This is a genomic window from Enterococcus sp. DIV0806c (assembly GCF_051710905.1).
Lineage (GTDB): Bacteria > Bacillota > Bacilli > Lactobacillales > Enterococcaceae > Enterococcus_B > Enterococcus_B mundtii.
On sequence record NZ_JBIOLO010000001.1, the window covers coordinates 1,478,701 to 1,536,371 of the forward strand.

A 57,671-nucleotide genomic window follows, 5' to 3' on the forward strand; every position below is an offset into this window, starting at 1 on the left:
ATGAGGAATTAGAGCGCATGATGCGTATCCAAATAGAAAAGAGAGTTGGTGAGTATCATTTGGATATCACCTTTGACCATAACTATTTGCTTTTTTAACACTTTGCTTAAAAAAAGATATGGGCTGTTCTGTCATTCATGTGGACATCTGGCGCCATAAGATTTTAATAGAAGAGTTTGACTTAAATAAAATAAGCAAAAAGCCTGAAAATATTTTTGTATTTTTGGGTTTTTTGCTTATTTTTGAAAGAAGGAATCTGGAATATCGTCACTTTATAGTTTGGAAAGGATAAAGGAGGATTGGACTAGATTTTCAGGTTATTTTTTTCTGAACGAGGGCTTACTTTTTGATTACATAAAATGAACATAGCTGGTGGCGTCGTAGACATGCAATAGAAAGTATCTTTAAACAGATGTGTATTTTTAAAATTTATATTTCTTTACCAAACAATTTTGAATTCTATGAATAAAAACCAGATTTTTTTTTCTGTATCAAGAAATAATAGTAGTTGTTGTATAAATACTATCAAGTAATATAAAAATAAATATTTTGTTCCATCAATGATTTTTGAATTTTCAGTATTGACAATAGGAATAATAATGGATGTAGGTTGTGTATTTTAAGAAATAATGAGTTTCAATGATTCTTATCATTCACAAGGTAAAAATTCTTGTTGCAACGTTCAGCTGTTGCTGAAGTCTTGGAAGTCTGTCAATCGAATGAATTGAGGAGTGAATAAGATGCCAATAGAAGATCATCGTAAACCAATAGGAACATTCAATAATAAAAGATATAAAAATTTCAACACAAAAGCCGAACAACGAATGGTCAACTATATTTCTAATCATTCTGGGAAACAACCAACAAGAGAGGGTCTTAAGACGGCGGTTGGAATGCTCTACGCATTCAGTCTGTTTCAAAATTTCAAATTAGAAGAAGAGATGCCGAACAAGCAAAGGGCTGTTCAAGAAGAGCGTGCTATGTTTGAGATGGATACTTTTGTCGTAACAGATGATTGGATCAATCATAAAGACGAAGTAGTCCACTCGTTAACCTCAAGTTCAACGTTCGATGGCGGAAAGACTTCCGATGTATTGAATAAAAACAGTACATATGATGGATTTGAACCCAAGATAAATACGTCAACTCCTTTGGCCGAAGCAGCACAGTTATGGAGTTTAGAGGTTCATAAATTCGTACATGGTCTAGTTGAACTAGAAAATTGCACGACGACAAAAAAAGAAATAATCGGTCGGAAATGGGGATTATGGGAACAACCTCGAAAAGTACAAACTCACTTTAAAACCATATGTAAAGTAGCAACTGCTAAATCTCAAAAGATAAATGAAAAGGACAAAGAGCATTCACCCCTCCTTCAACAATTCTATTTCAAAAAAATCCCCCCAACAAATGCCAGAGACTACTTTGAATTAAAAGATATCGCGGATAAACTTAAAAATGTGTTTGAAGGATTCGCTGATGAATCTCACAACGATAATATTACTAAAAAAAATGGGACAGACAACACAAACGATAACTATTTTCACGGTGTGACTGAAGATTATTGGTTCTATGTAGCTGATAGTTTTCGCTCATTTGTTCGCAACACTCTATCGAATCCTAGTGCTGAGGAATCAGAAGGGGAACCTTCTCGTCCATTTGATGAATGGATAAAAGGCAAATCTGAGGGGATACCAAGAGGACACGAAGAGATTGGTAAAGAGCGAAGAAATAATCATCTGATCGAACATTCTTTTTTTACGCATCCCTTACCTGTCAAGCTGCCATTATCAAATGAAGAAGCCGAACAATTAACAACGACTATCTGGCAATTAACGAGTAGATTTGCCGAAAGCGTTAGCACATTTTTTGATCAGAAAACAAACTTATTTGGTGTCGGTGCCACGTCACTTCCTTCTAATCGCATGACACCTGAACCTCTTTCGGAACAGATTCCCAAAATAGGCTTTACTTCTTATGAAGATATCCCTGAGAAAACGGTGGATAAAATCAATCGTATTATCGATACATACTTGAAGAGACAACCTTTTCCAGATGTTGACTTGGAGCCTATGATGCCTTTTTGGTACGATCACGATGTGTATCAACAGCGTGCTAAAACAGATGAGGTCAATGAAGCGGTCAAAGATTTTATGGGGGATCTTTCTATTCAAGACTTGTTTATTCTAATCGATACCTGGGAACAAGATAGATTTGCCTTTCACCTTGTCTTAGAGAAAAGAATCTCTCTTGCGCATCTTATTCTAAAAAAATATGGGGTACCAGATCGTGCATTAACTTATAGAGAAGCCATAGAAATTGTACTTCAGTGGCGAACAAACAATATTTTTAAAGGATTTACATTTATTGAAGTGAGTAGTGTGATGGTTCATTTGACGGCTCCTAAAGTAAAGATGAGCAATCTCACGACAACGGCACCACCAGTCTCTGATTTAGATCAAGTAAACAATATCAAAGAAATCCTGAAAAATAATCTGATGCCTGAAGGAGTAGTATTTCAAAATTTACCGATCTTTTATTATGAATATGATCTTTTTTTAAATCGAAACAAAACGATTGAGGTAAAAGAACTTCTTCATGAGTTCTTCGAAAAAAATAAAATTGCGAGCAAGGAAGAAGCTACAGCTAAAGAAATAATAGATGGTCTCAACGATTTTGTGGAGTCGGGTGGAACTTCTGATTTTTTGGAACAAGAATCAAGAGAACAATTCATCACTTATTATATTATGAAAGCCTATGGGGTAAAAAATATTCGGTTAGGAGATCCCTATTTGCTAACTAAAAAAACAGCTGTGCAACAACAATTGCAAACGAATTTACTATTAGAAGGGTGTACCTACAAAGAAAATACAGAACAAACAGTTCATTATCAATTGTCTGCACCAGAACTCCCCTATACTGAACAGCTTCAAGAACAAAAAAACATTAGTGGGATCATTTATAATGACTTCATAAATGATCAGGCAGCGACTATATCGAATGTTGAACCCATCAAGCCATATTGTTATGATTATCAGATTTTCAATCAACGTGAAAAAACACTAATGGTAAACAGAGAAGTCAGGATTTTTCTTATTGCAAAACAGTTATCCCTTGGGTATGTTTCAAACAGTGAATTAGTGAGGAAAATGCAAAGTTGGGTGCTTAGCGCAGGAAACTACGAGGAAACTGTCCAAAGACAAAAAGAGGTAGCAGAACTACTCCTAAAGCATTACGGGATTGAATGGCGATTATTGACTGTCCAGGATGCACGGGTTTGTATTCTTCAATGGGAAGACAATAATGCTCAGTTAAATTACCTTATCAATGAGAGTCAAGAGAGTGAGCTTAGTAATAAAAAAGAGAAGATCAATACATTTCTTAAAGAAAATCACCTACAAAAAAAAGCAGATGATTCCCAAAGTGTTCAGGCAACAAAGCATGTTGAAGATATACATAACCAAAAAGAGGAGACCAAGCGAAGAGTTGCTGATTTTCTCAAAGGACAAGGTAGGAGTTGGAACATGTCTGATTCCAGTGCGTTTGCACAAACAATTACTCATTGGGTGTTGTTAGAGGGGGCGACGATCGAGGTGATTGATCCAGTCAAAATCAAACAATTGGCACAAGTGATTTTGAACGAAAAAAATGATGGAGTCATCTCAGGCGCACATGCCGAGTTAACCTATACAAAATGGTTATTTGAAACATTTGACTTCGACGATCCGTCACTTGAATTGTCAACGCCAACTGATGAAGATGTAATACCTGTCCACATTGATTTAACTGAAAATGAACAAACCGCGGGGGAACCACTAAATCTCAGTGTAGGCAAGGAACAATGGCAGAATAAAAATATACGTGTCCAGTTGAATCAGTTTTTTATTCAACAAGGGGTTGTTCCTTATGATCAATCATCGGAACGAATACTTATATCTATGGGAAAGTGGTTGACACAAGATGGTGTTGGCATGGTATTTATGCCAGATAAATTTCAGGCCATCGCCAAAATCATTCTAAAAGAACTGAAGATGTATGGCGGATCATCAGAAGATAAAATTTCTGCAAAAATTGCTGAAGCTACTGTCATGAGATGGGCGATTGAAAATATATTAAGTGGCTCGGTCGAAGAATACATGATAAGAAAAATTCTCGACTCACCCGATCCATCAAGCTTTACGATTGGACAAGTCAGAAAATTTTTAGAGGTCGATTCGTTAAGAAAAGAGGGTGTTATCAATATCCATAGCCTTGTCGGAAGAGATAGCAGAGAAGAACAAATGTTAAGAAAAGATCAGGTGGTTTTTGAAAAACTATGGATAAAATTTATCGAAAAAATATTACCTAATTATTTTCTTGAGTCTAGCAAATTAGCCGATGATCTATCGATATCTGATTTTGGGTCATTGATGCAACTAGCAGGAGCAAAACTGTTGGCAGATGCTGGTTATTTGTCAGAATTCAGCAATAAAGATGAGATTACACTTGGTAAATTTTTTTGCGATTCTCTTAAAATACAATCCATAAAGCAAATCGAAGGGTTACAATACCTCCTAACCCCAGCTTTACTAGCTACTGCTCAATTAGATCCTGAAGGATTAAGAGAGGCTTTAGAGAATGGTAATCATAAAGTTTATGCCTTACAAAAGTTTATCACTTTCTGGCAAGAAATGACGGAGACAATCGTTGAGAATGAAAAAATACTCTATCATGAGGTGGGGGAATATGAGGACGCAGTTACCAACTGGCGCCGAAAAAAAGCACTGGCAGAAAGTGTGAATAAAGAATGCAACAAACGTTCAGGAAAAAACAGATTATTATTAGACCAAGCATATTTATTAGGCTTACCACCTTGTCCCGATATTTACCAACCACCAGATCTAGAGGAATGGTACACACAGCTAACGAAAGACGTAGCCGACGCTTTTTTCAAAGTAAATCAGCGATTTATCGGCACCGCTTTAAATGGTTTAGATCAGTCAGAGAAAAATTTTCTATTTTCAAACGAAACACAGATTTATAGTGCAACGGCTGAACTTAGGCATCAGCAACATTACTATGCACCACCAGCTATTGGAGGAATTCCAGTAGTCAATTTCGGTGAGCGTGAGAAATGGTTGGATACTAACTTGAATCTAGAAAAAACAGATCTTTTTGCAGCGATCCGTGGAGGGGAAGAACGTTTGTATGCTGTGAAGAGATTGGAACAATATGGGGGATATATTTTTTATCGAGTAGATAAAGATCCGCTATTATATCTTAAATATGGATTGTTTGATCAAAAAGACCTTTGGCGCAATGGTTATAAGCAAAACAGAGAAAAAATCCGAATTGGTAAGAAAGACTTCACATTTTCTACAAAAATCATTCGGGAGCATGAACTAGGACAAGGCTTGGATCAAGCAAGACTGAGTATCGCCATCAGTCAAATACAGCGAGATCATTTCTATCGCCAGCTATATGAGTTTGGAAATGACAAGTCCGTGCCTGAACAAATTGGGGATGTGGTCAAACATATTATCCCTTTTTATGATTGTATCGTCGGAATCATTGATGAAAATGTCTCTGATGCGGTCATTTCGTGTACAATTGATGTGGTTTTCTTGATCCCTGTCGTTGGTCAAGTGATGGGACTAAGTACAAATTTTGCCTTGGGGATGGCAAAAGCCGCTGCAGAAAGTGGAGTCAGACACGCTATCCGTAATGGGATGCGATTTACACCAACTCGTTTAGAACTAAAAGCGATTCTTAAAAGTACAGCACACTATGCAGATCCTGGATTTGAGTTAGTCACTGATGGAGCAAAGTTGATACTTAAAGGATTTTCTGAATTGAGAAGTCAATGGTTCATTCCTGCTCATTTGAAACCTTTATTAACGAAGCTAGAAACTTTAACAAAAAAAATACCTCCGTTGCCTGATGATCATATACGGGCACAGCTGCCTGGAAAAGGCCCCTACAGCATCGTGAGACGTGTGAAAGACTCGTTGTACATGCAGGTGATGAATCTAAAAGATGGTGATATTTTTGGGGGATATTTCACATTACATGGCAGTCAGCTCAGATCTTTTGAAGGGGACTTGTTTTATAATGAGGAGGAGATTCAGCGTATAAACAGGCTCGCACATCAAGTGGATACTTCACAAATATTTGTAGTAGAAAAAAATTTGAACCCCAAAGGATATGGTGAAGGGAAGGTATATAAGGTAGAGAATAATGGAGAAGTCATTGGTTCCTTTGTTCAAATGAATCAACGAATAGTTCCTGTTCAAATCCATTCGATTGAAGGACATGGGGTAAGATATGACGTATATGAAGGAGATACTTTATTCCCTATCCGATTTAACGGTATTGGCTGGTATTTCGAAACTGAGACTTCGCCAAGATTGGCAAAAGATGTAAGTGACTATGTTGCTAGTCAACCGGAACAATTTGAAAGTATCAGTAGTCCCGTCTCACTTACACCACCTGATGAGTTTGGCTTGATGCGTACCTCTTCAGGAAGGACGCATATCAAGGTGAATAACTGCTATGTTCCATTGATTTTAATCGATCAAGAAAATCAACGATATCATCTTGTTAAGAAAAAGGTAACTAGACCGTTGATCATCTTGAGATTTGATGAGATACACAATCTTTTCCGTGTGGAGACCCCATTAGAAAGATTGATCGCTGATCCACACCATGCCATCTTAGCAGGTGGGAAGAAAAGTGTTCCCAAGAAACCAAAGAACAAGGCAGATAAGGGGAAAAAAGAAAAACAACCAATTCCGCAAGTTGGAGAAGCGGGAACATCACATGAGGCAGACCGTTTAGCAGAGATAGCTAAAATTTTGGAATACCCACCATATTACAAATTACCTGAGTCACTTGGTGTAGCGGTAACATTTGATGAGTTCAGAAAAGCCACGATACTTTCTGATCATCCAAAGAAGTTCAGGTATGAGGATGACCGAGTGAAGCTTCCAACATTGACTTCTTTTGTGTCAGAGTATACGAATCCAACTGCCAGTACTGATGGGATGGCAAAATCAGGGATGAAGCATGAAATCGCAAGAATACTAGCGAACAAGCCCGAGATCCCTTACCGAATATTTCCTGGCTTTACCTCTGATAAAGTACCAGAGTATATTGATGCATTTCAACAAGAAGTCGCTTCGGGAGTTGATGAGGCAGTGACCTATCTCAAAACATTCAAGAAAAAAGCAGAGGAGTGGTTAACACTTGAAACACTTGCAGAAAGAAAGCCAGGTCAATATTTGAATCACATGTTCAAGCTAGAAACCAGCGGAAATAAAGAACAAATAATGAAAGAAGTCATCAAAAGATTATTGATTATAGCGGATAAATGCGAACAATTCCTCAACTTATCAAAAGATCTAGGCTATAAAAATATCTGGATCGTCTCTTCCGATTTAGTCTACGATAAAAAGACGAAAAACTATTATACATCCAAAGTGAAACCTCCGACTACTGTGGCGTTTGTTGTAAATGCTGACCCAGAATGCCGAATACTGATCATGGCGGATAAATTTCATGTCAAGCCGTCAGCTAAGCCAACGATTCAAACTACACCTACTTTATCCGGAACGGTTATCCACGAAACCACGCATATTGTATCAAGCACAGTTGATTATGCTAAATTTGAAGATCCTCCGATAGGATTTCAAAGTAGTGGTGAAGATATCAGAAAACGCTATGACCTTGAATATGCGAAAATAACGTATTCTGAGGATTTTGATTTGTTTGTTAGACATTTGGCGCAAGAATTCGATTTGCCTAAATTAGCTCGTAGTGAGGTGGCAAAGCAACTTTTAAATGATCCAATGTTAGCAGCAAATTTTTTGATTTTAGATGCGGAAGTGGTGATGACGATTATAAGAGATCTTGCATTAGACAATGATTTCTTCAATCGTCTGCGTGTGGAAAGAGGGTTGAGGGATGGACCTTTAATCGATCCTAAAATATTCATGTTTTTTGCGCTGATGCATACGGGGAATTTTTTTATCATAGAAAAAGAATATGAAACTGAAAAGAACCAAACCATAGTAGGAAATATCAGAGAGGATCAACCCACGACCCTTCCAAGTACTCCGAATATTCGTGACAAAAGAAGTTTTGCTACTATCGTCCAACAAGCAGCAACAAATAGCAAAGAAACGAATAAAACAGTGAATAGTTCATTTTCCAATTTGAATAAAAAGGAATTGAGTGTGAGAGGGGGGAACTAAATATACAGATAGCTTATAAGTTTTTTTGTAATGCTTGTCTAGCTAGATTATCAGCGCCTTTATTTTTACTTTCAGGTACCCACTGAAGGATCAACAGTGAAAAATCTTTTAATAGACTTTGTATTTTTTCTAAATAGGGTAAAAAATCTTTGTTGTTCGTATGATTTTTATCGATGGTTGATACAAGTACTTTACTATCGGAATAGCAGAGAATGATTTCTTCGGTCATCTGTCTATTCTTTAGAATTTCTAAAGTTTTTAAAAAGACTTCAAACTCGGCTTGATGGTTTGAACCAAAGGACAAAGGGATAGACAACTGTTCTTGTTGCTGATCAGCGACTATTAAAATTCCTCCACCACTAGGTCCAGGGTTGCCTTTTGTTGATGCGTCAATGTATACTTTTAACATAAGGAAAAACACGCCCTTCAAAAATTGTCGGTTTGACTTATTATACCACTACAGATAAAGACACGAGGTTGAAGAATGAAAAAAAATATTCGCTGGCAGCCCGAAACGGCACAGTCGATCATTTATTGGTCATCAACATTTATTCTATTATTTTTGAGTTTGATTTTATCGTTAGAAAATACAAGGCCTTATTGGAAAAGTAATATTTTAATGGGAATTTTCTTTATTTTTCTTTTGCTAGGATTTCGACGCTCACTAGTTTTAAAGAAAGAGGCAATAAAAATAAAATATGCTGCTTTTTGGAGAGATCGCGACATACCTATCAATGAAATCAAGGAAGTCCACGTACAAAAACGTAAAGTATCTTTATCTCTTGTAAAAGGCAAAGAGCCATTCGTGATTTTCGTCAATCAGAAGGCACAAGGAAAATTGCTTGATCACTTGAAACATCCACATAAACAAACGATCAACACTTCTTCACTGATAGAGAATACGAATGATTTAGTTGAGTAAAAAATAACGATAGAGACTTTAGCTATTTTTACCTGCACAGAGAGTCGTCTATAATAATAAAAAAGCTATTCCGAAAAATATCGGAATAGCTTATTTTGTTTGATTGGACTAAACTTGATCATTGATCTTTTTGACATGGGCCGCCTGAACGCCTCGATTCCCTTCAATAACGGTAAATTCTACCACTTGGTTTTCTTCAAGTGTTTTGAATCCTTCTTCTTCGATTGCAGTAAAATGTACGAAGATCTCTTCTGTTTCATCATAACTAATAAAGCCATATCCTTTTTTGTTATCGAACCATTTCACCATTCCTGTGGTCAAAACACTCACGACCTTTCTATGTCTGATCATAGCCTATATTATAAAGAGAATTAATAGGTACGTCAAATAAATCAAAAATCAGTTTTTTTTGTTTTTTTTTACAATGAAAACAGGTATAATAAGTATAACTTAACAAAAAATAAATATTCGTATAGATAGTTCGTGAAAAGGGGCGTTTTGATGAAAAGTGATTTAGAGATTTCACAAGAAACACAGCTAAAACCGATAATTAGAGTTGCGGATAGCATCGGAATCAATGAAGATGATCTAGAATTATATGGGAAATACAAAGCAAAAATAAATTTTACCACAATGAAGAATTTTTCGAAAAAAGAGGATGGTCGCCTCGTTCTGGTAACTTCTATCAATCCAACACCAGCTGGTGAAGGAAAATCAACAGTTACAGTCGGATTAGGTGATGCCTTTAATCAATTAGACAAAAAAGCTGTGATTGCATTACGTGAGCCATCCTTAGGTCCAGTTATGGGAATCAAGGGTGGTGCTACTGGAGGAGGCTACGCGCAAGTATTACCAATGGAAGATATCAATTTGCATTTTACTGGAGATATGCATGCAATCACCTCTGCAAATAATGCACTGTCTGCCTTATTAGATAACCACATCCACCAAGGAAATGAGCTAGGGATCGATCCGCGACGTGTCATTTGGAAGCGTGTCGTGGATTTGAATGATCGCGTATTGCGAAATGTGATCGTTGGATTGGGTGGACCGATTCAGGGGGTTCCAAGAGAAGACGGATTTGATATCACTGTAGCGAGTGAAATCATGGCGATATTGTGTTTAGCTGCTGATTTAGATGATTTAAAAGCTCGATTAGCACGAATCGTTATTGGATATACTTACGATCGTCGTCCTGTAACAGCTGGTGATTTAAAAGCAGAGGGTTCCCTTGCTTTGTTGTTAAAAGATGCGATTAAACCGAATCTCGTGCAAACGATCTATGGTACACCCGCATTTATCCATGGTGGACCGTTTGCAAACATTGCTCATGGTTGTAATAGTGTATTGGCAACTAAAACTGCATTGAAAATTGCTGATTATGTTGTTACTGAAGCTGGTTTTGGTGCAGATTTAGGCGGAGAAAAATTCCTAGATATCAAAGTTCCTAATTTGCAGAAAGCGCCAGATACGATTGTGATCGTAGCGACTGTTCGTGCGTTGAAAATGCACGGGGGACTGGATAAGGCAGAACTACAAACTGAAAATCTTGAGGCTTTACACAAAGGATTTGCTAACTTGAAGCGGCATATTCGTAATATGAGAAGTTACAAGATCCCAGTGATCGTTGCAATCAATGAATTTGTGACTGATACAGAGGCTGAATTAGAGTTACTGAAGGAATTGTGCGAAAAAGAAGGAGTTATAGCAAAACGGGCAAGTGTTTGGGAAAATGGTGCCGAAGGGGGAGTTGAATTAGCAAAAGCAGTTGTAGAATTGATCGATACAAAAGACGCGAATTACGTTCCATTGTATCAATCTAGTGATTCAATCAAATCAAAAGTAAATGCAGTCGTTCAAAAAATCTACGGTGGTAAAGAAGTTTCTTTTAGCAAAAAAGCAGAGAATCAAATCCTTGAGTTTGAGAAAAATGGTTGGTCTGACCTACCGATTTGCATGGCGAAAACCCAGTACTCTTTTTCTGACGATCCAACATTACTAGGTGCACCGGAAGATTTTACGATCACGATCCGTGAATTTGTACCCAAATTGGGTGCAGGATTTTTAGTAGCTTTGACAGGTGATGTGATGACAATGCCAGGATTGCCAAAGAAACCAGCCGCATTGAATATGAATGTGACGAATCTGGGAGAGGTAGTCGGTTTATTCTAATCGAAAAATTTTGAAGTAGTCCTAACTAAACTTTTCAATACGAAGGTGTAAAAGCTAAAAAATAGCTGATCTATTTTTAGCTTTTACGCTTTTTTATACTTATTGATGTATATTTAAATGACAAAAAAGTTCAAGTTTTTATTATTAAAAAAAAACTAGTCACGAGGCTGAACAGACTACCATGTATAATTGTGGCATAAAATCTACCTTTAGGTTTGTATCTCATCAACAAAATAAGGAGAGAGAGTTATGCCAATCGATAATCAAAGTAATCGAAAACGAAATGGTCAATTCAACAATGAAAAGAATAATAAAGAAGATAAGCAGGCTTTTGAAGATGCAGTAAAAGCAATTTCTTCTGGTGTCGGTCATGCCCCTACACCAGAGATTCTTCATTCACCATTGTTATTGTCATTATACGCCTCGAGCATTTTAGGAAATGTGGTCGTGCGAGGTGAGGGACCTAATCAACGACAACCAATACATAATAGTGGCGCTGTTTTTGAAGCAGATACTATTGTCGAAGTGAAGCAACATGCGAATCAAACAGAAGTGCTACATGCGCTTACTTCGCATTCGACAGTGAACAGTACGTTGATCACCCCAGCTTTGACAGAGAATACAACTGCAATTGCTTCTTTGCCTTCACGAGCTTTTCATGATAATACTGCTTATAATTTAACAGATTTTGCTCATCACTGGAGTTTGAACGTACATAAAATAGCACATGGCATTGCAGAAACATATGGTTGCACAACAAATAAGACTATCACAGACCTCACAAAATCATGGGAAGAGGCAACTAATTCTAATCACACACAACTCAAGCATACAAAAGTCCACTTTAAAACCGTTTGTCAGAGTGCGATTGCTGAATCTCATAAGATGAATCAACAACAAATAGATAAACCCACCAATCTACATCATTTTTCCTTCAAGAAAGGTGTAAGTGATCGTTCAGAACAACAATTTTTATTTGAAGATGCGGCGGAAAAATTGAAAAAAATTTTTCAACAATCATTTAACAAAACAACCAATCAGACAAAGCAACAGACAACAGAAAATGTGAAAAATGATGTTCCTGAGTCAGCTAGTTTCTTTGAGGGTTTAACAGAGGCATTCATTACATTTTTTCATGATTTTGATCAACCAATCTATACAGAAAAACTTGAAAGTTTAAAAGGAGATTCGCTGATCACTCGCTTTTTATCCATGATGGCTCAAAGTATTTCCTATCAAGAAAAAATTCCTGATACAGCTAAACCTTCAAATGGTATGAATGTTCCTCATTCTTTTCGAGCGTATGCCTTTTCAAGTGAAGTTCCAACTTTGAATAAGGAAGAGGAAGGATTTGCGACACAATTTTGGATGTTGTTTAGCAAAATGGATGAAACACTAACCAATTTTATAAAAAAGTGGGATCTATTCGTTGTTCGAGGAGCTGAGGGAAGGCCGATCAATGATCCGCGCTTCAATACTAGAGAGGAAAGTGAAGTCGAGACAGTTAAAGATAATCAGCGGGGACAGGGAACAATGAAGAATCCTGGATCTACTAAGATTGAAATCGTGAAAGGAATCATAGAGGATATTGAGCATGATCGAGTCCCAACTAGTCGATACAAAGAGCCTTTACCCAACTTTTTTTACGATAAATATTTATTTCGGAGTAAGAGCGAGACAAAGAATGTAGTAAGAAAGTTGAAAGTCTTTTTGATCAAACAAAAAGCTGTGACTAAAAATGCTAATGATGTGGAAGTGATCAAAGCGCTTGAGAATTGGGTTAGAATCCGTCGTATTAATGATATTTCACAAGACGCTTCCAAAGTCCAATTTGCCGCCTCTCTCATTCGTAAAAACTATGGTTTGAAGAATATCAGAATAGGTGATGCTTTGACGACGACACAACTACAAGCAATCTTTATGCAATTGAAAGTCAATGTGTACTTGGCAAACTATACCTACCAAGAAAAATCGAAACCAATCCAACTGTCACCAGCGGAAAAAACGATTGAGGCTTATTATCGAACAGAAATAAATGTGTGCAATCAAATTTTTTCGGACTTCATCAATGATGCTCCTGCTACTGTACCAAAAAAACAGGCGATTACTGCAGTTATTTACAATCGCGATCTCTTTAACAATCGAGAGAAAACAGAATCAGTGAATAAAGAATTGATTGATTTTGCACAAAAGCAAGGCTTCATTTTAAAGAATCCAACTGCAAGTGAATTGGTCCGATGGACGCGGATGTGGCTATTGAGATTAGGAAAATATGAAGAGATCGTGAGTCGAGAAGAACTAGTAGCGAAAGAGTTATTGAGAGCATATGGATCAAATATGACACTTGCGGGAACAAACGAGTCACGAGCGGTCATACTCCAATGGGAAAATAATAATGCGCAAGCGGGTTATCGGTATAAAAAAAATCGTATAAATGCGATTGCGCCGGATGCTCGCAAGGATAAATCAGATCAGACCGAGGAACAACAAGTTCAATCTTTCCTTAAAGAAAATCATATCATACCTATGAATGCAACCACTCATGTCAACGAAGAAAATAAACAACAAAAATTCCCTGATGAACCATCAGAAGTCATCGACAAACGAATCTGTCATTTTTTAAAAACAAAGGGTATTGTCTGTGATATATCAAATCCTCAGTTGTTAGCTGACAAGGTATCAAATTGGCTAATGCTTGAGGGTGCTGTTCAAAAAGTGATCGATCCTGTTAAACTAAAAGAACTCGCTCAAACGATACTTAATCAAGAAGACAATGGTCTTATTTCAAATAAGGAAGCAGAATTGACATTTTCAAATTGGTTAGAGAAAAAAATGGCAAAGAAAGAATCTCCTAGTTTGCCTGAAAATCAACCGAAAACTGTTAAACCGGTGTCAATAAATGAAGATAACAAATGGAGAAGTCAGCAAGTGATTGATAAAGTGGGACAATACTTACGTCAAAATAATTTGATCACAGGGTTGGCAACAAAAGAGGAAGTTCTGAGTGGAATTGGGAAATTGTTTGCACAAAATAATAATAATGGGGAGATAAACCCTGAAAAGGTACAAGCTATAGCAACAGTCATATTGAAAGAGTTGAACTTATATGGTGGAGCAGAGGATGAGTTGATTTCTGACAATGATGCACAAAAAACAGTCATGAAATGGGTCATGGAAAATGTGCTAGGTAGCTCAGTTGAAGAATATGCGACAAAAAAAATCCTTGATCATCCTAATCCTGCTACCTTTACGATTGGTGAGCTTAGAGATTCATTTAAACTGAATGAATTGATTAAGGACAAACGGATCATGCTTAATAAAAAAAGCGATCCTAAAAAGTATAAAGAATTAGAAGCTAATATAAGATCTTTGTGGATTGGTTGTCTGAACTATCTACTCCCTAATTACTTTCTCACATCAAGTGCGTTGTCAGATAATCTGCTGATTTCCGACTATGGTTCATTGTTACAGATTGCAGGCTCAAGAATACTAGTAGCTTCAGGTATTCTTAATAAATTTGAAAAAGAGGAAATTCGTACGTTGGGTGCACTTTTCTTTGAGTCAGTCAGTGAAAAAGGAGTACAGGATATCGAAGAATTAGATCATCTGTTGATACCGGCATTATTCACGACGGCTCAGTTAGATGCGCCACGATTAAGAATAGCAATGGAGGCGGGTGACTATCGGGAAGTAGCTATTAGTACATTCATAAGCTACTATCAAAGAGGCTACTTTACGGTTATGGTTCACGAAGAAGAATTTAACCGCTTTTATCGAAACTATAAAACAGCTGTCATCAACTTTAGGCGAAAACAAGCATTAGTGGATGAAGTCCTCAAAGAGTGTGAAAGACTTGGGATAAGAGTGCCTCCCTCTGCAGGAGAAGTATATTTAGCTGGAGGTAATCCTTGTCCAGGACCATGGATTCCGCGTAGTATCGAACCTTGGTATAGAGAGTTAACAAGTGATGTGGCAGAGTCGTATCATCTATTGAACCGAAAATTGATTGGGCTATCTGTCGATTCATTCAATCAGACAGAGTTAGATTTTATGTTTTCTCCTGAAACTCGTGTCTATGAAGGGACGGCTGAGTTTAGAGATGAGGCTGCTCTTGCTTCGAACCCGATTGGATCGATTCCGTCTTTGATGATTGCTAGCAGAAAAGAAAATAGGGATGATTTGATCCTCCCCCTTAAACAGACTGATCTGTTAGTGGCTATTCGGGACAATGAAGTACGCACATATGCATTGAAGCGGTTAGAAAAAGAGGGGGGGTATCGTGTTTATCGTGTTGACCAAGATCCTCTTTTATTTTTAGAGCATGATTTAATGGACCTAAAATCACTTTGGTGGAAGAAATATAAAAAAGAAGGGGATAAGATTCGGATCGGCGAGTATTCTTATTCTTTTATGACACAGATCCACATGGATAAACAATTATCTCATGGTGATGATAGAGAATCGTTATTCAATAATATCAGTACGAAACATAAAGATTTACTGTATCAACAACTATATGACTCAGGAAATGACCAAACGTTAGCTAGTAAAGTGTGGGATACTGTTAGTCATTTCATTCCTTTTTACGATTGCGTAATTGGCATTGTCAATAAGGATGCTGCAAGTGCAGTGCCAAATTGTATCATTGATGCGCTTCTTGTCATTCCTGTATTAGGACAAGTCACTACTATCAATATCCGTTTTGCATTGGGAGCAGCAAGAGTTATTGCAAACAATGGGGTAACGGGATTAATAAAATATAGCGCAAAAGTGCTTCCAAAACTTTCCGATCTGAGAAGTCTTTTGGCAAGTGTCGTGCGGTATATCGACCCAGGTATAGAAGCAGCAATTAATGGCGGACGATTTGTGATCAAGAACTTATTGAAACTTAAAGACCAACCAATTCTTGCAAGAAATATTCATTTTGGAACTGTATTGATAAAACTAGAAAAATTTGAAAAAGAGATACCAGAACCAGTTATATCAAAAATGGGTATCAACGCCCGTTTACCTAGAAATGGTCCGCAAGTTCTTGTAAAAAAAATGAAGAACAGTTTATATGTCAAAGTTTCAGATTTTAAAAAGGGTGAAGTTTATGGGAAATATTTTACTTTAAGAGGAGAACAATTGAGAGAATTTGAAGGTCCAGCAATTTTTTCTCAAAAACAAAAGGAAATCATCAACTCTTTAAAAATAAATATCCAGCCTGATGAGATGTTTATCGAAAAGCAAAATTTTTATCCTAAGGGTTATGGTGAAGGAACGGTCATGGACATATTGAAAAACGGCGAAAGAAAAATGACTGTGATTGAAATGGACGATCAACTTGTTCCTGTTAGAATCCAAACAATCAAAAAATACGGTGTGCGTTATGACGTGTTAGATGGCGATAAGGTATTGCCAGTGAACTTTAATGGTATTGAATGGTATTTCGAACCAGATACATCCCCAATAATTTCGAGACCAGTAAAAATCGAAGTGACGAATCGTATCAATCAGTTTGAGGCCATATGGGATCCAAGCACCCTTTCGGCACCAGATGAAAATGGGCTGATGTGGAGTGCAGAAGGTCGATCCTATATTAAAATCCAGGAACGCTATATTCCTTTAGCGTTATTAGATAAGGAAAACAACCGATATCATTTAGTGAAAAAAGATATACTTGAGCCAATGACTGTCTTGCGTTTGGATCCTGGAATCGATCAGTTCCGTTTTGAAACTCAATTGGAGAAAAGGGTAGTTGAACATCTGGACGATCTATTACTGGCTGGTGGCTTTGATCAAGGCGCAAGCACTTCCAAAGGTGGAAATGTCCCTGTCAGAGGCCAGCTATCCACTTTAACGCTTAACAATCCTAAATATCCACCATATATGAGGCTGCCTAAAATACCTGAAAAGTGGCCGGAATGGAAGACGCATATGAACGCAATTGAGATAGCTGGTCCCAGTACTGTATCTATAGTGGAAGATAGCCGAGTGGTACTTCCACCACTAACTAAGTTCATACCAGAACCACAAAAACAGATAAGGACAAATGAAGCGCTGACCCTAAAAAAAATCGCGATGGGAATCCAAAGTTGTTTACCCGATGAGTTGAAAAAAAATTTTCGCGTGTATGCTGGTTTAGATGCCGCTAAGATGCCTGAACATCTAAAAGCATTTCGGGACGTAGTTGCAAAAGAATATAATGAAGCACTGACTATCTTAGATCAAGTTATCGAAGAATGTACATATATGCTTAAACTAGAAAAAATAAGTTCCACAAAGAGAGGAATCTATTTATCTAATATGTTTAATGTATATGGCAAACCCGAAGAACAGGCGGTATTAAAAGAAGGAGTCAAAAGGCTTAAGTCAATCGCAGAAAAAAGCAAAGCGTTTCTTAAACAGTCAGCAGATTGGGGATTTAAGAATATTTGGATTGCTTCGACCGATTTACAAAAAGATGCGACTACCAAGGCATTCTATTCATTAAGCAAACAACGTATTTCGCCGTATGGATTTGTGATTAGAAATGATGCTGAAAATCGAATCGTGCTTATCGCTGATTCTTTCAATAAGGACCCTAAGATTTGGCCAGAAGCTGAAATAGCACCACCTGTTTCAGAAACGTTGCTCCATGAAACGACTCATCTTGTTTCAATGACTAATGATATCGTCACGTACGGACCGTCTTACCGTGGATTATTAAAACGTGGGAAAGATGCACAAATAGACTTCATTTCAAAGTATCATACTAATTTCGGAACGGCTAGTTTTATCCAGTTTGTTCAACTGATCGCTGATTATTTAGGATTAGATGGTTTATCAAGGATGGCCGTTTTTCAAAATTTTGGCAAAGATTCTATGTTGTTTGCTAATTATATGCTGACTGATGCGGAAATGGTGGGGACTCTACTAAGAGATGTTGCCTATGGATATAAGTATGATCAACCGCTCTTGCGACCGAAACGCTCTGTGGATGAACCAAGTCAAGAACCCATTCAGGAGCTTGGAAGTGGCAATATACTTATAAGTCTGTCCTTGATGTCAATCGGTGAATTTGGAACTGCAGAAAAAAATATTGGATTGGAAGTGACGAAAGAACCTTCTTTAGGAAGTACCCTTAGTGGAGTAGCTACCACAACAGAATTTTCTGCCGTAGTAGGTTCGAAACAGGCAAGTCCTGCTTCAGTGATAGACGCAAAAATGCCCAATAGTCAATCGCAAAATAAAGAGAGTCCTGCACAACGATCAAGAGTGAAACGAAGTGATTTGAATTTATCGGAAGGGGAGATCAATCAGGGAACATTTCAACCGATACCTGCCCAACAAACAAACTCAGCTCACTCCGTGAGTACCAATCCTGCGGTTTATGATAATTTCTTCGCAAGGATAAATAGAGGAATCAGAAGAAGCCAGACGCTAAATAGAACTTCAACAATTAGACAGAATAAAAGGAAACAGTTTGGAATAAATTTACAAAATTGAGATACTACAATCACGATGTATGAATGCTATTGAAGAGTAAAACGTGCGTTGATAATTTCGATGTGGACGATGGTTATTTAATGATTATTGGCATATATTTAGGTAGAAGTAGTATATTTTTATTCCTAAAATCTGTTCAAATAAATTTAGTTTTACTCAGTCAAGTATTGATTTAATGATGCAAATTTTTGGTTCAGTTGTGCATACAATCTATCTCTTATTGAAATGTGTGCAAAGACCTAATAAATAAAGGAGTTAGAGGATGCCTATCGAACAACATCGAGAAAGAATCGGTCAATTCACCAACAAGTTTCAGAGATATATAACTGACAATGAGCAACGAAGAAACTTGAATTTACTTGCTCAAAGTTTTGGGCATTATCCTGTCGGCAGAGGCGTTTGGTCGTCGACAGGGATACTTTACTTATTAAGTATTGGTCAAAATCTTCGAATATCGGACACAAATTTACCTAATCGACAGCGTGCAGTGCAAGAAACTACTGCAGCGTTTGAAGTGGATACTTTTGTAGGAGCACGACAACAAGGCGCGGAGATCACTTTAGATTCTTTATTGTCAAGTTCTACCGCGAATCCCCAGCGATTTATTCCAATTATGGTGAATAATGCGTCTATCCCTACGAGCTCGTTCATTGAGGCGGCCGTGCCTTCGAATCCGCTCATCTATTTAGTCGAAAAGGCCCATCAATGGAGCATTGGGATGCACAAAATGGCGCATCGAATGGCGCAAGTAGAAAATTGTACGACTACGAGTGAGATTTTTCATCAAAACCCTCTTGGCTTGTGGAATAGTGCCAATCATACACAAGCTCATTTTAAAACGATTTGTCAGACAGCCATTACAAAATCACAAACAACAAATGAAGAACGGAAAGATATGCCTGCGAACATTCAAAAGTTTTCTTTTAAGAAGCAAGCAATAGAGAAGGAGACACGCACGTTCACTGCCGAAGAAGCAGCTGAAAAAATGAAAACGGTATTTGAATCAACTGTGGAAGAATTCTATCAAACAAATAATGGAAGAACGACAGAAAAGATGAAAAAGCAGAGTATTCCTATTCAGGAGACGCTAGTCATTGATGCTTTTTGGGGAGAACTAACCGAGCTCTTTACGACCTTTTTCGGCAAAGCAGAGAATGCTACTTATACAGAGAAACCACTAGATGATGCTAATGGCTACTCGGCGATGGCTTATTTTATTGAATGGATGAGCCAAACATTCTCTGTCAATTATTCGACCTATGATACAGTTGATAGCCAAATAAATCAGAATGCGCATATTCCTCTAGCGTCAGTTTTATCTGATCAAACGCAAACTCAAGCTTCAATGAAAGAACCGGCCGTAAAGGAAGTTGAGGCGGGAATCATGGCTCCTTTAAGGGAACTCACCAACAAATTGACAGAAAAACTTGATTACTTTGTAAAAAAATATGATTTTTTAGTCACAAGAGGCGCTGAAGCAGCGCCTACCATTGGTCGAGCAACGTCCGACCAATCTACAACTCTTCATTCTGTGGGAATAAGTCTAGAGGATCAACCATTGTTTCCTTCTAAGGACTCTGAATATGAACAAGTCATTCAAATCACCTGAAGCTATTTCTAAAAATAAAAAACCTCCAGGCGCTTTGTCCCCATTACCGAATTTTCATTATGACGTGTTGCTTTCTCAAAGAAGGAATCAAACAGCCCAAGTAAATACTCATTTAAAAAAATTTTTTGTTGATCAGAGTTTACTTGGATCACAGGCAACTGATCTAGAGTTGATTGAAGTTGTTCAAAGATGGGCAGGAATGAATTGGAAAAATGAAGATTCGCTGTACTCCGCTAGAGCACAGTATCTTGCTTATCGAATACTTGAAGGAAATGGGATAGAAGATGTACGATTAGGTGACTTCTTATCGGACATAAGATTACAGTCGATCTATAAGCAATGGAAAACGAATACTTTGTTGATTGATTATCTTTTTTTAGAAATCAATCAACAAACGAAGCAGTATCACTTATCACCTGTAGAGACAGCTACAGTGAATCAATTCCAAAATCAAAAAAAAATAAACAATCAAATCTATGCGGATTTTATACATCAGCGGCCACGAAGTGTTTCTAAGGATACAAAAATTCCAGCAATCTATTATCATAAAAATACTTTCAACCTGCGAACAAAAACAGTCGAAGTAAACGATATCGTTCAAAAATTTCTTTATAAGCAACGAATTTATTTGAACAAGCCAACGCCTGCAGGATTAGTTTCTGGGATGCAAAAATGGATTTTAAATGGGAAACTGTACGATGAAATCCTGCAAAGAGAACGAACAGCAGCCACCTTACTTTTGCAAGCCTATGGCATGACAGAGAAAAATTTAATGGTCAATCAGGCAAGAGCGATTTTGCTGCAATGGGAAGACAACAATGCGCAGACCGGTTATACATATAAGAAAATTAAGAAAAAAATTCTGGGCATTGATATCAATAACATCAAAAAGGATCAGGAAAAAGAACGTAAAGAACAAGTGAAACAAAAAACCGAATTGTTTCTTCGTGAAAATAATATAGATACATCCATAAATAATCTGCAACAACCAGAAAAATCACCGGATATGCATTCAACAAATGAGGACGATATGGTACGTCAAAGAGTTGCGATATTTTTATCTGAACAGGGTGTTGTGTGTCATGCATCAAATCAAAATGTACTTGCTGAGACAGTATCACATTGGATTTTACTTGAGGGAGCTACTCAAGACATTATCGATATGGTAAAAGTCAAGCAAATCGCCCAAGTGATCCTCAATGAAAAGGTAGATGGGGTTATTTCAAATGAACATGCTGAAATCACTTTTACGAAATGGTTGTGGGATCTGATTAAAGCGAATGACTCATTATTGACTGTAGTGCCACGATCAGTGAGCAATGAATCGGTAGTTGAAAATAGTACAGTCTCATCTTCTACAGACTTGAACGGGATTGCTCTGACAGAATCAACGAATAAAGAAGACAAGGAATCGAAAGAAACAGTAAATAAAGAACAGTGGCGTAGTCCAAAAGTAATGAAACAAGTCGAAGATTTTTTTCGTAACAAAGGACTACTCATTGGTATGGCAACAAAAGAGGATGTATTGAGCGCGATGGGAAGATGGTTCATCGAAGCTGAGAAGGAAACGATTATCATGCCTGAGAAAGTTCAGGCAGTTGCTTCAGTTATCTTAAAAGAACTGAAATTGTATGGTGGTAGTCCAGATGAAATGATCTCTGATTCCAGTGCCGAAAGAACGGTGATGAAGTGGACGTTTGAGAATGTCTTAGGTAGTTCGATTGAAGCCTACATCGCAAAGCAAATCGTTGAAGCCACTGACCCATCAGCCTTTACGATTGGTCAACTAAGAAGCTTGTTTATGTTTGAAGAATTAAAAAAAGCAGGATTGATCAACCTCTCTCAGACACAAGTAGCTTTACAACATGGCATTCGAGCTGAGGATGCAGAGATGTATCTAAAGAAACTTTGGATTTCTTTATCCAATCAAGCATTGCCCCATTACTTACTGAAATCAAGCAATCTTCCAGACAAGTTATTGATTTCTGATTATCATTCGTTGACTCAACTAACAGGTGCGAGCTTAATGGCCGATTTAGGTTTTTCGAAACAGTTCAATCAGACTGAAACACGATTGCTAGGTGAATTTTTCTTAGAAACACTTAGTTTTGAGGGGATCCATCACTTCGAAGAGTTGTCCTTCCTTTTGACACCAGCCTTGCTTACTGTGGCGCAACTAGAACCTGATAAAATGCAAGAAGCGCTAGTGAAGGGAGACTATATCGAAGTAGCACTTACTACATTTATTGGTTATTCGCACAAAGGGTATCTCCAGATGATGAAAACGCAAGCGATTGCTGATGATCTTGTCTTGACGTACCGACAAGCTGTGGTCAACTGGCGACGAAAAGTAGTGTTAGTAGATGAAGTATTAGCAGAGTGCAATCGACTTGGAATAAAGCTTGATTTGGCAGCGAGTCAAGTGTATCTAGCTGGCGGAAACCCGTGTCCCGGTCCATGGATACCACCAGATCTTGAAAGATGGTATACTCGACTGACCAAAGATGTCTCAGACTCTTTTCACTTGCTCAATGAGTTCCTTATCCAACTGTCCATTCAATCGATCGGGGAACAGGAGTTGGATTTTTTATTTTCTCCAGATAGCCGAATTTATCCAGCTTCGGCTCAATTTAAAAGTGAAGTCCGGCAATATCAGTTTCCAATAAATCTACGTTCAGTTCCTCCGCTTTTATTTTATAAACAGGAGGAATTATTGAACTCGACGCTTCATTTGAATCAAACGGATCTGATTGTCGTCATCAAGGGAAATGAAGAGCGCTGGTATGCATTGAAACAAGTAGAAAAAGGGGGATACAATTTTTATCGTGTTGACAAAGATCCATTTTTATTCCTTACCTATGGTCTGATGGATCAAAATGATCTCTGGGATGGGCAATTTCGAAAAAATGGAGATAAGATCCGGATTGGAAAGGAAGATTATTCATTTACCACGAAAGTGTATACTGATAAGGAATTTTCTCTTGGGAATGCGAAACAAACATTAGCCAATCAAATCAGTTTGAAACATAGAGATGCGCTTTATCAACAATTATATGATTCAGGAAATGAACAAACGACCGCTACAAAAGTCTGGAACGTCTTAAAACACGTGATTCCTTTTTATGATTGTGTTGTCGGCATTTCCGAGCAAAATGTCGAAGAAGCGGTACCTAATTGTCTGATTGATGCTGTCTCATTGATTCCTATTCTAGGTCAAGTAACTACTTTCAACATGAGGTTTGCCCTAGGAGTTGCAAAATCCGTCGTTAAAAGTGGGCTGAGTGTTACGCTAAAAACGAGCACGCGCTTTCTTCCGACTCTAACCGAGCTTAGAGGGCTGTTAGTAAATGCTATACGCTATTTAGATCCAGGAGTAGAGTTGCTCTCAGGTGGTGGACGTTTCATTTTGAAACGTTTAGTGGATTTTAGCAATGAACAATTTATAGGGAAAGAATTGAAAGCAGCATTGACAAAATTAGATGATTTAGGAAGTAAACAGACCGATTGGACAAAAAGTTATGTGACTGCACGCTTTGCCAAGGATGGCCCAGAAGTTCGAGTGAAGCGCATGCCAAATAACTTATATTTAAGGGTAAGTGATCTTAGAAATGGGGATGTTTCTGGGAAGTACTTTACTTTAAGAGGTGATCAGTTGAGAGAATTCGAAGGACCTGCTACCTTTACACCAAGACAAAAGGTAGTGATCCAACGACTTTCAAGAACATTGGATGTTGATCAAGTATTCGTAGAAGAACCTAATTTAAATCCTAAAGCTTATGGAGAAGGGAACGTCTTTACATTCAAAAAAAGAGATGGTCAACGAGTTTCTGTGCTTCAAATGGATGGGCATATGATTCCTGTCGAAATAACTGTGCTCAAAAAGCATGGCGTACGCTACGATGTTTCTGATGGAGAACAGCTGTTACCCGTCAATTTCAATGGGATTGAATGGTATTTTGAACCTCCTACATCGCCTATTGTTGTGAAATCTGTAGAAATAGACGTAACGAACCGAATCAATCAATTTGAAGCATTATGGGATCCAAGTATTCTTTCGCCCCCAGATGAACGAGGTTTGATGTGGAACATGGATGGCAGGTCCTACATCAAGATCAATGACCGGTATCTCCCGTTGATCTTATTGGATAAGGAAGTAGATCGGTATCATTTAGTAAAAAAAGATTTCCTTGAAACGATGACTGTTTTAAGGTTTGATCCAATCAATCACTCTTTTAGATTTGAATCTGAGCTAGAAAAACAAACGATTGATATTCAAAATCAAATAAGAAGGACCGGAACAGCTGATAAGTCGCTACCTGGTACTTCAAGCGATGCTGCTGGTTCGTCACAAGAGGGAACCGCTCCCTCCCAGCTGTTACCAAACACGCCAGGAAGATGGAAAGAATGGAATGAAATTAGACAAGCAGTGGTAGTGGGCACTGATCCGCTGCCAAGGGTGACTGATAAAAATGTAGAATGTAAAAAATTAACTGCTTTTATCCCAGAACCACAGATCGAGGTTATTTTGGATGAAAAAAGTACGCAAATAGCAATTTCTAAAGGAATTGAAATGATGTATCATTCGCAACCTGTAGATTACCAAGTTTTTTCTGGTTTGGATATTAGCAAGGTACCAGATTATCTTAAACCCTACTTTAAAGAAATGTCAGATGGATTTTTTGAAGCAATCAATTATTTCAAAACTACAAAAGAAAGATGTATCGAGTTGTTGAAGCTACATAACATTGCGGAAACACCGGAAGGTAAGTATGCAGTAGAGATGTTTGACATGTATCTGATTGAAAACCGTGAACCTTATTTAAAAGAAATTTTTAAAAGATTGTTAACTGTAGCGGAAAAAGGCGAGCGCTTTCTACGGCAATCAGCAGATTGGGGATTTAAAAATATTTGGATCGTTTCTACTGAATTAGCAAAAAGTGAAACAACGCAGGCATTCTATTCAAAGGTCGAGGCAATTCCGAAAGCATATGCGTTCATATTGAGTCATGATCCGGAATGTCGAATCATATTTATTGCTGATACCAATCATATTGATCCAGATTATATGCCAAAAATGCAGATATCTGTAGATCCAAAGGAAACCCTTATCCATGAAACAACTCATATCGTGGCTATGGCATATGATGTTATTCCAAGTTATCCGTATATGGTGTCGGGGTATTCAAAATCTGGAGTAGATGTTCGCAACCAATATTTTAAAAAATATACAGGTTTTTTCAAAACAAACCAGTTCACTCGCTATGTTGATCAGTTAGCAGATTATCAGCAGTCCCCGACATTATCAGAGGAGGCGGTTATTCTTGCAGAAAAATCTGATGCGATGATGAGTATGAATATTCAAATCCTTGATGCAGAAACTCTAATGATAATGATCAGAGATGTTGCATTAGGAAATCCTTTCAATAAGCGTCCAGTCAATCAACGACCAAAACTTTTGAAACGAGACCTCAGTAATAATCAAAACAAACCAAAAATCAATGGGGAAATGCTTGTCACTCTTGCATTGATGAATTCTGGACAGTTTCATACAGCAGAAAGAAATTCAGAGTTGACAGTTACGCAAAAACAGTCGGTGAAGACAACTACAAGTCCCTTACCAATTAGCAAGACGAATCAGAACAAGCCCCTACAGAAAAAAACGCGAATAAATAAACTGGTTGGATTTAGCACAAAAATCAGTGGATTTGTGAATGGTGGGCAAGTAAACACCCCTGCAAAAAAAAAGAGCGACTTAAATCTTCAAAAGTAATGGAAACTAGTCAAAGTTAAACACTTTTTGTTGAGCCTCAAAAAACAAGGCGCCATCCACGAAAATTGTTCCTCAAATTTTTATGGATGGCGCCTTGTTTTCCTAAGCGGTGACTTCTGTTCCTGTCGTTTATTCGGAGTTCGGGCGAGAAGGCTAACGTACCAGTCTTTTTGCTATTCCTATTTTACGCTTATTTTAGCAATATATATTTTACATTTAGTAATGTATAGTTTACAATATGAGTAAGAGATAAGAATGGAGGTTAGTCATCAAGTTGAAGAACATCCGAATGAAACTCGCACGTTTAGCAAATGATTTAAGCCAAGAAGAATTAGCACAACGTGTTGGGGTGACAAGGCAAACGATTGGATTGATTGAAGCAGGGAAATATAATCCGACACTTAAATTGTGTCAAGCCATCTGCCATGAATTAAATCAAACACTAGATGATCTATTTTGGGAGGATAAAGATGAAAAAGAATAAGCCTAAAGATGAACGTATTGTACAGATCAATAATCAAATACAAAGTGAAGCTTTTTTATTATTATTCGTATTATTAACCACTTCTATCTTTGTAAAGAGCTATCTTTTGGAGCAACCTGTTTCTGAATTGTTGACTGAGTTATTATTGTTAGGAATAGGGTTCATCTATCTATTGATTCGTGGTTCGCTGATTGGTCATGAGCTCATTGATCCATCCAAACATGCAAAGAAATTGCGTGTGTCAGCAGTGATTGTTGCGAGTTTATTTGTTTCCATAGTGACGGGAGTCAGAAATTATACCTTATACCATGATTTATATACTGGTTATTTTGATCCTCATTTTTTAGCAGTTTTAGGGATTACGTTTATATCCTCGGTTTTATTTATGTCTGGCCTAGTATTCTTGGTTTCTTCTGTCAACCGATTTGGACAGAAAAGACTGGAGAGTAAAATAGAGGATGAGAATGAGGAAAAATGACTTCTGAAAAAGATGGCATAAGGATCGATCCATAGGAGATAACAGAGATTCCGCTTGTGTTTTGATAGAGACTAACGCATAATAGGAGGAGCGAAAATGGAAGTGAATGTTACTAGAGATACGGGATTTTACGGAATGGGTAGTCCAATCACATTGCGGGTGGATGATCGGAAAATCAGTTTGGGGCAAAACCAATCTGTTACTCTAGATGTCGAGCCCCCGTTTCAGATGCAAGTCACCTTTTTTTGGTTAAAAAGTCCAGTCTATACGATAGCAGAACCAACTAAAAACTATCGGATCACGATGAATCTATTACTATTACAGTTGTATCCCTTGCTTTTCTTGTTTACAGGGATCAGTGCTATTGTTATTCAAAGTATCCTTTATAGTTTACTGATCGTCATCGTAATGATTGGTTTCTTTCTATTTATAAAAAATAAAGCATATGTCATCAAGGAGGCTAGTGATGAAGAATTCTGATCTTTTTTTGAGTAGCTTTAATCGGATCGAAAAATGGATGCAAGAAGAGATGGGAAATCCACGAAATATGGGGTTTACTGAACTCGTTCGTCGTTTAGCACAAAAGCAACACCAAAGTATCAAAAAATATGAGGATGACTTACTACAGTTGGCTCAATTACGTAATGCGATCGTGCATGATCGGATCGCCGTCGATTTTATCATCGCTGAGCCTAATGAATGGGCGACGAAGCGTATCCAAAGAATCGAGCAAGAACTGATTCGCCCAGAAACAGTGTTACCGCGTTTCGCAAAGCATGTGACGGGGTTTGAATGGGACATCCCATTACCTAGTTTATTGGAGACTGTTGCTAAAAAGCGGTATTCTCAGTTCCCGCTTTATCATAAAGGAACATTCAAAGGATTAGTGACGTTGCGTATGTTAGGTTTTTGGTTGGCCAAAGAAAGTCACCATGGTGTGATCGATCTTCAAGGAAAAATAGCTGCCGATCTGATCACACAAGATGGCAAGTACACCAATTATCATTTTGTTTCAGCTCAGACAACGATTGCTGAAGTAGAAAAAATGTTTGGTGAGCAGGGTACGCTTGAAGCTGTGTTGATCACCAAAAACGGCGATCCTAACGGAAATTTATTAGGGATCATCAGACCAAGAGATATTTATCATGAAGTAGAAAAGGAATGATTGTTTGTTAGCGATATATTGGATTATAAGTGCGTTGATCATCGGATTAGATCAATGGGTAAAATGGTTGATCGTCGATAACTTTGCTTTAGGAGAAACGAAATCAGTGATTCCAGGGATCTTGTCCTTGAATCATATCCGTAATTTCGGAGCAGCTTGGAGTTTACTAGAAGGAAAAATGTGGTTTTTTACTGTCGTGACGATCATCGCAGTTGTAGTGATCTTGACGTTGATGATCAAAAATCGCAGCAACGGAAATCGTTGGTTCATGATCGGTCTGACATTGATTCTAGCAGGAGCAATCGGTAACTTTATCGATCGTGTTCGTTTAGGTTATGTGATCGATATGTTCCAAACTGATTTCATGAATTTCCCGATTTTTAATGTGGCAGACATTTCTCTAGTAATCGGTGTGATCTGCGTATTGATTTATATTATTTTAGATGAAAAGGACCAACGAAAAAAATGACACAATTAAAAGCAACTATCAAAGAAGAAAAAGGCCGGATCGATAAAGTTCTGACAGCATTATTTGCGGATCATAGTCGTTCACAAGTCCAACAATGGTTAAAAGACGGTGCCGTTTCCGTAAATGGTGAACCAGTAAAAGCGAATTACAAAGTAAAATCGGCGGATGCGATCATCGTTGAAGTACCAGAGCCTGAAGAACTTGAGATCGTAGCAGAAGACTTACCAATAGAAATCGTCTATGAAGATGACGACGTAGCTGTGGTCAATAAACCACAAGGCATGGTCGTTCATCCTTCTGCTGGTCATGCCCAAGGAACACTAGTCAATGCGTTGATGTACCATATGAAAAATCTTTCATCGATTAATGGCGTGATCCGTCCAGGGATCGTCCATCGAATCGATAAAGACACGTCTGGATTATTGATGATCGCCAAAAATGATCAAGCCCATGAAGCGTTGGCACAGCAATTGAAAGATAAAACTTCCCTAAGAAAATACATTGCTTTAGTCCATGGCGTCATTCCACATGAAAAAGGGACGATCAATGCACCTATCGGCCGCTCAAAAGTCGATCGAAAAATACAAGCCATCCGTGAAGATGGAAAAGCAGCTGTGACGCATTTTACTGTACTAGAACGTTTTGAGAATTTTACTTTAGTAGAATTACAATTAGAGACAGGGCGCACGCACCAGATCCGTGTGCATATGAAGTATATCGGTTATCCTTTAGCAGGTGATCCCGTATATGGACCAAAGAAAACTCTCAAAGGCAATGGCCAATTTTTACATGCGAAATTATTAGGTTTCACTCATCCTCAAACAAATGAACGAATGACCTTTGAGGCACCATTGCCAGAAGTTTTTGAAAAAACTTTAGAGAAGTTGAGAAAAGATATTGCTTTTTAAAGTACTTAACGGTATAGTATTAAACAATAAAAGAAAAACTTAATAGAAGTCCTTTAAGTTTAGTCCCGTGAGGCTAAGAAGGGTGTGAGTAAGAATTCCTGTGGTGCGCCATAGCGAGACTTGCTCAATGACGTCGCATACACAAAGCGACCAGTGTAGTAGTATACACTCAGTCTAAACATTCCTCCTGTCCTCTTAGGGCAGGAGTTTTTTTGTGTGAAAAATAGAGGGGGAAAAATGATGCAAGCCAAAGAAGTAGTGGATCAAGTAACGATGAAACGAGCGCTAACACGTATCACTTACGAAATCATCGAAAGAAATCAAAGTATCGAAGAGATCGTTTTAGTCGGAATCAAAACGAGAGGGATCTATATCGCTGCTCGAATTGCCGAACGTCTGAAACAACTCGAAAATATTGAAGTACCTGTGGGAGAACTTGATATCACATTGTATCGTGACGATAAAAAAGAGATCGCTCAAGAACCAGAATTGCATTCTTCAGATCTTCCAGTCAGTTTAGAAGGAAAAGAAGTTATCTTGATCGATGATGTGTTATACACAGGACGGACGATCCGCGCTGCAATGGATGCGGTCATGGACTTTGGTCGTCCAAGAAAAATCTCACTAGCGGTTCTAGTTGATCGCGGACACCGAGAATTACCGATCCGTGCAGATTACGTAGGAAAAAATATCCCTACAGCAAAAAAAGAAGAAATCTTAGTAGAGATGCAAGAATTAGATGGACAAGATCGCATCATGATCTTAAACGAGGAAAAGTAGAGGAGTAAGGAAAGATGGCAGAAGAAAAAAAGTTCCACAACGATAGTGTGGTATTAGACATCCATGATCGACCAACCATTGGACACTGGGTGGGATTAAGTTTACAGCATTTATTCACGATGTTCGGTGCAACTGTCTTAGTACCGATCTTAGTTGGAATCGACCCAGGGATTGCCTTGGTCAGTTCAGGATTAGGAACAATCGTTTACTTGATTACAACGAAAGGGAAGATCCCAGCTTATCTAGGCAGTAGTTTCGCGTTCATCGCAGCCATGCAGATGTTGATGAAAACCGACGGCTTCCCGGCGATCGCCCAAGGTGCGATGACGACAGCACTTGTCTATCTGATCGTTGCGTTGATCATCAAGAAAATCGGTTCCGCCTGGTTAGACAAAATCTTGCCACCGATCGTGGTTGGCCCAGTCATCATGGTCATCGGTTTAGGTTTAGCTGCCAATGCAGCAAACAACGCGATGTTCAATCAAGACCATTATGATTTCAAATATCTATCAGTTGCGTTGATCACTTTAGGATTGACGATTTTCTTCAATATGTTTCTACGCGGATTCCTAGGATTGTTACCGATCTTGCTTGGCATCATCTCTGGCTACATCGTCGCTTTACTTTTCGGGATCGTTGACACACAACCAATCATTGACGCACCATGGTTCGCACTACCTAACTTCGAGATTCCATTTGTCCAATATCAACCGAAGTTATATATAGGAGCAATCACCACAATGGCACCGATCGCCTTTGTCACAATGACCGAACACATCGGCCATTTGATGGTCTTAAACAAATTGACGAAACGTAATTTCTTTGAAGATCCAGGCTTACACCGTACATTGACAGGAGATGGATTGGCTCAGTTAGTGGCAGCTTTCGTTGGCGGACCTCCAGTGACAAGTTATGGTGAAAATATCGGAGTCTTGGCAATCACTCGTGTACACAGCGTGTTCGTGATCGGAGGTGCAGCGGTCTTCGCAGTGATCCTTGGCTTTATTGGCAAACTAAGTGCTTTGATATTAAGTATTCCTGGCCCAGTCATTTCAGGTATCAGTTTCATCCTATTCGGAGTGATTGCGGCAAGCGGGATGAAAATCTTAGTCGAAAACAAAATCGATTTTGATAAAAAGAAAAATCTATTGATTGCTTCAGTCATCTTAGTCGTAGGTATCGGGGGATTAGTCCTAGAAGTCGGGACATTCACTTTATCTGCCATGGCATTAGCAACAGTTTTAGGAATCATTTTGAATCTTATCTTACCAGAAACTTCACGCAGCGAAGAAAATTAAGGAGGACATCGCATGATCATCAAATCAGAACGCATCAGTTTAAAACACTTATTAACGGTAGAGGCATTGACAGACCAAGAAGTAATGGGGTTGATCCGACGAGGACAAGAGTTCAAGCAAGGCGCAACTTGGTCACCACAAAAATCCCAATATTTTGCAACGAACTTGTTCTTTGAAAACAGTACACGAACCCATAAAAGTTTTGATGTAGCAGAAAAGAAACTTGGTCTTGAAGTGATCGAATTTGAAGCAAGTACAAGTTCAGTTACAAAAGGTGAAACATTATACGATACCGTTCTAACGATGTCTGCACTTGGGGTGGATGTAGCTGTTATCCGTCATGGAGATGAAAACTACTATGACGAATTGATCCAAAGTAAAACGATCCAATGCTCGATCATCAATGGCGGTGACGGTAGTGGGCAACATCCAACGCAGTGTTTACTTGATTTGATGACGATCTATGAAGAATTTGGCTATTTCGAAGGCTTGAAAGTGGCGATCGTCGGCGATATCACACATTCTCGTGTCGCAAAATCGAATATGCAGATGTTGAAACGTCTTGGCGCGCAGGTTTTCTTCTCAGGTCCAAGAGAATGGTATGACGATGAATTTGAAGTTTACGGTCATTACTTACCACTAGATGACTTGCTGGATCAAGTCGATGTCATGATGATGTTGCGGGTGCAACATGAACGCCATGATGGAAAAGAAAGCTTTTCAAAAGAAGGCTATCACCAAGAGTACGGCTTGACGGTCGAACGCGCTAAAAAAATGCAAAAACATGCAATCATCATGCACCCGGCACCAGTCAATCGAGATGTCGAGTTGGCGGATTCACTGGTTGAAGGGTTACAGTCACGGATCATTCAACAAATGAGCAATGGCGTGTTTGTCAGAATGGCAATCTTAGAAGCTGTATTAAGTGGAAAAGCATAAACATAAGAGGAGGAAGAAACATGAAAACACTCATTAAAAACGGTCAAATCAATACAAAAAGAAATGAAACAACTCCAGCAGAAATTTGGATCGAAGAAGGAAAGATCAAAGCAATCGGTACAGGCTTTCCTGAGGCTGAATTTGATGAAGTGTTTGATGCACAAGGGCAGTTGATCACACCTGGATTAGTGGATGTCCATGTCCATTTGAGAGAGCCGGGCTTTACTTACAAGGAAACGATCGAAGCTGGCACGAAAGCAGCTGCTCGAGGGGGATTCACCACTGTTTGTGCGATGCCAAATCTTGACCCAGTACCTGATACAGCGGAAAAATTAAAACAAGTCTATGACATCATCAAACGTGATGCGGTCGTCAAAGTATTACAGTATGCACCGATCACTGAGAATCTTCGAAGTGAAGAACTGGTCGATCAAGAAGCATTGATCAATGAAGGCGCATTTGCTTTTACCAATGATGGTGTCGGCGTGCAAACAGCAGGCACGATGTACTTAGCGATGAAAGAAGCCGCAAAAAACAATAAAGCACTCGTTGCTCACACAGAAGATGAATCATTATTATTTGGCGGTGTGATGCACGCAGGAGAAAAAGCAGAAGAGCTAGGGTTGCCAGGTATTTTGAGTGTGACTGAGTCTTCTCAAATTGCTCGTGATCTCCTATTAGCGGAAGCAACAGGCGTTCACTATCATGTCTGCCATGTTTCAACAAAAGAAAGTGTGCGAGTGATCCGCGATGCGAAAAAAGCCGGGATCCGCGTGACTGCAGAGGTTTCACCACATCATCTGATCTTGATCGATGAAGATATCCCAGAAGATTTTGGTTTTTGGAAAATGAATCCACCATTGAGAGGCAAAGCCGATCGCGAGGCATTGATCGAAGGCTTGCTTGATGGCACGATCGATTGTATTGCCACCGACCATGCCCCTCACGGATTAGAAGAAAAAAGTCAAAGTTTCTTGCAATCACCTTTCGGGATCGTTGGAAGTGAAACTGCCTTCCAACTCGTGTATACACATTTTGTTGAAACCGGAAAATTCACACTAGAGCAAGTGATTGACTGGATGGCAGTCAAACCAGCAGCTATCTTTGGTTTGGAAGCTGGTACATTGACGATCGGCGCACCAGCAGACGTGGCAGTTTACGATATTGCGCATGCTGCAGTAATCGATAAAAAAGATTTCTTATCAAAAGGCGAGAACACACCTTTTGTCGGTTGGGAAATCAAAGGGGAAACATTGATGACATTTGTCAACGGAAAACTTGTTTGGCATAAGGGGGAATAATTGGATGGAACGGTTGCTGATTTTAGAAGATGGCACGGTATTTAAAGGGAAATCATTTGGCGCGACAGCCAATGTGTTTGGAGAAATCGTCTTTACGACAAGTATGACAGGATATCAAGAAACGATCACAGACCAAAGTTTTAATGGACAGATCATTACATTTACGTACCCGATGGTAGGGAATTATGGCGTCAACCGTGATGATTATGAATCGATTGCACCAACGTGTAAAGGTGTAGTGGTCAAAGAGCATGCACGTGTTGCGTCAAATTGGCGTAACCAAATGACATTAGACGAGTTCTTGAAACAAAAGGGAATCCCTGGTATCTCTGGCATCGATACACGGGCGTTGACACGAAAGATCCGTGAAGTTGGGACGATGAAAGCCAGTATCGTGGATGCAGGCGACACATTTGAACATGCGTTTGACCAACTAAAAGCAACCGTTTTGGCAACGAACCAAGTCCAACAAGTTTCAACCAATAAACCTTATCCTAGCCCAGGAACAGGAAGAAATGTGGCAGTCATTGATTTTGGATTGAAACATAGCATCTTACGTGAATTGAGTAAGCGTGACTGTAATTTAACCGTCTTACCGTACAATACGGATGCGGAAACGATCCTTTCATTATCGCCAGACGGCGTGATGTTGACGAATGGACCAGGGGATCCGAAAGATGTACCGGAAGCGATCGAGATGATCAAACAAATCCAAGGAAAGATCCCGATTTTCGGCATTTGCTTGGGGCATCAACTTTTTGCGCTAGCAAATGGTGCAGATACGTACAAGATGAAATTTGGTCACCGTGGACTGAATCATCCTGTTCGTGAAGTTGCAACAGGAAGAATCGATTTTACGTCACAAAACCATGGCTATGCGGTAGATGAACAAACGATCGATCCGGAACAATTACTTGTCACTCATGTGGAAGTCAATGATGGCACAGTCGAAGGTGTCCGTCACCGTCGCTATCCTGCCTTCAGTGTGCAATTCCATCCAGATGCAGCACCTGGCCCACATGATGCACTACATTTATTTGATGAATTTATGGAAATGATGGACGCTGGAAAGGAGCAATTCTAATGCCAAAACGCACAGATATCAATAAAATCATGGTGATCGGTTCTGGTCCGATCATCATTGGTCAAGCCGCTGAGTTTGACTATGCAGGCACACAGGCTTGTCTTGCTTTAAAAGAAGAAGGCTACGAAGTCGTCTTAGTCAACTCCAATCCAGCAACGATCATGACTGATAAAGAAATTGCCGATCAAGTCTACCTAGAACCAATCACATTAGAATTTGTCTCACGAATTTTGCGAAAAGAACGTCCTGATGCGATCTTACCGACATTAGGTGGGCAAACAGGTTTGAATATGGCGATGGAATTAGCTGAATCAGGAATCTTGGACGAATTAGGCATCGAATTATTAGGGACAAAATTAAGTGCGATCGACCAAGCAGAAGATCGTGACTTGTTCAAAAAGTTGATGGAAGAATTAAATCAACCGATCCCAGAATCAGAAATCGTGACAACGGTGGAAGAAGCAGTTGCCTTTGCCAATAAAATCGGTTACCCGATCATCGTTCGACCAGCCTTCACATTAGGGGGGACTGGTGGTGGTATGTGTGAGAATGAAGCCGAACTACGCCAAATCGCGGAAAATGGCTTGAGCTTGTCGCCTGTCACACAATGTTTGATTGAACGTAGTATTGCAGGCTTCAAGGAAATCGAATATGAAGTGATGCGTGACTCTGCCGATAATGCCATCGTTGTCTGCAACATGGAAAATTTCGACCCAGTCGGTATCCATACAGGTGATTCGATCGTCTTTGCACCGAGTCAAACATTAGCAGACCATGAATATCAAATGTTAAGAGATGCATCACTATCGATTATCCGTGCATTGAAAATCGAAGGTGGCTGTAACGTTCAGTTAGCATTAGACCCTCATAGTTTCAACTACTATGTCATCGAAGTGAACCCGCGTGTTTCACGCTCCTCTGCTTTAGCAAGTAAAGCGACCGGCTATCCGATCGCAAAATTAGCAGCTAAAATCGCGTTAGGCTTGACCTTGGATGAAATGAAAAATCCAGTAACAGGAACGACTTATGCTGAATTTGAACCCGCATTGGACTATGTAGTAGCAAAAATCCCACGTTGGCCCTTCGACAAATTCGAAAACGGTGAACGTGTCTTAGGCACGCAAATGAAAGCAACCGGCGAAGTGATGGCGATCGGTCGTAACATCGAAGAATCTTTATTAAAAGCCGTTCGTTCATTAGAAATCGGGGCGCACCACCTTGAATTGCCAGAACTGAAGACAGTCAGTGAAGAACGTTTGATGGAGAAAATCGTCCGGGCACAAGATGATCGTTTATTCTACTTAGCCGAAGCGATCCGTCGTGGCTATCCGATCCAAGAATTAGCAGACTTGACGAAAATCGATTTATTCTTCTTGGATAAATTGTTGCATATCATCGAATTAGAAGAGGAGCTTTCGGAACAACCGAATCAGTTGGATCTACTTCTTACTGTGAAACAAAATGGCTTCACAGATCGAAAAATTGCGGAATTGTGGAAAACGACGACGGAAGCGATTCGCCAATTACGTACAGAAAAGAACATTCAGCCTGTTTACAAAATGGTCGATACGTGTGCTGCCGAATTTGAATCCCACACACCTTACTTCTATAGTACGTATGAAATCGAAAATGAAAGCCATCGTTCAGAAAAACCGTCTGTTCTAGTACTTGGTTCTGGACCGATCCGTATCGGACAAGGGGTAGAATTTGACTATGCGACAGTTCATTCAGTGAAAGCCATTCAACAAGCAGGCTATGAAGCAATCATCATGAATAGTAATCCTGAAACCGTTTCGACAGATTTCTCGATTTCTGATAAACTTTACTTTGAGCCTTTGACTTTTGAAGATGTGATGAATGTCATCGAGTTGGAACAACCAATCGGTGTCATCGTCCAATTTGGAGGACAAACAGCGATCAATCTAGCTGAACCATTAGCAAAATCAGGTGTAAAAATCCTAGGAACAACGATCGAAGACCTTGATCGTGCGGAGAACCGTGATCTATTCGAACAAGCGTTACAAGAATTAGGGGTGCCTCAGCCGCTAGGAGATACTGCGACAAGTAAAGAAGAAGCTGTGGCAGTCGCAAACAAAATCGGTTATCCAGTACTTGTTCGTCCAAGCTATGTCTTGGGAGGTCGGGCAATGGAGATCGTCGAGAATCAACGTGACTTAGAAGATTATATGGAACATGCGGTGAAAGCTTCACCAGAACATCCAGTCTTAGTCGACCGTTACTTGATCGGTAGTGAGTGCGAAGTCGATGCGATCTGTGATGGTGAAACCGTCTTGATCCCAGGAATCATGGAACACATTGAACGTGCAGGTGTCCATTCCGGCGATTCGATGGCGGTTTATCCACCACAAGCGCTGTCAGAGGAAATCAAGCAAACAATCGAAGATTACACGATCCGTTTAGCACGAGGGTTGAATTGTATCGGGATGATGAACATCCAATTCGTGATCCACGACAACCAAGTATATGTTATCGAAGTGAACCCACGTGCGAGTCGGACGGTTCCTTTCTTGAGCAAAGTGACGAATATCCCGATGGCACAGATCGCGACAAAAGCCATCTTAGGAGAAAAATTGAAAGACTTAGGCTATGAAGATGGCTTGTACCCTGAAACTGCCAACGTCCATGTCAAAGCGCCAGTCTTCTCATTTACGAAGTTGCATAAAGTGGACACTTATTTAGGACCAGAGATGAAATCGACAGGTGAAGTCATGGGTTCGGATCAAAACTTAGACAAAGCGCTGTATAAAGCGTTCGAAGCATCTGGTTTACGCTTGCCTGATTATGGTGCTGTCTTGTTTACGATCGCCGATGAAACGAAAGAAGAAGCTTTAGGTCTAGCAAAACGCTTTGCAGAAATCGGCTATAGCTTATTGGCAACGAAAAATACTGCAGCGTTCTTTGAACAACACGGACTTGTGGTGACCCCAGTGGCTAAAATCTCTGAAGAAACAAAAGAGAAAAATGTCGTTGACCTGATTCGTGCTGGCAAAGCACAAGTGGTCGTCAATACCATTGATAAAGATCGTGGGAATGCGTCAAAAGATGGTTTTATCATTCGACGTGAAGCAGTAGAGCATGGCACACCATTGTTTACCTCCCTTGATACCGCGGATGCGATCGTCCGCGTGATGGAATCCCGAGCATTTTCAACACAAGCAATCTAATCATGGAGGGCAATTGCCCTCCTATTTAAAAAATGAAAAAAGCAAAGCAGTCTAGCGAAAAAGTCCCAAAACATAGGAGTGTAGAGATGAAACAAGAAGTAATGAAAATCGTTCACCAACGGCAACTAGCACCACGAATCTATGAAATGACACTGACTGGGGAATTAGTCCAAGAAATGACACGCCCTGGACAATTCCTTCATATTCGCGTACCCCGAGCAGATTTGTTGTTGCGCCGACCAATCAGTATCAACCAGATCGATCAATCACAAAAAACTTGTCGTATCATCTACCGTTTAGAAGGAGACGGAACAAAGCATTTCGCAGAATTGACTGCTGGTGATTCTTTAGACGTCTTAGGACCTTTAGGGAATGGCTTCGATCTTTCAGGATTAACGAAAGAAGATGAGGTCTTCATTGTCGGTGGAGGGATCGGTGTTCCGCCTTTATACGAACTATCGAAACAGCTGAAGGAACGAGGCGTCAAAGCGATTCACTTTCTAGGCTTTGCTTCACAAGAAGTAATGTATTATGAAGAAGAATTTCTAAAGCTAGGTGATACAAGGATCGCAACGGATGACGGCACCTATGGACTGCATGGGAATGTCGGTAATCTATTGCTTGCGGCAAAAGATAAGCCTGCTGCTGTTTTTGCATGCGGTTCGAATGGATTACTAAAGACAGTGGAACAGCTTTTCACCGGTCACCCTAACGTCCAACTGTCATTAGAGTCTCGCATGGCCTGTGGTGTCGGTGCATGTTACGCATGTGTCTGTCATGTCCCAGACGATGAAACAGGAACGAAAAGCTTGAAAGTCTGTGATGAAGGACCGATTTTCCAAGCAGGAGAGGTGATTTTATGAGTAACCCTTTAGCAGTTAAACTTCCAGGCCTAAACTTGAAGAATCCGATCATGCCAGCAAGTGGTTGCTTTGGATTTGGCAAAGAATATGGCAAATACTACGATTTGAACCAACTTGGCGCGATTATGGTAAAGGCGACGACACCTAAAGCGCGCTTTGGTAATCCCACGCCGCGAGTAGCAGAAACACCTTCTGGTATGCTCAACGCGATCGGGTTGCAAAATCCTGGAATGGAAGTGGTCATGGAAAAATCGCTACCTGAATTAGCCACCTATAAAGATTTGCCGATCATAGCAAATGTCGCTGGCGCGTGTGAAGAAGACTATGTTGAAGTCTGTGGCAAGATCGGTGATGCACCGAATGTCCATGCCATCGAACTTAATATCTCGTGTCCAAATGTCAAACACGGCGGAATTGCTTTTGGTACTGACCCAGATGTGGCGTTCCAACTGACACAAGCGGTGAAAAAAGTGGCGAATGTCCCTGTCTATGTCAAATTATCTCCTAATGTTACGGATATCGTTCCAGTGGCACAGGCTATTGAAGCTGGCGGCGCCGATGGGTTTACGATGATCAATACCTTGCTGGGGATGCGTATCGATCTGAAAACTAGAAAACCGATTCTTGCCAATCAAACAGGCGGTCTCTCAGGGCCAGCGATCAAACCGGTGGCTATTCGTTTGATCCATCAAGTGGCAGGTGTCTCTAACTTGCCGATCATTGGGATGGGCGGTGTGCAAACCGTTGATGATGTACTGGAGATGTATATGGCAGGTGCAAGTGCAGTTGCTGTTGGGACAGCCAACTTTACCGACCCTTATATCTGTCCAAAACTGATTGCAGACCTACCAGCGAGAATGAGCGAGTTAGGCATTGAGTCTTTAGAGCAATTGATCAAAGAAGTGAAAGAAGGTAGAAATCAATGAATCAACGACCAATTATTGCTTTAGATTTTTCATCTTGGCAAGAAGTAGAAACCTTTATGCAACGTTTCCCAGAAGACGAAAAGTTATTCGTTAAAATCGGTATGGAGCTCTTTTATCAAGAAGGACCAATCATCGTTCGTTGGTTAAAAGACGCGGGACATGATGTTTTCTTAGATTTGAAATTACATGATATCCCGAATACCGTGGAAAAAGCGATGCGTGGCTTAGCAAAATTAGGCGTAGACATCACTTGTGTCCATGCTGCCGGCGGTATCCGTATGATGGAAGCGGCGATGCGTGGTTTGACAGATGGCACACCCGAAGGTAAGAAACGACCTTTACTTTTAGCAATCACGCAACTGACTTCAACGAGCGAAGAAGAGATGCACCATGATCAACTGATCGAAGTGCCCTTAGAAGAAAGTGTGATCCACTACGCAGCTTGTGCAAAAGAAGCAGGTTTAGATGGGGTCGTATCTTCAGCACTTGAAGTAGCATCGATCAAAGCAAAAACAGGTGACACATTTACGTGTCTAACCCCTGGCATCCGACCAGAAGGAACAGTTGCTGGTGACCAAACCAGAATCGTGACACCAGCCCGCGCAAAAGAAATCGGCTCAACCTTTATCGTTGTCGGACGACCGATCACACAAGCAGAAGATCCTTATCAAGCCTATCAAACAATCAAAGCAGAATGGAGTCGTTGATCTATGAATATCGAACAAACTATTGCGAAAGACCTTTTAGAAATCGAAGCTGTTTTCTTAAGCCCCAATCAACCATTTACTTGGGCAAGTGGCATCAAAAGCCCCATCTATTGTGACAATCGCATCACGATGAGTTACCCAAAAGTCAGAAAAGAAATCGCTCAAGGATTAGCTGAAAAAATCAAGCAAGAATTTCCAGAAGTCGAAGTGATTGCTGGAACAGCAACTGCAGGAATCCCTCATGCAGCTTGGGTAGCTGAGATCTTAGACTTACCAATGGTCTATATTCGCAGCAAAGCGAAAGCTCATGGCAAAGGGAACCAAATCGAAGGACGGATCTTCGAAGGACAAAAAATGGTGGTCATTGAAGATTTGATCTCAACAGGTGGAAGTGTGCTAGAAGCCGCTGAAGCAGCAAAACGAGAAGGGGCGGATGTTTTAGGTGTTGCAGCTATCTTTACCTACGAGTTGCCAAAAGGAAAAGCTAACTTTGAAGCAGCGGGTCTGCCATTGGTTACTTTGACGAATTATTCTGTGCTGATCGAATTTGCTTTAGAAAACAAAACCATTGACGAAACAGAATTAGCTTTACTAAAAGAATGGAAAAAAGATCCTGAGAATTGGGTAACGGATTAAGTTGAAAAAAGGGCGGGAAAACATTTGTTGTTTCAGCCCTTTTTCTATTTGTGAACTAGCCAAATCCTGACGGTACATAGTAAAAACTAATCTTTTATAAATGAAAACCTCTAAAGATAATAAGCTGAAAATTTGCGAATTCAAGTTATTTAATGATAAGATTATCGGAAAAGTCATCTCAAGGAGGAGGAATCTTTATGGGATTGAATGAATTTATTTTAGGACTAAATAACTTAGAAAGAATCACACGGGCGCCAGGTTTCTTTAAACATACTGAACATACTGTTGCTGCTCATTCATATCGTGTGGCTTCAATTGCGCAAGTCTTAGGTGATATTGAAGAACTCCATGGGCAACCAATCGATTGGAAACTCTTATATGAAAAAGCTTTGAACCATGATTACACGGAACGTTTTATCGGCGACATCAAAACTCCAGTAAAATATGCAAGTAAAGAATTGCGAGGGATGCTACAGACCGTCGAAGAAAAAATGACGGATGAGTTCATCAATCAAGAAATTCCCGAAGCATTACAAGACGTCTATCGTCGCCGCTTGTTCGAAGGAAAAGACGATACGGTCGAAGGCGAATTGCTAGCTGTATCAGATAAAATCGATTTGTTGTATGAATCATTTGATGAGATCAGTAAAAATAATCCGGAAAAAGTCTATAAAGAGATGTTTATTGAGGCGGTCACAACGATCAAAGGCTTTGACCATCGACCGTCCGTCCAATATTTTTTCAAGGAGATCTTTCCGGAGTTGCTCAATCAAGAATTCTATGGAAAAGAGGATTTCTTAGCAGCTGTTTCAAATATTGTCAAAAAAGAAAAAGAATAGTCGAAGTGCCTTGTAGGTAACTGATTCAGGAGGAATTTTAGTTGAAGAAGAATATGGATGTTGAGTGGGGTTATTCTGGTGAAAGAGGACCGGAACATTGGGCAGAGTTGTGCGATTGGTTTGCAAAAGGAGCCGAATTTGAGTTGCAATCGCCCATTCCTCTAGTTACATGTGAAAAAAACAGTGACACGAAAGAAACACTGTCTTTTCACTATCAGAAGCAACGCTTCACGGATAAGGAGTTCAAGAACACGATCCATCTTGTGCCATACGATCAAATTAGTTACGTTCTTTTCAATGAAGAGACATACTATTTGACCGACATCCATTTTCACATGCCGTCAGAACACGTCATCAATGGGAAACAAGAAGATATCGAGTTTCACTTTGTCCATACGAACGAACGACAAGAAAACTTAGTGGTTGGTGCGATGTACCATCTATCAAATGATAAGGGTTGGTTATATGATCGCCAAAATGGCGACAAATGGGACCTTGATGCACATGAACATTGGACCGATGCCTCTGTCTTTTTCCCTGAGCAGAAAAGTCATTATCATTACGTTGGTTCATTGACCACTCCCCCAACGAGTGGACCGATCCAATGGTTCGTCATGGATCAAGTCGGTCAATTGAATCGTGATTTTCTGATCCCATTCAAAGGACAATATGCGCAGCCAAATAATCGTCCATTACAACCAGTAAAGGAACGAAAAATTTATTATTACAAGGGGACGAAATGAACATCCAACAATTGAAATATGTCACTGCGGTAGCGAATAATGGAAGTTTTCGAGAAGCAGCAAAAAAATTGTTTGTTTCTCAACCAAGCCTTTCTGCAGCGATCAAAGAATTGGAAAACGAATTAAGTATCACTTTATTTACCCGCACGAATCGAGGTGCCTATCTAACAGAAGAAGGTCAAGCCTTTTTAAAACGGGCGGAACGGATTTTAGTACAATTAGATTCTTTGGAAAACTATTACCAGAAAAGTGAAAAGCGAGAAAGCTTTTCGATTGCTTCACAACACTATGATTTTTTAGGGCCATTGACTGCGCAACTGATCGAGACCTTTAAAGCAGAAGTGAAGCAGTTTCGGATCATGGAAACGACGACAGCAAACGTGATCGAAGAAGTCCAACAGCAGCAAAGCGAGTTAGGTATCCTTTATATGAATGACCATAATCGCACAGGGATCAAGCGTTACTTAGGACAAGGGGAATTGATCGCGCAGTCTTTAGGAACATTTAAGACCCATATCTTTCTTAGACAGCGCCATCCACTTGCCCAGCAAGAAGAAATAAAGGTAGAAGAGCTAGCAGCATTTCCGCAAGTTCGGTTTACACAAGATGGCAATAATTTCCCTTACTTTTATGAAGATCTAATTGAGATCCCTGAACAAGAATCGGTGATCTATACGAGTGATCGTGGCACATTGATGAACATTGTGTTAGAAACAGATGCCTACGCTTCAGGCTCTGGCATCGTGATCGGGGAGATCAAAGAATATTTACGCTTGATTCCATTAGCTGATAGTCCGATGAATGAGTTATATGTCATTTATTCTGGAAAGCAGCCATTAAGTGATATCGCCAAGAAGTTTATCACAAGTATCCAACAGGTGATGAAACAGGTGAAGTGAACGTTTAAAATCGAATCAATCCTTTCATTGGAAAAGAAGATGAAGCAAAAGATAAGTCGTGAAATCAGTGAATGTTGATTTCAGGCTTATTTTTTGTTCGTTCAAGTCTGACTGTATTGTTGCAGTAAAGTACATAATGTTACATAGTTAAAAAAATGATTCATACTGTCATTAATAAATCGATTGGGAACGATTTCACCATTGGTTTATCAATAATGATAAAGGGGATCAACAAAATGAAAAAAGTAATAAAATTAATGTTAGGAGTAGTTGGAGCGACGAGTGTAGGACTATTTAAAGGGGAGTCGGTTGCTTGTGCGGATGATTCGCTTCCACAAATCGGGGAAGGGTATTTGAAATCGGTCAATCAAAGCACGATCGATCGCATGAGTACGATGGCCTATGCTTTGTCCTACCAAATGTATCAATGGGGAGATATTGGTGTGAATGAAAGACTCACTGGCAATGAATACAATCCAAAAAATGTGTCCAGTCAATCCTATTCAGTAGGAGTCAATAGTGATATGGGAACGAAACAAACGTCAAAAACTGTGAATACAAGTGTTTTTCATAATCAAACAAATCAAGATCAAACGTTTACCACACCTTCTTATACCGAAACTTATATAGATTCGCTTACGACATCAACCACACATTCTGCAGGTATTTCTACATCAGCGAGTACTGAAATCAGTGTACCAATGTTTGGTTCGGCAAGTATGGGTCTTGAATTAAGTTACAATTTTAGTACAACCATTTCACATACACGGGAGACACAAAAAGGCTGGACTGTTCCTGGTCAAGCCATCAGTGTTCGACCGGGACATACAGTCGAAGTCAATTGGGTGTTTTATACAGGTGAAGCAACAGGATCGGTTGATTTACAAGAACGCATCCGAGCAGATATCCCGTATAAAAAAGACTCTGCTGGGCGTATCCATACATATGGACTTGGAACGGTAGTTGGCGACCGCCAAGTGCTGTCAGATAGTTATTGGGATCGCTATATCACAGAAAGTCGTAATAACTGGAAGAAAGTCGATGCAAATGTGGCAGGACAAAAAATTGGTGCTGGTACCTATCGTGTCGATTATGGTTCAGGATTTGTCTTAGAAGCCTTCGATCGAACGACTGGCACAAAAGAAATCATTGCGACAGGCTATCGAATTTAATTTGTCATTCGTATTTTGAACCACAAAAAAACCGATCGTCAGAAGTCATGACTTCTTGACGTCGGTTTTTTTCAGCAAAATCAATCTTTTGTCATTGCTTGGATTTTTTCTTCTTCTGGCGTCACAATGATCGTTTTTTGGTTTTCGTAAATCACATAGCCTGGTTTAGCGCCATTCGGTTTGCGAATATGTTTGACTTGCACTAGATCCACAGGAACTTGTGCAGAGTGGCGATATTTGGAGTAATACGCAGCTAGTTCAGCAGCTTCCGTAATGGTTTCATCAGAAGGTTGGTCACTCTTGATGATCACATGAGACCCTGGGATGTTTTGCGCATGCAACCAGTGATCCGTTTTTCTTGCAGTTTTCATGGTTAATTGATCATTTTGCAGATTGTTTTTACCAACTAAGATCTCGGTGCCGTCAGAAGAGAAGTAGCGATCAGGTTGAGAAGGTTTTGCTTTCTTTTGTTTTTTGTTTGTTTTCTTTTTCAAGTAGCCCTCTGCTAATAGCTCTTCTTTGATCACTTCGATATCCATCGGTCCAGCAATCTCCAATTGCGAAAGGACAGATTCAAGGTACTGGATCTCGCTTTTCGCTTCTTCGATTTGTTTCCCGATCAATTTGACCGCATTTTTAAGTTTTTGGTAGCGATGAAAGTACTTTTGCGCATTCTGATTAGGTGTTAAGGCGGGATCAAGAGCAATCCGGATTGGTTGATTCTCTTCATAATAGTTCGCCAAGGTCACTTCAGTCGCACCACGAGGAACTTGAGTCATAAAAGTCGTCAATAGTTCGCCATCACGACGAAACTCTTCCGCATTTTCTGAATCAAGCAAGGTCTGCTCGCGCTTTTTCAATTTATTGCGATTACGTTTCAGTTCATTTTCGATTTTACGGATCAGTTCGCCGCCTTGTTGCTTCGCTCGATCTTTTTCCGCTTTTTCTTGGTAAAACGCATCTAATAACGCGCTTAAAGTTGCGTATTCTTGCACTGAATCGGCTTGTTTCGCCAATTCTTGATAAGCAATCGGCGTAAAGTATTCTTTTGTGCCCACTTCATAGTGTGTGGGTGTAGGTTGATCGATTGCAGTAAAGAATTCTTCCCAGACAGCCATTTTTTCATTCGGTCGCTGATTGATCCGTTCGACTAATTCTAATGCAGTGTCGTGGCCTAATCCTTGAAAGGCTTGTTGTAGTGCTTTGGCATTTGGCTCGATTTTTGATAGTCGTTCAAATACTTGTTCTTTTGTTGCTTCAAAAGGATCAAGTACCGCTTGTTCAGGTGGTGCGACATATTCGACACCAGGGAGTAACGAACGATACGTGTTTTGTGAGCTGCCGATATGTTTGATGGCGTCTAATATCTTTTGTGTTTGTTGGTTCACTAAAACGATGGTACTGTGTCGTCCCATCAATTCAACGATCAAAACAATATTTTGTAAGTCACCTAGTTCATCCCGTTTTGAAAAATGGAAGTGGATGACTCGGTCATTTTTGATTTGCTTGATATTTTCTAAAATCGCACCATCTAAATGTTTGCGCAACATCATCACGAAGTTTGGCGGATTTTCTGGATTTTGATAATCGATCTCTGTGATCTGGACACGGGCATAACTTGGATGAGCAGATAACAACAATCGGTGGTTCTTTCCACGAGAACGAATCACCAAAATGATTTCATTTTCATACGGTTGGTGGATCTTTGAGACCCGACCAGATAATAGTGTTTCGCGCAATTCATGGATCATTGCATGGGTAAATACACCATCAAAGGACATGATTCATTCCTCATTTCTATTCATAAGTACACTTATTATAACGAAAAAAGAAAGGAAAGACCAATGGACCGGATGATTTCTTCTGTAAAAGAGAGAATAACGAAAGAATTTACATGAAAAACTAGTGTTTTATTTCGTTCTTTCGCTTGATTTTAGGTATAATTAGAGAAAGGACAGGTGGGGGAAAAGAAGATGCAGCGATTGATGGTAGAAATAAAGGAAAAAATCATAATGAGCTACACGAATTTATCAGAGGATTTTGAACAACATCCTCAAAAATACTTCAGACGGATCGGTCTTCTTCTGAGCTGTTCATTTTTGTTGACGGCTGCAATGTTTTTTTTGCCAAGTAAAATTAAAGAAGCACAGGTGGATTCATTGATTTATTCCTCGATCCATTCCGAAAAGTTACAGCCTTTGCCATTTTCTTCCGCGCATCAAGAGATTACTGATAGTCGAGCCATCTCAGTCATGTTTAGTCTGCCAAAGGGTGAGCTTTACAAACAAGTGATGGATATATTTGAAGATCCGCAACAAAGTAGTGAGTTGAATCGAACGATTTTCTTCTATCCACTCGTTTATGATACCCAAGAATTAGAACAACGGTATGGGATCGAAAAAGATAAAATCACTATTATTTTCTTTGATGGCGGAAAAGAGAGAAATCGCTTAGTCCTTTCTGACCAAAATAAAGAAGAACTTGAGAAAACCTTGGTTCCTGCATTGAATCGATTGCCATTGATCAACATCAAACAACTTGAAAAAGAATTAGCAAACGGCGAACAAGCGGAAGAAACAACAGAGAGTACCTTGGAGTAAGTGTAGCGGAATACTTAGTGATAAATAACAAAAAGTCAAAAAAATAAAAAATTAGTTGACGGATAAATAAAATTCGATTAGACTTAGGATAACACTTAAAGGAAAGGATGGTCCAAGATGAACTTATCAATTCAATTTTTATCAGAACATAAAAATAATTGGCGTAACTGGCGTAGATAAGTTGTATCAAGGGCGAACTTTTTCGTAGATACAACTTTTTAGAGTACAACAATGTACGATTCTAAAGTTTGTATCTATGCTGGACAAGAATTTGACGACCGCATAGATGGCTCTATGCGGTTTTTTGTTGGTAAAAGACAATGACCGTACTAGCGGTGATTGTCTTTTTTTGTTCATTCGCTCGAAGTTACACACGTAGCCGATTTATTTAAAAAAAATACATAACAAAAAAGGGGAAATAAAAATGAAAAATAAACGATTGATCGCAGTAATCGCACTGATACTTATCTATTTGACCGGTACATTTATCTACGAAACGATCAAGGATCAGCCACCTGTTGAAGGAAATCGAACAGATGATAAGAAAGTTGTTGGGGTCTTACAGTTCGTTAGTCACCCTGCGTTAGATGAAATCTATCGAGGGATCAAAGATGGATTAAAAGAGTCAGGTTTGGAAGAAGGACGAAACCTAGAAATCAATTTCCAAAATGGTCAAGCCGACCAAAGTAAGTTAGCTACTATGAGTCAACAATTGGTTCAAAATAATCCAGACGTTCTCGTAGGTATTGCGACACCAGCAGCACAAGCCATCGCAAACACTACAAAGGATATCCCACTTGTCTTGGGCGCAGTGACTGATCCTGTAGGGGCAGGACTAGTACAAAGTTTAGAAGCACCAGGAGGCAACATCACAGGAGTGTCGGATCAACCACCTGTGGAAGCGCAGATCCAATTAGCGACAGAACTATTACCAAAAGCAAAAACGGTCGGGATTCTTTATGCATCATCAGAAGACAATTCACGTTATCAAGTCAGCCAAGCAGAAGAAGCGGCAAAAGCCAAAGGACTAACACCAGTGAAGTATGCCGTCCCTTCAACGAATGAAATTGCGCAAACCGTCCAAGTCATGAGCCAATCAGTTGATTTTATCTATGTTCCTTTAGATAACACGATTGCTAACGCGATGCAAACGGTCATCAAAGAAGCAAATAAAGCAGATATCCCAGTAATTCCTTCTGTCGATACGATGGTCGAACAAGGTGGGTTAGCGACAATTGGAATCAATCAATACGAATTAGGTGTACAAACAGGTAAAATGGCAGCCGCTTTAGCAAATGGGAAAGAACCAGCCACAACCCCTGTCTATGTCTTTGATAAAGGCGATATCATCGTCAATGAAAAGCAAGCAGAACTATTAGGAATCACGATTCCTGAATCCATCAAACAAGATGCAAAAGTACTGACAGAGATCAAGGAGGAAGAACAATGATCGTATCCGCAATTTCACAAGGTATGTTATGGGCCATATTAGGTTTAGGGATTTTTATGACTTACCGCATTTTAGATTTCCCTGATATGACAACAGAAGGTTCATTCCCTCTTGGTGGGGCTGTCTGTGTAACAGCAATCACGCATGGCGTTAGTCCATTATTGGCAACGATTCTAGGTGTTTTGGCCGGAATGGCAGCTGGCCTTGTCACAGGCTTACTTTATACAAAAGGAAAGATTCCAGTCATCTTAGCCGGTATCTTAGTAATGTCAGGTTTAAACTCAGTCATCTTGTTCGTGATGCGCACACCCAACCTTTCATTGTTGAATCATCCAGTCTTACAAGATGTGTTCCACGCACTACATTTACCGAATTATTTTGACACTGTCTTATTAGGATTATTATCGCTGGGCTTATTGATCAGCGTGTTGATCTTTTTCTTCAATACAGATCTAGGGCAAGGCTATATTGCCACTGGAGATAATGAGACAATGGCACGTTCATTAGGAATCAAAACCGACCGTATGAAAATCTTAGGTTTGACTTTATCTAACGGAGTGATTGCTTTATCAGGCGCATTGATCGCTCAAAACGATGGCTATGCGGATGTCAACAAAGGAATCGGCGTGATCGTGATCGGACTAGCTTCGATCATCATTGGGGAAGTCATTTTCCAGGAGTTGACACTGATCGAGCGTTTATTAGCAATCGTTGTCGGAAGCATCATCTATCAATTATTGATTTTAGCTGTTATCAAATTAGGTTTTGATACAACTTATCTGAAATTATTCTCAGCGATCATCTTAGCGGCTTGCCTGATGATCCCACAAGTGAAACAAGCATTGAAATTAAAAACTGGCTTTGAAAAGGAGGTCTAACGATGACAGCTATCTTAACGATCAAAAATGGTAGAAAAGTAGTCAACAATGGGATGCACGAAGAAAAAGTATTATTGGATGATATCCAATTGACCATCAATGAAGGAGATTTTATCACTGTTCTTGGCGGTAATGGGGCGGGCAAAAGTACTTTGTTCAATACGATTGCCGGAACATTGCAATTAAGTCAAGGCGGGGTTTATTTTAAAGACCAGCCAATCACTAAGTTGTCAGAAGAAGCACGAGCTTTATTTCTATCACGAGTATTCCAAGACCCGAAAATGGGGACTGCACCACGGATGACCGTTGCAGAAAATCTATTGTTAGCTCAAAAACGTGGCGAGAAACGGACGCTTCGTTTACGTCAATTGAAAACCCAAAAAGAAGCGTTCTATAAAATATGCCAAGAAGTAGGGAATGGATTAGAGCAACATTTGGATACACCTGCTGGCGAATTGTCAGGGGGGCAACGACAAGCCTTAAGTTTATTGATGGCAACGATCAAAGCGCCAGAATTACTTTTATTAGATGAGCATACCGCAGCACTAGATCCTAAGACAGCCAAGCTGCTGATGGAATTGACCAACCAACGCATCACAGAGCAAAAGTTAACATGCTTGATGATCACGCACCGTATGGAAGATGCTTTGAAATATGGGAATCGCTTGATCGTCTTACAAAAAGGCCGTATCGTCAAAGACTTAGCGAAAGAAGAAAAACAAGCATTATCCATGAACGATCTCTTACACTTCTTCGAGGAAGTCATCGATTAGTCATTCGAGAACGCTATCTCCGTTTGACAAGTTTGTTTCCTTCAATTTATACTTGTGATAGCAGGTATAATAACAATCAAAATCAACACGATTCATATCAGAAAAATGATTGATGCCGCTTGTTCCTTCGTAGGTTCTACGAATGGACGCGGCATTTTTAGCGTATTATAGGAGGCGTTCCATGATTTCAGGAAAAACAAGATTAGCAGGGATTTTTGCATCTCCCGTTACCCATAGTTTATCTCCATTGATGCATAATACAGCCTTTCAAGCGCGTTCGATCGATGCTGTTTACTTGGCATTCACAGTCGATCAGACGAATCTTATGCAGGCGGTTGAAAGCATTCGTACATTCAATATGTTAGGAGTCAATCTTTCCATGCCTAACAAAACAGCAGTTATTCCTTATTTAGATGAATTAAGTCAAGAAGCGCAGTTGATAGGCGCTGTTAATACCATCGTTCATCGAGACAACCGCTTGATCGGCTATAATACGGATGGCATGGGCTTCCTGCGTTCAGTACACGAAGCGGGTGTCTCAATCAAAAACAAAAAAATAATCATGCTAGGTGCAGGTGGCGCAGCGAAAGCAATCGTTGTTCAAGCGGTATTAGATCAAGCAAAAGCAATCGTCATCTATAAACGGAAGAATGCTACTTTTGCGAGTGTCGTTGCGGATTTTGAGAGAGTAGCGGAACAAACCAATTGTCCTATCATCGTCAAAGATTATGCAGATACTGAACAGTTGAAAAAAGATCTAGAAGATGCGGACCTTTTGATCAATGGTACCGATATGGGCATGGGCGCAAAAAAAGCGTTGATGCCAATTGATCCTCAATTTCTCCATAAGAAAATCGCAGTTTTTGATTTGATTTATTCCCCTAAAGAAACACGCTTTCTAAAAGAAGCCAAAGCAATCGGCTGTCTCACACGAAATGGGCTAGGGATGCTGATGTACCAAGGAGCAATTGCCTTTGAGCTTTGGACAGACGAGACCATGCCGATTGAGGAAATCCAACCTTTACTCGTTTCAAAGGAATGAAACGCGTGATATCAAAGGATTCGTTAGCTTTTAGTTAAATTTACAACGATCTTACTGTTTTTCATTAAGAAGTATCGTATGATTTTACTGAGTTGAACAAAGGGAGGAAATCAAATGAGTCGGATGGATCGCTATCAGAACATCCATAAAAAAGCAAAACCAATCAAAGAAAAGTCATCGCCGCTATCTTGGCGACGCGCAAGTAAGAAACAAGCGGAGCCTGAAGAGGAAGCAATCCCTTCTTACGAACAAACTTATGAAGAACGTCCAAGTGATTCTCGATACTCAACGCCTTACGAAGAACACGTTCATTCAGAACAACAACCCCAGAAAAAAGGACTCTTTAAAAAGAAACAGCCCAAAGGTCCACGTAAGAAGCGGTCTTGGTGGAAAATCATAGTAGGGATCTTATTATTTTTATTTGTCTTTTCACTGATTTCATTTTTCGTCGGCAAGTTCGTGGCTGAAAATGATCAGTCACTGGAACCAGCGACTTCAGAAACATTCAACGGCACCCAATCAACAAGTGGCGCACACAACATTTTGATTTTAGGCAGTGATACAAGGGGTGAAGATGCGGGACGAGCAGATACGATCATGGTTCTACAATTAGATGGGCCAGCTCGTAAACCCAAATTGATCTCATTCATGCGGGATAGCTTCGTGACGATCCCTGGGGTCGGAGACAATAAAATCAATGCAGCTTATGCTTATGGTGGCGCTGAGTTAGTTCGACAAACCTTGTTAGAAAACTTTGGGCTGAACTGTCAATACTACATGAAAGTCGATTTCAAATCGTTTGAAAAAGTGATTGATGCCATGTTCATGAATGGTGTGTCGATCGATGCTGAAAAAGACTTGAATCTAGACGGTGTTGATATCGCTAAAGGCAAACAACGTATGGACGGTCATGTGCTGTTGCAATATGCACGTTTCCGTATGGATGAAGAAGGCGACTTCGGTCGTGTCCGCAGACAGCAACAAGTAATGGATGCGATTTTTGGACAACTAAAAAATCCATTGAACTTGATCCGCGCGCCATATGCTGCCGGAAAAGCAATCGGTTATACATCCACCGATGTACCGATGACTTTTTTAGTCAGAAACAGTTTTTCTATCTTACGTGGTGCTGGCGGAATCGACCGTTTAAGCGTCCCAGCTGATAATACTTGGAGCTATGGTCAAAGTGATTATGCGGGTAGTATCCTCGTATTAGATAAACAAATGAACCGTGAAAAGATTGAACAATTTTTGAGTAAATGATCGTTGATGTTTTGTTAAAAAAGGCTTTTCTGGAGGTGATAACTTCTGGAAAAGCTTTTTTTGTGTGGATGTCTTAATTGCTATATAGTGTTTCTTTTTCCAATAACTCCATTTTGTCCTCCGCAAAAAAATCCACTTATTATTCAGATTGAATTTCTTAACAATTTTACATTTTTTTTGAGCTTATTTTTTTACTTTTTTTTTCTTAAAAAAATAAATTTTTATTTCGCAGATATGACTTTATAAAAAAACGAGATAAATAAATCGGGAAAACTTGTCGATTTCTTTATCATGCGATAATATAAACTTATAAAGATGGTTATTCTACTTAAATATATTTATATAAAATAACTATTTAAAAAAACTTTTAGGTTTTCTGTTTAATTTTTTAGAGGTTCGGAGGATGATTATGAAATTTAAGTATACGTTTGGTGATCCAAAGATAAATAGGTCTTTTTGTAAAGTATACGAATTATACTTATTGAGTACATACAACATTTCTAAAGGAGACAAGGATGAAATTTTTAGAAAAGGAGACTAACCGATTTGTACTGACCATGGTTGAAAAAAACATTTGGATGAAAGATTTAGCGATCAACTATGCGTTTTTTCAAGAAAAGAATAATCAAGGATACGAAAGTCACAAAAAAGCAGCTTTGGCATTTGTTACGTTCCTCAATCAAAGAAGAGGACATGATCAAATTGAGTATACGAATAAACTTGAATTTCCAGTCAATATATTCGCAACCTATTCCATAAACCTCAATTTAATGGAAGCAACAAGAATTCCAGTCGATACTTTTTTTTCTACACATAGCGACTTAGAAGGTCATTATATTTCAGATTATGCCTACGCTTTTTTTAAAATTCCTTTTTTTTATAGAGGAAGTAAGAAAGATTTCATTGAACTGAACAATTACTTGTTTTCCGAGAAGGAAACATTAGTCATTTATCAATGGAACAACACGTGGTCAGATTATTTCGCTTATGGAAAACATTCCGGAAAAGGAGCGTACCTTTGGACGATTTATGATCCAACAAGAAAAAGATTTACGGTATGTGGGGCATCAATATTGAGTTGAATGAGGAGGACAGAATGAAGTTATTAAAAGAAGATACGTATCATTTAAAAAAAAAACTCTATTTAAAAAAATTTCCAATCAATGGACTTTTACTCGATTATGTATTTTTTGAAGAAACAGGTTATCGTGGATACTCCAGTCATCGCAAAGCCGCTCTTGAATTTATCAAAGTAATAAATGAAAAAAGAAATATTCCAGGTCTTCTATATACAGATTTACATTATTTTGATCACTTACCCATACGATGTAGCCCAATTAAGTTGAGTTATGCCGTAAATCCAGAGTTAATGTATGGAAAACAGATGAAGACAGATGTTTTCTTTTCTGTTGAAAAAACAGCTTCTGGAAGCTATTTAAATTGGTATGCACAAACATTTCTTTTCCCACCACATTCATATAGTGGGAACGAAGAAGATTTTATTTCCTTGAATAAATTATTATTCCCTAAGAAAAGTGCGTTGATCATTTATGCTTGGAATAACAATTGGTCGAATTACTTTTCTCCTGGGAGAGAATGGATGGATGCCTTTCTTTGGACGATTTACGATACTGCATCGAATAAACTGACTGTCATAGGATCTTCTATGACAGATTGAGTTTAATTAAGATTTTTAAATTTTTATCCTACTTAGTAGGCAAATCCAGTCACAATCATTGTTGATTAACATTTTCAAGAAAAACAATAACTATGACGAAATAGGTATCATGTAATACATAAAACTTCGAGGAGGAAAAGACATGGAATTATTGGTAAAAGAAACATTAGCATTAGAAGAAAAAAGGGATATACTTTTTCCGTATTACGTCGGGTATACGTTCTTTAGGGAAAGTGATTACCAAGGAAAGGTCACCCATAAAGAGGCAATTTTGGCTTATTTAAATTATACAAGTCGCTTAATAAGAACAAATCTTTGGTCATCAAAAAAACGCAAAGAAACTGGAAAATCTGTTACCCGTGAAATGTATGTAGCGAAATTTCGTGAACTAAATTCTGATTCAATTACATACACAGAAATTGATCCTACTACGTTAAACTTAGATGGCTATCCAATTGAAGTCAACGAAGAGATGATGGAAGGTACTGAACTTACTGCGGAAGAATTGTTTATGGATGGTGGGGTATATGAGGAAGCTTTTTTTAATGAATTTCATGGTACAAAGTTATCTAAGAAAGAATTTAATCTGGTAAATGAACGTTTCTTTCCTTTAAAATATAAATTGATCATCTATTCATGGAATTCAGAGTTTACAAATTATTTCAATTATGCGCGTGTGGGCTGGGGCGCCTATCTTTGGAGTGTTTATGATCCTAGAACCCAAATCTTTACGATCATCGAGATTTTTTTAGCAGAACAGGGGTAAGAGGATAACAAACCTATAAGTAGGTTAAACAATTGAATCATTAATAATGAAAATATAAAAAAAGAAAGTACTTTTTCCTTTAGTAAAAATAAATAATTGGGTAATAAAAACATAGGGAAACCGAAAACTGATCATTATGAAATGTATGCAGAGAAATTTCATTCATCGGATTTTGACTCAATTTTCAGTGCTTGGTGCTTTATTGACTACATAATAGAAAAGAAAACATCACATAAAAGAAAGGAAAGATCAATTTGAAATTATTAGATGAAGAGACGTATCGATTCCCTTTGACTATGATGGAGAATAATATCCCAATGAAAAATATCCCGATTCTTTTTCTATTCTTTCATGAGAAAGATTACGAGGAAGATAGCAGTCATCAACAAGCAGCAATTCAGCTTGTTAAGTTTGCGAACCAGAAAAAAAGATATCCTATGATTACTTGGAATAAGCAGGAACATTTAGATAACCGAATACAAGAATATACAATAAATCCTACGCTCATGACCGCTCGACGTTTAAGTCACGAGGTTTTTTTCTCAATTTCTCGGAAACCTAAACAACCGTTTCTTTCAAATTATGCTTATGCATTCTTCCAGATGTCTTCAAACTATCTCGGAAAAGTAGACCATTTTATTCAAATGAACGATATTCTTTTTCCATATAAAGAGCAACTGATTATTTATGAGTGGAATAATACTTGGTCAGATTATTTTCATTATGGCAGACAGCATAGAGGGGCTTTTATATGGACGATCTATGATCCTAAAAGAAATAAGTTTACGGTGATCAATGCAAGCATTTTATGAGATTAGGAGAAAAATATAATATGGAGTTTTTACTACAGGAAACAGAAGTATTGAGCCAAAAATTAGAGGTGATAGCATTATTTACAAGACGTTTAAATTTAGACTTTGTCTACTTTAAAGAGAAGGATTATCGAAATGTGGAGAGTCATCAACAAGCAGCGATTGAATTTATAAAGGTGATGAATGAAAAAAGTCTAGGGTACTCATGTGTTCATTCAACAGAATTACATTGTTTTGATGATTTACCTATTTTTATTAAGGCATTGGCTTATCCCTATGCAGTGAACCCAGAGTTGATGTATGCGAAATCAGTATTGCCCCCTGCCTTTTTCTCTACTAAATGTGAGAATGGTAAATATGAATCTTCCTATGCTTATTCCATACTCTCACAGATATATAAACCTCAGCGAGAAGAGATTTTTTTAAAAGCCAATGAGTATATATTTCCTGTACAAGAGAACCTAATAATCTACCAATGGAACAATGATTGGTCAAACTATTTTTCAATAGGTAGAGAGGAATATGGTGCGTATTTATGGACGATCTATGAGAGGGAAACTGAAAAATTTACAGTGATAGGTGCTTCGATGAGGTACTGAATACTACGTGAAAAATACTATCGAGTACATACAACATTTCTAGTGGAGGGAAAGATGAAATTTTTGGAAAAGGAAACAGATCGATTTGTACTGACTATGGTTGAAAAAAATATCTGTATGAAAGAACTCGTACTTACTTACGGCTTCTTCCATAAAGAAAATTACAAAGGAGAAGAAAGTCACAAAGAAGCAGCACTTGCCTTTGTGACAGCAATCAATCAAAAGAGAGGACATACAAAAATTGAGTATACGGATAGAGTAAATTTCCCTGTCAATCTGAGAAAAACTTATTCCATCAATCAACTACTGATGCAAGGGTTTATAATCGAAGGGAATGTTTTCTTTTCTACAGACTATGATTCGGACAAGAAATATACTTCCGATTATGCCACTGCTTTCTTTAAATTATCTTCATCTTATAAAGGAGAGGAGAAAGATTTTATTCAATTGAACAATCATATCTTTGGAAATAGAGCCAAACTGATTATTTATCAATGGAACAATACTTGGTCAGATTATTTTTCTTACATAAAGAAGATGAGTGGAGCTGCTTACTTATGGACAGTTTACGATGAAGAAAGTAAGAAGTTCACAGTTTTAGGAACTTGAGAAAGAAGGAGGTCGATCATGAGATTATTGAGAAAAGAAACATTCGAGTTTAAACAAAATGCCCACAAGAGAAACATTCCAGTGCAGGGTCTTTTGATAGATTATGTTTTTTTTGAAGAGACCGAGTATAAAGGACGCTCTAGTCATCGAA

Annotated in this window: 43 protein-coding genes (2 of these 43 only partly in view); 40 read left to right on the forward strand and 3 right to left on the reverse strand. The window is 39.0% G+C overall.

The genetic code is table 11. The annotated features are described in order from the left end of the window. Positions 1–98, forward strand: partial view of a cation diffusion facilitator family transporter gene (locus IGK77_RS07110; protein ID WP_071867251.1) — the 3' end only. 1,042 nt of this gene lie to the left of the window's left edge; 98 of the gene's 1,140 nt are visible here — the last part of the coding sequence; its start codon lies beyond the left edge, outside the window; its stop codon occupies positions 96–98. A 642-nt stretch (positions 99–740) separates the two neighbouring features. After that, positions 741–8,231 (forward strand): QWxxN domain, encoded by a 7,491-nt coding sequence (locus tag IGK77_RS07115; RefSeq protein ID WP_438713119.1) that lies wholly within the window; start codon positions 741–743, stop codon positions 8,229–8,231. 13 nt (positions 8,232–8,244) lie between these two features. Here the strand turns inward: IGK77_RS07115 and IGK77_RS07120 are convergent, their stop codons facing one another. Next, entirely contained in the window at positions 8,245–8,640 is a 396-nt protein-coding gene (locus tag IGK77_RS07120) for a ribonuclease HI family protein (RefSeq protein WP_074798939.1), read from the reverse strand. Between the two features lie 75 nt (positions 8,641–8,715). Here IGK77_RS07120 and IGK77_RS07125 point away from each other — a divergent pair, with 75 nt between their 5' ends. Continuing rightward, positions 8,716–9,153, forward strand: coding sequence for an EbsA family protein (locus IGK77_RS07125; RefSeq protein WP_066025526.1), 438 nt, complete (start codon positions 8,716–8,718; stop codon positions 9,151–9,153). A 108-nt stretch (positions 9,154–9,261) separates the two neighbouring features. Here IGK77_RS07125 and IGK77_RS07130 read toward each other — a convergent pair whose 3' ends face one another. Further along, complete coding sequence (locus tag IGK77_RS07130) at positions 9,262–9,474, reverse strand: cold-shock protein (RefSeq protein WP_074799328.1); 213 nt, start codon at positions 9,472–9,474, stop codon at positions 9,262–9,264. Positions 9,475–9,654: 180 nt separating this feature from the next. Between IGK77_RS07130 and IGK77_RS07135 the strand changes: the two genes are divergently transcribed. The 24 genes from IGK77_RS07135 to IGK77_RS07250 all read left to right on the forward strand — a co-directional run bounded on the left by IGK77_RS07135 (position 9,655) and on the right by IGK77_RS07250 (position 45,050). Further along, entirely contained in the window at positions 9,655–11,325 is a 1,671-nt protein-coding gene (locus tag IGK77_RS07135) for a formate--tetrahydrofolate ligase (protein ID WP_074798941.1), read from the forward strand. A 249-nt stretch (positions 11,326–11,574) separates the two neighbouring features. Continuing rightward, positions 11,575–18,795 carry a QWxxN domain gene (locus IGK77_RS07140; RefSeq protein ID WP_074798944.1) on the forward strand — a complete coding sequence of 2,407 codons (7,221 nt, stop codon included), beginning with the start codon at positions 11,575–11,577 and terminating at the stop codon, positions 18,793–18,795. 262 nt (positions 18,796–19,057) lie between these two features. After that, on the forward strand, positions 19,058–20,404 hold the full coding sequence (locus tag IGK77_RS07145) for a hypothetical protein (protein WP_438713120.1): 1,347 nt from the start codon (positions 19,058–19,060) through the stop codon (positions 20,402–20,404). Continuing rightward, positions 20,379–26,174 (forward strand): QWxxN domain, encoded by a 5,796-nt coding sequence (locus tag IGK77_RS07150; RefSeq protein ID WP_438713121.1) that lies wholly within the window; start codon positions 20,379–20,381, stop codon positions 26,172–26,174. Before IGK77_RS07145 ends, IGK77_RS07150 begins: the two co-directional genes overlap by 26 nt. A 289-nt stretch (positions 26,175–26,463) precedes the next feature. After that, positions 26,464–26,658, forward strand: a complete 195-nt coding sequence (locus IGK77_RS07155) for a helix-turn-helix transcriptional regulator (RefSeq protein ID WP_196768995.1) — start codon at positions 26,464–26,466, stop codon at positions 26,656–26,658. Beyond that, complete coding sequence (locus IGK77_RS07160) at positions 26,645–27,136, forward strand: DUF6773 family protein (RefSeq protein WP_074798947.1); 492 nt, start codon at positions 26,645–26,647, stop codon at positions 27,134–27,136. Before IGK77_RS07155 ends, IGK77_RS07160 begins: the two co-directional genes overlap by 14 nt. 96 nt (positions 27,137–27,232) lie before the next feature. Next, on the forward strand, positions 27,233–27,616 hold the full coding sequence (locus IGK77_RS07165) for a hypothetical protein (protein WP_074798949.1): 384 nt from the start codon (positions 27,233–27,235) through the stop codon (positions 27,614–27,616). Then, positions 27,603–28,301, forward strand: coding sequence for a CBS domain-containing protein (locus tag IGK77_RS07170; protein WP_071867261.1), 699 nt, complete (start codon positions 27,603–27,605; stop codon positions 28,299–28,301). The genes IGK77_RS07165 and IGK77_RS07170 overlap by 14 nt, the downstream gene beginning before the upstream one ends. A 4-nt stretch (positions 28,302–28,305) precedes the next feature. Continuing rightward, a complete protein-coding gene (gene lspA / locus IGK77_RS07175; RefSeq protein ID WP_071867262.1) occupies positions 28,306–28,770 on the forward strand; it encodes a signal peptidase II in 465 nt (154 codons plus the stop codon). Then, positions 28,767–29,678, forward strand: coding sequence for an RluA family pseudouridine synthase (locus tag IGK77_RS07180; protein ID WP_074798951.1), 912 nt, complete (start codon positions 28,767–28,769; stop codon positions 29,676–29,678). The genes lspA and IGK77_RS07180 overlap by 4 nt, the downstream gene beginning before the upstream one ends. 240 nt (positions 29,679–29,918) lie before the next feature. Continuing rightward, positions 29,919–30,458 carry a bifunctional pyr operon transcriptional regulator/uracil phosphoribosyltransferase PyrR gene (pyrR, locus tag IGK77_RS07185; RefSeq protein ID WP_074798952.1) on the forward strand — a complete coding sequence of 180 codons (540 nt, stop codon included), beginning with the start codon at positions 29,919–29,921 and terminating at the stop codon, positions 30,456–30,458. A 14-nt stretch (positions 30,459–30,472) separates the two neighbouring features. Then, positions 30,473–31,756, forward strand: a complete 1,284-nt coding sequence (locus tag IGK77_RS07190) for a solute carrier family 23 protein (protein WP_010735517.1) — start codon at positions 30,473–30,475, stop codon at positions 31,754–31,756. Between the two features lie 12 nt (positions 31,757–31,768). Then, on the forward strand, positions 31,769–32,695 hold the full coding sequence (locus IGK77_RS07195; RefSeq protein ID WP_023519624.1) for an aspartate carbamoyltransferase catalytic subunit: 927 nt from the start codon (positions 31,769–31,771) through the stop codon (positions 32,693–32,695). A gap of 20 nt (positions 32,696–32,715) precedes the next feature. Beyond that, a complete protein-coding gene (locus IGK77_RS07200) occupies positions 32,716–33,996 on the forward strand; it encodes a dihydroorotase (protein WP_074798954.1) in 1,281 nt (426 codons plus the stop codon). 4 nt (positions 33,997–34,000) lie between these two features. Next, a complete protein-coding gene (locus tag IGK77_RS07205) occupies positions 34,001–35,080 on the forward strand; it encodes a carbamoyl phosphate synthase small subunit (protein WP_071867265.1) in 1,080 nt (359 codons plus the stop codon). Next, positions 35,080–38,265 (forward strand): carbamoyl-phosphate synthase large subunit, encoded by a 3,186-nt coding sequence (gene carB, locus IGK77_RS07210; RefSeq protein WP_074798955.1) that lies wholly within the window; start codon positions 35,080–35,082, stop codon positions 38,263–38,265. Before IGK77_RS07205 ends, carB begins: the two co-directional genes overlap by 1 nt. Positions 38,266–38,351: 86 nt before the next feature. Next, positions 38,352–39,128, forward strand: coding sequence for a dihydroorotate dehydrogenase electron transfer subunit (locus IGK77_RS07215; protein ID WP_438713122.1), 777 nt, complete (start codon positions 38,352–38,354; stop codon positions 39,126–39,128). Continuing rightward, the gene (locus IGK77_RS07220) at positions 39,125–40,054 is read left to right on the forward strand and encodes a dihydroorotate dehydrogenase (RefSeq protein WP_065095779.1); all 930 of its coding nucleotides are present in this window, start codon (positions 39,125–39,127) and stop codon (positions 40,052–40,054) included. The genes IGK77_RS07215 and IGK77_RS07220 overlap by 4 nt, the downstream gene beginning before the upstream one ends. Next, positions 40,051–40,761: an orotidine-5'-phosphate decarboxylase gene (pyrF, locus tag IGK77_RS07225; RefSeq protein ID WP_071867267.1), complete on the forward strand. Its 711-nt coding sequence runs from the start codon at positions 40,051–40,053 to the stop codon at positions 40,759–40,761. Before IGK77_RS07220 ends, pyrF begins: the two co-directional genes overlap by 4 nt. Before the next feature lie 3 nt (positions 40,762–40,764). Beyond that, positions 40,765–41,397 carry an orotate phosphoribosyltransferase gene (gene pyrE / locus IGK77_RS07230; RefSeq protein WP_010735509.1) on the forward strand — a complete coding sequence of 211 codons (633 nt, stop codon included), beginning with the start codon at positions 40,765–40,767 and terminating at the stop codon, positions 41,395–41,397. Between the two features lie 197 nt (positions 41,398–41,594). Next, positions 41,595–42,236, forward strand: a complete 642-nt coding sequence (locus IGK77_RS07235) for a YfbR-like 5'-deoxynucleotidase (protein WP_019722833.1) — start codon at positions 41,595–41,597, stop codon at positions 42,234–42,236. A gap of 41 nt (positions 42,237–42,277) precedes the next feature. Next, positions 42,278–42,979 (forward strand): carbonic anhydrase family protein, encoded by a 702-nt coding sequence (locus IGK77_RS07240; RefSeq protein WP_074798959.1) that lies wholly within the window; start codon positions 42,278–42,280, stop codon positions 42,977–42,979. Beyond that, on the forward strand, positions 42,976–43,878 hold the full coding sequence (locus tag IGK77_RS07245) for a LysR family transcriptional regulator (RefSeq protein WP_074798961.1): 903 nt from the start codon (positions 42,976–42,978) through the stop codon (positions 43,876–43,878). The genes IGK77_RS07240 and IGK77_RS07245 overlap by 4 nt, the downstream gene beginning before the upstream one ends. A 236-nt stretch (positions 43,879–44,114) precedes the next feature. Further along, positions 44,115–45,050, forward strand: a complete 936-nt coding sequence (locus IGK77_RS07250; protein WP_074798963.1) for an ETX/MTX2 family pore-forming toxin — start codon at positions 44,115–44,117, stop codon at positions 45,048–45,050. 80 nt (positions 45,051–45,130) lie between these two features. On the opposite strand, the gene efbA is transcribed toward IGK77_RS07250, so the two are convergent. Beyond that, complete coding sequence (efbA, locus tag IGK77_RS07255; protein ID WP_071867271.1) at positions 45,131–46,831, reverse strand: fibronectin-binding protein EfbA; 1,701 nt, start codon at positions 46,829–46,831, stop codon at positions 45,131–45,133. 192 nt (positions 46,832–47,023) lie between these two features. On the opposite strand from efbA, the gene IGK77_RS07260 reads away from it, so the two are divergent. The 13 genes from IGK77_RS07260 to IGK77_RS07320 all read left to right on the forward strand — a co-directional run. Then, positions 47,024–47,650, forward strand: a complete 627-nt coding sequence (locus tag IGK77_RS07260) for a hypothetical protein (RefSeq protein WP_074798966.1) — start codon at positions 47,024–47,026, stop codon at positions 47,648–47,650. 424 nt (positions 47,651–48,074) lie between these two features. Continuing rightward, positions 48,075–49,100, forward strand: coding sequence for a tryptophan ABC transporter substrate-binding protein (gene trpX / locus IGK77_RS07265; protein WP_071867273.1), 1,026 nt, complete (start codon positions 48,075–48,077; stop codon positions 49,098–49,100). Continuing rightward, complete coding sequence (locus tag IGK77_RS07270; RefSeq protein WP_019722826.1) at positions 49,097–49,978, forward strand: ABC transporter permease; 882 nt, start codon at positions 49,097–49,099, stop codon at positions 49,976–49,978. Before trpX ends, IGK77_RS07270 begins: the two co-directional genes overlap by 4 nt. Positions 49,979–49,980: 2 nt before the next feature. After that, positions 49,981–50,751 carry an ABC transporter ATP-binding protein gene (locus IGK77_RS07275; RefSeq protein WP_065095787.1) on the forward strand — a complete coding sequence of 257 codons (771 nt, stop codon included), beginning with the start codon at positions 49,981–49,983 and terminating at the stop codon, positions 50,749–50,751. Between the two features lie 181 nt (positions 50,752–50,932). Next, positions 50,933–51,793 (forward strand): shikimate dehydrogenase, encoded by an 861-nt coding sequence (aroE, locus tag IGK77_RS07280; protein WP_074798968.1) that lies wholly within the window; start codon positions 50,933–50,935, stop codon positions 51,791–51,793. 114 nt (positions 51,794–51,907) lie between these two features. Beyond that, entirely contained in the window at positions 51,908–53,056 is a 1,149-nt protein-coding gene (locus IGK77_RS07285) for an LCP family protein (RefSeq protein WP_074798969.1), read from the forward strand. 515 nt (positions 53,057–53,571) lie between these two features. After that, positions 53,572–54,138, forward strand: a complete 567-nt coding sequence (locus IGK77_RS07290) for a hypothetical protein (RefSeq protein ID WP_074798970.1) — start codon at positions 53,572–53,574, stop codon at positions 54,136–54,138. 14 nt (positions 54,139–54,152) lie between these two features. Next, positions 54,153–54,734, forward strand: a complete 582-nt coding sequence (locus IGK77_RS07295; RefSeq protein WP_074798971.1) for a hypothetical protein — start codon at positions 54,153–54,155, stop codon at positions 54,732–54,734. Positions 54,735–54,876: 142 nt separating this feature from the next. Beyond that, a complete protein-coding gene (locus IGK77_RS07300) occupies positions 54,877–55,500 on the forward strand; it encodes a hypothetical protein (protein WP_074798972.1) in 624 nt (207 codons plus the stop codon). Positions 55,501–55,754: 254 nt separating this feature from the next. Further along, positions 55,755–56,312 carry a hypothetical protein gene (locus tag IGK77_RS07305; protein WP_074798973.1) on the forward strand — a complete coding sequence of 186 codons (558 nt, stop codon included), beginning with the start codon at positions 55,755–55,757 and terminating at the stop codon, positions 56,310–56,312. 20 nt (positions 56,313–56,332) lie between these two features. Next, the gene (locus IGK77_RS07310) at positions 56,333–56,911 is read left to right on the forward strand and encodes a hypothetical protein (RefSeq protein ID WP_074798974.1); all 579 of its coding nucleotides are present in this window, start codon (positions 56,333–56,335) and stop codon (positions 56,909–56,911) included. A gap of 54 nt (positions 56,912–56,965) precedes the next feature. After that, positions 56,966–57,520, forward strand: a complete 555-nt coding sequence (locus IGK77_RS07315; protein WP_074798975.1) for a hypothetical protein — start codon at positions 56,966–56,968, stop codon at positions 57,518–57,520. A gap of 18 nt (positions 57,521–57,538) precedes the next feature. Next, a protein-coding gene (locus IGK77_RS07320; RefSeq protein WP_438713124.1) for a hypothetical protein crosses the window boundary here: on the forward strand, positions 57,539–57,671 show its 5' portion. Its footprint extends 314 nt past the window's final position; 133 of the gene's 447 nt are visible here — the first part of the coding sequence; its start codon is at positions 57,539–57,541; its stop codon lies beyond the right edge, outside the window.

Bases quoted from the DNA above. Each gene is read 5' to 3' on its own strand.
- IGK77_RS07115 (WP_438713119.1), top strand. From the start codon at position 741: ATGCCAATAGAAGATCATCGTAAACCAATAGGAACATTCAATAATAAA.
- IGK77_RS07120 (WP_074798939.1), bottom strand. From the start codon at position 8,640: ATGTTAAAAGTATACATTGACGCATCAACAAAAGGCAACCCTGGACCT.
- IGK77_RS07125 (WP_066025526.1), top strand. From the start codon at position 8,716: ATGAAAAAAAATATTCGCTGGCAGCCCGAAACGGCACAGTCGATCATT.
- IGK77_RS07135 (WP_074798941.1), top strand. From the start codon at position 9,655: ATGAAAAGTGATTTAGAGATTTCACAAGAAACACAGCTAAAACCGATA.
- IGK77_RS07140 (WP_074798944.1), top strand. From the start codon at position 11,575: ATGCCAATCGATAATCAAAGTAATCGAAAACGAAATGGTCAATTCAAC.
- IGK77_RS07145 (WP_438713120.1), top strand. From the start codon at position 19,058: ATGCCTATCGAACAACATCGAGAAAGAATCGGTCAATTCACCAACAAG.
- IGK77_RS07150 (WP_438713121.1), top strand. From the start codon at position 20,379: ATGAACAAGTCATTCAAATCACCTGAAGCTATTTCTAAAAATAAAAAA.
- IGK77_RS07155 (WP_196768995.1), top strand. From the start codon at position 26,464: ATGAAACTCGCACGTTTAGCAAATGATTTAAGCCAAGAAGAATTAGCA.
- IGK77_RS07160 (WP_074798947.1), top strand. From the start codon at position 26,645: ATGAAAAAGAATAAGCCTAAAGATGAACGTATTGTACAGATCAATAAT.
- IGK77_RS07165 (WP_074798949.1), top strand. From the start codon at position 27,233: ATGGAAGTGAATGTTACTAGAGATACGGGATTTTACGGAATGGGTAGT.
- IGK77_RS07170 (WP_071867261.1), top strand. From the start codon at position 27,603: ATGAAGAATTCTGATCTTTTTTTGAGTAGCTTTAATCGGATCGAAAAA.
- IGK77_RS07180 (WP_074798951.1), top strand. From the start codon at position 28,767: ATGACACAATTAAAAGCAACTATCAAAGAAGAAAAAGGCCGGATCGAT.
- pyrR (WP_074798952.1), top strand. From the start codon at position 29,919: ATGCAAGCCAAAGAAGTAGTGGATCAAGTAACGATGAAACGAGCGCTA.
- IGK77_RS07190 (WP_010735517.1), top strand. From the start codon at position 30,473: ATGGCAGAAGAAAAAAAGTTCCACAACGATAGTGTGGTATTAGACATC.
- IGK77_RS07195 (WP_023519624.1), top strand. From the start codon at position 31,769: ATGATCATCAAATCAGAACGCATCAGTTTAAAACACTTATTAACGGTA.
- IGK77_RS07200 (WP_074798954.1), top strand. From the start codon at position 32,716: ATGAAAACACTCATTAAAAACGGTCAAATCAATACAAAAAGAAATGAA.
- IGK77_RS07205 (WP_071867265.1), top strand. From the start codon at position 34,001: ATGGAACGGTTGCTGATTTTAGAAGATGGCACGGTATTTAAAGGGAAA.
- carB (WP_074798955.1), top strand. From the start codon at position 35,080: ATGCCAAAACGCACAGATATCAATAAAATCATGGTGATCGGTTCTGGT.
- IGK77_RS07215 (WP_438713122.1), top strand. From the start codon at position 38,352: ATGAAACAAGAAGTAATGAAAATCGTTCACCAACGGCAACTAGCACCA.
- IGK77_RS07220 (WP_065095779.1), top strand. From the start codon at position 39,125: ATGAGTAACCCTTTAGCAGTTAAACTTCCAGGCCTAAACTTGAAGAAT.
- pyrF (WP_071867267.1), top strand. From the start codon at position 40,051: ATGAATCAACGACCAATTATTGCTTTAGATTTTTCATCTTGGCAAGAA.
- pyrE (WP_010735509.1), top strand. From the start codon at position 40,765: ATGAATATCGAACAAACTATTGCGAAAGACCTTTTAGAAATCGAAGCT.
- IGK77_RS07235 (WP_019722833.1), top strand. From the start codon at position 41,595: ATGGGATTGAATGAATTTATTTTAGGACTAAATAACTTAGAAAGAATC.
- IGK77_RS07245 (WP_074798961.1), top strand. From the start codon at position 42,976: ATGAACATCCAACAATTGAAATATGTCACTGCGGTAGCGAATAATGGA.
- IGK77_RS07250 (WP_074798963.1), top strand. From the start codon at position 44,115: ATGAAAAAAGTAATAAAATTAATGTTAGGAGTAGTTGGAGCGACGAGT.
- efbA (WP_071867271.1), bottom strand. From the start codon at position 46,831: ATGTCCTTTGATGGTGTATTTACCCATGCAATGATCCATGAATTGCGC.
- IGK77_RS07260 (WP_074798966.1), top strand. From the start codon at position 47,024: ATGCAGCGATTGATGGTAGAAATAAAGGAAAAAATCATAATGAGCTAC.
- trpX (WP_071867273.1), top strand. From the start codon at position 48,075: ATGAAAAATAAACGATTGATCGCAGTAATCGCACTGATACTTATCTAT.
- IGK77_RS07270 (WP_019722826.1), top strand. From the start codon at position 49,097: ATGATCGTATCCGCAATTTCACAAGGTATGTTATGGGCCATATTAGGT.
- IGK77_RS07275 (WP_065095787.1), top strand. From the start codon at position 49,981: ATGACAGCTATCTTAACGATCAAAAATGGTAGAAAAGTAGTCAACAAT.
- aroE (WP_074798968.1), top strand. From the start codon at position 50,933: ATGATTTCAGGAAAAACAAGATTAGCAGGGATTTTTGCATCTCCCGTT.
- IGK77_RS07285 (WP_074798969.1), top strand. From the start codon at position 51,908: ATGAGTCGGATGGATCGCTATCAGAACATCCATAAAAAAGCAAAACCA.
- IGK77_RS07290 (WP_074798970.1), top strand. From the start codon at position 53,572: ATGAAATTTTTAGAAAAGGAGACTAACCGATTTGTACTGACCATGGTT.
- IGK77_RS07295 (WP_074798971.1), top strand. From the start codon at position 54,153: ATGAAGTTATTAAAAGAAGATACGTATCATTTAAAAAAAAAACTCTAT.
- IGK77_RS07300 (WP_074798972.1), top strand. From the start codon at position 54,877: ATGGAATTATTGGTAAAAGAAACATTAGCATTAGAAGAAAAAAGGGAT.
- IGK77_RS07310 (WP_074798974.1), top strand. From the start codon at position 56,333: ATGGAGTTTTTACTACAGGAAACAGAAGTATTGAGCCAAAAATTAGAG.
- IGK77_RS07315 (WP_074798975.1), top strand. From the start codon at position 56,966: ATGAAATTTTTGGAAAAGGAAACAGATCGATTTGTACTGACTATGGTT.